Source organism: Pseudogemmobacter sonorensis (assembly GCF_042762395.1).
Taxonomy (GTDB): Bacteria; Pseudomonadota; Alphaproteobacteria; order Rhodobacterales; family Rhodobacteraceae; genus Pseudogemmobacter; species Pseudogemmobacter sonorensis.
Window position 1 is genome coordinate 1 of record NZ_JBEFZE010000011.1, and the last position, 56,179, is coordinate 56,179.

Genomic DNA, 56,179 nt, shown 5'->3' on the forward strand with positions numbered 1-56,179 from the left:
GCTTCGGCGGCGGCGGCGGCCTGCGCCTCGGCTTCGGCGGCCGCGGCGGCGGCGGCCTCTTCGGCGGCCTTGGCGGCGGCCTCGGCAGCGGCGGCGGCTTCCTGCGCGGGCTTGTAGCTGAACTGATAGTAGCCACCTGCCGCCAGAAGGACGACGACGGCGCCGATGATCACACTCTTGTTCATGTCAATAATCTCCCAATACCGGCGGGACGCGCCGGACGCCCGATGCTATGGCAGCAGTTGCCGCGAAAGAAAAGTGCGGATGGCCCGAACCCCGCCCGGATGCGGCGTTTTGGGCCGGTTTCACGGGTTTTCCGGCCCGATCCGGCCGGGATCGCGGCACCCTGCGGCCCCGTGACGCCCGGGGTTGAAAGCCCCGCCCCGGAAGGCTAAATTCGCGCGCATCGATTTCCCCGCAGAAGGACCACTGCCATAGGACGCCGCCCCCACAACGCCCCGCCCCAACGCGACACCGGCCCCCGCATCAACGACCGCATCCGCGCGCCCGAGATCCGGCTGATCGGCGCCGAGGGCGAGAATATCGGCGTTGTCACCCCCGCCCGCGCGCTGACGCTGGCCAATGAGGCCGGGCTCGATCTGGTCGAGATCTCGCCGAACGCCGTGCCGCCGGTCTGCAAGATCATGGATTTCGGCAAGTTCAAATACGAACAGCAAAAGCGCGAGGCCGAGGCGCGCAAGAAGCAGAAGATCATCGAGATCAAGGAAATCAAGTTCCGCCCCGGCACCGACGAGCACGACTATCAGGTCAAGATGCGCTCGGTGACGAAGTTCCTCGATGAGGGCGACAAGGTGAAGGTCACTTTGCGCTTCCGCGGTCGCGAGATGGCGCACCAGCAACTGGGGCTTGAGCTTCTGAACCGCGTCGCCGCCGATGTCGGCGACAAGGGCAAGATCGAGTCGATGCCCAAGCTGGAAGGCCGCCAGATGGTGATGATGGTGGCGCCGAAGTAACAGCGCGGTTCGCGCGGGGGTGGGCGGCATCGAAGGCGATGCCAGCGGAAACGCCGCCCCGAGGCGCAACCCGGCAACCGTTCCGAAATCGAAAACGGGGGGCATCCGGCCCTCCGTTTTTTCGTTGCGCAACCGCCGCGCCCGCGCCCGCGCAGGGTCCGAAATCCGTCGGACCCGCAAAGAACCCGCAACGCCCGCGCCACTCTGGGTTTGAACTCCGCCAATGCCGCGCCGATCCTGCGCAATGTCGTCCCGGACGTCGAGCCGGATGAAGGAGATGGGTCGCGGTTGCGGTAGAAGAGTGATCGCAGCCCCGACTTCGGAATGTCGAACTCAGGCGGAACAGGACGACGAATGTTGCGTCGCCCTGTTGCTCACATCAACATCTACCGCAAGGGTCGGCCTCCCCGGAGAGGCCATATGCATTTCCGCTGGTATCGCGCGCGGTCCTGCGGCGGGCTGCGGCGTGGCATCCCGCTCTGGTTGCGGGGCGCAGGGGCCGCGCGGATAACGGAGGTCACATGGCGGACAAGCAACGGGCACCCTATCTGCAGGTGGCATTTCCCGGGCCGGTCGGGCGGGTGTCGGAGGGCACATGGGACGGGCGCTGGACCCGGCGGGCCTATGTCGATCTCGGGCCGTTTCGGGTGCGCGGCGTGGTCGCCGATGCACAGATGGGCAGCGCGCTCGAAGAGTTCGGCGACAGCGCCGCGACCGGGATCCGTCTTGGCCATATGCTGGTCGGACGCTGGGTGCTGGCGGTGACCTCCGAAGGCCACAGCGAGCGGCAGGGGATGGTGATGTTCCTGCTGTGCAATCTGGCGCTGACGCTGGCCTTCGCGATTCTGAGCGCATTGTTTGCGGTGGTGGCCAGCGATCTGGGCGGGGCGCGCAGCTTTCAAAGCTGGCTGATGCTGCCCGGCCTCGCACTCTGGGCGTTGCAGATGTGGCTGAACTTCAAGGCAAGGTTCGGCGGCTGAACGACACCCGGGAGGCGCGGCAGGCCACCGAGGGCATGACATGCGATGGCAACGCCCCGGCGGGCGGGGGGGGCCTGCGGGTTGTCTCATCGCGGACATGGAACCGAGGTCCCCGGGATCGCCCGCGCGGGATCGGCCCGAAATCCCGACCAAAACCCCGACCGCCCGAGGGCGGCCGGGTTGATCGCGCGCCCCGACCGCCTCAGCGCAGTTCGGCCGAGCGCATCAGCGGCGTGATCAGCCGCACCACCACGCGGCGGTTGGCGCGTTCGGCCTCTTGCGTGTCGATCTTCAGCTCGCTCTCGCCATAGCCCTGCACCACCAGGTTTTCCGGCGGAATGCCGAAATATTCGCTAAGCGCGAGCGCGAGGCTTTCCGCCCGCCGGTCCGACAGCAGCAGGTTCGACGCCGCCGAACCGATCGCGTCGGTATGGCCCTCGATCAGGAAGACATGCGAGGGGTCGGCGGCCAGCAGGCTTTCGACCAGCCGCCCCAGATCGGCAAGCTTGCGCGCCTCCGAGGCCCGGATCGCCGCCGATCCGGTGTCGAAGGTGATCTGGTCCACCTCGATCGTGGCGGCAAGCGCCCGGACCTCGGCGATCTCGCGGATCTGGCGCAGGCTGAACTTGCGGCCCAGCCCCTCGGCCTCGATGGCGGCAAGCTCCGCCTTCAGCGCGGCATCCTGGTCCGAGGTCGAGATCGTCACCCGGTCGGGCCGGGGTCGGGGCAGTTCCGAGACGATGATCGGCTGTTCCACGACATGCAGATCGTCGATCAGCACGGTCTCGATCCCGTGGCGGTCATAGGACGAGCGGTGCAGCACCCGCCCCGAGGCATCGCGCACCGTCACCACCCGGGCGCCGTCGGGGCGCTCGACGATGGTGCGGGTGGAACCGTCGCGGTAGGTCTCGGTCACGCTGCGCACGCCGGGCTGGCGCAGCACCGCATCGTCATCCTTGTAGACGACATGGCTGCCATCGGCATTCTCGACCACCACCCGGTCGCCGGTGGCGCTGACCACGCGCTTTTCGTCCTTGTTGCCCGCGTTGATGATCGCGCCGACCGCAAGGGCGCCAAGCGCGACCAGCCCGACCTTCTCAAGGTCGGAGAGGCCGGACTTGCGGCCCTCGCCGACCGCGACCGGGGCGGCGGCGAATTCCTCGGACGAGGCGCGGGCGGTCTCGGCTGTGATCTCCTCGGTGACCACGGTGACCGGAAGCAGAGCCTCGGCCGCGGGGCCGTCCTGGGGCGGCGCGCCCTCGCCGGGCGTGCCAGCCTCCGGCTCGCCAGAGGGCAGGAGCAGCGCCGCGGCCGCAGCCGCGACCACGGGCGCCAAAGCCGTGGCGGTGCTGCCGCCTTCCATTGCCTCAGCACCCTCGGCGGGATCTTCCCCGGCGGTCGCCTCGGCGGCGGGGGCGAGGATCGAGAGCAAGCTCTCCACCGCCTCGGCCTCGGGCACCGGGGCGTCGACCGCCTCGGGCGCATCCTGCGCGGCGGGCGCGGGTTCGGCGGTCACGAGCGGCGGATCCTCCGCCTCGGCCCCCTGCGCAGGCGCCTCGGCCGGAACGGCCTCCGCCACCGGATCGGAGGCATCGGTTTCGGAAGTTGCGGCTTCGGGACTCGCGGTGTCGGAGCTCTCTGTGTCCGGGGTTTCGGCTCCAGAAGCCGCGCTGCCGGAAGCGTCAATCCCGGAAGACTCGGAAGTCTCGGCATCTGGCGCCGAATCCGCCTCCCCGGTCACGGCCCCACCGACCTCCGCCCCCTCTTCCACCGCGCCCCCTTCGGGCAGGTCATTCGCGGCTTCCCCGACCCCAGCTTCCCCGGTCGCGGCTTCGGGAGGTGCGGCTTCGGTAATCGTGGTCGGAGCAGCTTCGGCTTCCGCAGCAGGAGCCGACCCGGGCTCGGTCGCGGGCTGATCTTCGGGCGCCACCTCCGGCTCCTGGGACGGGACCGGATCCGGCGCCGCGCCTTCGGCCGGTTCCGCCTCGGCAGGTGCCTGAGTGGCCGGAACCTCCTCCGCAATGCTTTCCTCGCCAGCTTCGGCCACCGCCTCGGCCTCCAGCCGTGCCGCCTCCTCCGCAGCCGCCTGAGCCGCCGCCTCAGCCTCAAGCCGCACTGCTTCCTCCGCAGCCGCCTGAGCCGCCGCCTCGGCCTCCAGCCGCGCCGCCTCCTCCGCAGCCGCCTGAGCCGCAGCCTCGGCCTCCAGCCGTGCCGCTTCCTCCGCAGCCGCCTGAGCCGCCGCCTCGGCCTCCAGCCGCGCCGCCTCCTCCGCAGCCGCCTGAGCCGCAGCCTCGGCCTCCAGCCGTGCCGCTTCCTCCGCAGCCGCCTGAGCCGCCGCCTCGGCCTCCAGCCGCGCCGCCTCCTCCGCAGCCGCCTGGGCCGCCGCCTCGGCTTCAAGCCGCACCGCTTCTGCCTGCAAGGCCTCGGCGATCGCCTCCAGGTCGCAGGCCTGATCCGCCGTGGGGCTGCACAGCAGCGCCCCGTCCGGGCCGAGCACCGAACCATCCTCGGCCAGAACCTGCGCCCGGGCGGGGAGGGTGTGGAACGAGCCGAGCGCGACCGACAAGGCGGTCGAAAGCGTGGTCGTGGATCTGAGGATTCTGCGCATGGGCCTCTTCCTTTGGCTGCGGGCCGCAGAGGTGGGGCGGAGCGATTCCACCCTGCACCACGGCCGGATCATCCCCGCCCGATAGACCGGCGAGGGCATGATATGCGATAGCAACGCCCCGGCAAGGGCGGGGTTCCCGCGGGTTATCTGATCGCAGAGGCGGAACGCTGCCCCGGAACGCCCGCGCGGGGTCAGCCCTCCGAAGCCCCGCCCTGCGACACGGCGCCCACCTCGGCCCCCACCTCGGCCCCGAGCCAGCGGATGAAAGAGGCCAGCGGGGCGCGCGGCGCCCGCGTCTCGGGCCAGACCAGGTAATAGGCCCCCGGCGCGGGCACCGCCCCGCCGAAGACGGGGACAAGCCGCCCCGCCGCCAGCTCGGCCCCGATCAGGAAGGTCGGCAGCAGGGCCAGCCCCATGCCGTGGACCGCCGCCTGCGTCATGGTGGCGAACTGGTCGAACAGCATGGCGGGCGGGCGCAAGCCGGGGTGGCCATGATGGGCGAACCAGCGCCCCCAATCGCCGGTCCGGCTTTCAAGTTGCAGGAGCGGCAGGTCCAGAAGCGCCGTCACCCCCGCATGCGCCCCGCCGATCCCCGCCAGAGCCGCATCCCCCGCTCCGCCCCCTGCCCTCTCGCGCCCCTGCAGAGACGGAGCAGAGGCGGGAGGGATCGAGACCAGATGGGTCGAGGCGGTCGGGGCGGAAGTCGGCGGGCTTGACGCCGACGGGCCCGGCGGCACCGGCCGACCCGACAGGCGCTGGCCCGAAGCCGAAGCAGCAGACGGCACAGACGAGACCGGCAGGATCTCGCCCGCCACCGGCAGATCCGACACAGGCAGACCCGACACAGGCAGACCCGATGCCGACCGGTCCGACACAGGCGCACCCGGCACCGACAAGCCCGCCAGCAACCCCGGCGCCGCGACCGCCAGAAATCCTCATCCATGAGTTTCAGGAATGACACCCCCGGCCAGTCGCGCCGCCCGTAATGCACCGCCGCGTCAAAGGCGTTCCCGGCGAAATCGAAGGGCCGCAGCCGGGTGGAAAGATTGACCGTCACCTCGGGATGGGCCTGCGCGAACCGCGCCAGCCGGGGCGCCAGCCAATGCATGCCGAAAGCGGGCAGGATCGCCAGGTTCAGCGCGCCCCCCGAAGGATTGGCCCGCAGCGAGAGCGAGGCTTCCGACAGGATCTTCAGGGCCTTGCGCACCTCTTCCACATAATCCCTCGCGGCCGGGGTCAGGATCAGCCGCTGCCGCTCGCGCAGCACCAGCGCCACGCCCAACTGCCCTTCGAGCGCCTGGATCTGGCGCGAGACCGCGCCCTGCGTCAGCGCCATCTCGGCCGCCGCCGCCGAGGCCGACCCCAGCCGCTCCAAAGCCTCCAGCGCCAGAAGCGCGGGGATCGACGGCAGGTAGCGGCGCGGTATCATATGCGTTTCCCTCATGATCCCATGACAGGGTTTCGATAGCTTTTCCGCGCCCTTTCTGGCAAGCCTGCCCGCAACCCCACCCTGCCGCGAAAGGATCCCGCAGATGGCCGACAAGCCCGGGCTGAAGGCAAAGGACGCCCCCGACCTGACCCGCTTCGACTGGGAGGACCCCTTCCGCCTCGACGACCAGCTTTCCGAGGAAGAGCGCGCCCTGCGCGACGGCGCCCGCGCCTATGCCCAGGAAAAGCTGCAGCCCCGGGTGATCGAGGCCTTCGCGAAGGAAGAGACCGACCCCGCGATCTTTGCCGAGATGGGCGAGATGGGCCTTCTGGGCGTGACCGTGCCCGAGGAATACGGCGGGCTCGGCGCCTCCTACGTCTCCTACGGGCTGGTCGCGCGCGAGGTCGAGCGGGTGGACAGCGGCTATCGCAGCATGATGTCGGTGCAATCCAGCCTGGTGATGTATCCGATCTATGCCTATGGCTCCGAAGAGCAGCGCCGGAAATACCTGCCCAGGCTCGCCTCGGGCGAATGGATCGGCTGTTTCGGCCTGACCGAGCCCGATGCCGGCTCCGATCCCGCCGGGATGAAGACCACCGCCCGGAAGACCGCGGACGGCTATGTGCTGCACGGCTCCAAGATGTGGATCTCGAATGCGCCGATCGCCGATGTCTTCGTGGTCTGGGCGAAGTCCGAGGCCCATGGCGGCAAGATCCGCGGCTTCGTGCTGGAAAAGGGGATGAAGGGCCTTTCCGCCCCCAAGATCGGCGGCAAGCTGTCCTTGCGCGCCTCGATCACCGGCGAGATCGTGATGGATCGGGTCGAGGTCGGCGAGGACGCGCTTCTGCCCCATGTCGAGGGGCTCAAGGGCCCGTTCGGCTGCCTCAACCGCGCGCGCTACGGCATCTCCTGGGGGGTGCTGGGGGCGGCGGAATTCTGCCTCGCGGCCTCGCGGCAATACGGGCTCGACCGGCGGCAGTTCGGCAGGCCGCTGGCGCAGACCCAGCTCTATCAGCTCAAGCTCGCCGATATGCTGACCGAGATCAGCCTCGGGCTGCAAGCCTCGCTGCGGGTGGGCCGGTTGCTGGATGCGGCCAATGCCGCGCCCGAGATGATCTCCATCGTCAAGCGCAACAATTGCGGCAAGGCGCTGAACGCGGCGCGGCTGGCGCGCGACATGCATGGCGGCAACGGCATTTCCGAGGAATTCCAGGTCATCCGCCATATGGTGAACCTTGAGACGGTGAACACATACGAGGGCACCCATGACGTGCATGCGCTGATCCTGGGCCGCGCGATCACCGGCCTGCAGGCGTTCTTCTAGGCGCCCCCCCGGGGGAACGCCCGCCCGCAACCGGGACGGGCGCTCCCCCGCCCCTGCTCCTCCCCCGATCTGAGTCCTGACCGCCACACCTGCGCCCCAATATGCTGTGGGGCGCTTTTCTGTTCTGTCGAGATCCGGCGCCCTCGTCTATGCTCGGCCCAATCAACCGGGGAAACACCCGGATCTTGAGGCAGGCCAATAACAACAAGCAAGGAGGGCGCGATGCGCTGCCCGTTCTGCGGTAATATCGACACCCAGGTCAAGGATTCCCGCCCCGCCGAGGATCACGTCTCGATCCGGCGGCGGCGCTTCTGCCCCGCCTGCGGCGGACGCTTCACCACCTATGAGCGCGTGCAGTTGCGCGACCTGGTGGTGATCAAATCCTCCGGCAAGCGCGAGGATTTCGACCGTGACAAGCTGGAACGCTCGATCCGCATCGCCATGCAGAAACGCCCCATCGACCCCGAGCGGATCGACCAGATGATCTCGGGCATCGTGCGCAGGCTCGAAAGCCTGGGCGAGACCGACATCCCCTCGCGCGCGATCGGCGAGATCGTGATGGAAAGCCTGGCCCGGATCGACACCGTGGCCTATGTGCGCTTCGCCAGCGTCTACAAGAACTTCCAGGCCGCCGACGATTTCGACCGTTTCGTGAGCGAGTTGCGCCCCAATATCGAACGCCCCGAGGAGTGAGATGAGCCCCCCCCGCCCCGGGGACGAGGCCCATATGGCCCATGCCCTGCGCCTGGCCGCGCGGGGTCTGGGGCGGGCCTGGCCCAATCCGGCGGTGGGCTGCGTGATCCTGCGCGACGGGCGCGTGATCGGGCGCGGCCATACACAGCCCGGCGGCCGCCCCCATGCCGAGCGCATGGCGCTCGATCAAGCCCGGGAGCTGATGGCTGGCCTGGCCGAAGATCCGCCAAAGGACCTGCTCCGCGGCGCCACCGCCTATGTCACGCTCGAACCCTGCGCCCATCACGGCCGGACGCCCCCCTGCGCCGAGGCGCTGGTCGCCGCCGGTCTCGCCCGCGTGGTGACCGCCCTGACCGATCCCGATCCCCGGGTGGCGGGCCAGGGCCATGCCATCCTGCGCGCCGCCGGTATCGAGGTGACCGAGGGCGTCCTGGCCGACGAGGCCCGGCGCGCCAATGCGGGCTTCCTGAAGCGGGTGACGCGCGGCCTGCCGCTGGTGACCCTGAAACTCGCCACCACGCTCGACGGCAGGATCGCGACGGCGGCGGGCGAAAGCCGCTGGATCACCTCGCCCCTGTCGCGCCGCCATGTCCATGCCCAGAGGCTGGCGCATGACGCGGTGCTGGTGGGCGCTGGCACCGCCCGGGCCGACGATCCCGACCTGACGGTGCGCGACATCGGCGCGCCCGCGCAGCCGGTCCGGATCGTGATCGACAGCCGCCTCTCGCACAGCCCCGACAGCCGCCTGGGCCAAAGCGCGGCCCGCGCCCCGGTCTGGCTGGTCCACGGCCCCGCGGCCCCCGCCGATGCCCGCGCGGCATGGCAGGCGCGCGGCGCGAGGCTCCTGCCCTGCCCGCTCGATGGCGCGGGCCGGATCGACCTGCCGCAGGCCTTCCGGACGCTCGCCGCCGAAGGGCTGACGCGGATCTTCTGCGAAGGCGGCGGCAGCCTGGCCGCCGAACTGATCCGCCAGGGCCTGGTCGACGACCTGGCGCTTTACGGCGCGGGCCGGTTGATCGGCGCCGACGGCATCCCCGCGCTCGGCGCGCTCGGCCTCGAAACCCTCGCCGCCGCCCCGCATCTTTCCCTGCGCGAAACCCGAAGCCTCGGCCCCGATATCTTCTCGCTCTGGTCCCTCACCCCCTGACCCCCAAACCAGGCCCCACCCTCATTCTTCTTTGCAAAAATATCCCGGGGGTGAGGCGCCAAAGGCGCCGAGGGGGCAGCGCCCCCTCCCTCCCCGCCGCCCAAAAATCACCAATGCCCGGTATTCGCCATACTGACCCAGGGCTCCACCGGCTCCAGCCGCGCGCCCTTCTGCAAGATCTCGATCGACACATTGTCGGGGCTGCGCACGAAGGCCATATGTCCGTCGCGGGGCGGGCGATTGATGGTGACGCCATTGGCCTGAAGATGGGCGCAGGTGGCGTAGATATCATCGACCTCATAGGCGAGATGGCCGAAATGGCGGCTGTCCGAGGGCAGGCCCGCATCGCCGTCCCAGTTGAAGGTCAGTTCCACCGGGCATTCCGGCTGGCCGGGCGGGGCGAGGAAGACCAGCGTGAACCGGCCCTGTTCATTCTCGACCCGCCGGGTCTCCTCCAGCCCGAGCAGGCGGTAGAAGGTCAGGGAACGTTCCAGGTCCAGGACCCTGACCATGGTGTGCAGATAGCGGATCGACATGTTGATCTCCTTGTTGATTCCAGGGGGCTGGTTTCATGGGGGCCGATCTCGCGCGCGGCCCCGCTCCCCTGGCCCCGGGCCCAAACCGGGCCCGATGCCAACGCGGTCGCAGGCCAGGCGGCTCCAGATCCGCCAGAACGATAGGCGCCGCCCCGGCGGATGGCAATCGCGCCGCGCGGAAAGCCGATGCGGGAACGGGCGCGGGCGCGAGACGGTCAGAACCGGCTCGACACCCCGAAGGCCAGGCCAAGCGCCCCGGCATCGCGCACCACCAGGTCCGAGCGGGTCCGCTCGGCGGTCAGGGTCAGGGTCGGGCTGAATCCCATGATATCCATAGATTTCAGCTCGGCCGTCACCGAAAGCCCGGCCCACAGGTCCGGCCCGTAGCCGGTGCTGCGCCAGTAGTCGCGCCGCTCGGCCGCAAGCGCCAGCGACAGGCCCAGGTGGCGGCTCTCGATCTCCGGCCGCCAGCCCAGCGACAGCGAGGGACCGCGCCAGGCGATGCCCGCAGCCTCCGAATCCACATCCACCGCGCCGATTTCGATCTCGACCCCGCCGAAGCGCGTCGCCTCGCGCCGCGCCGACAGGGTCAGGCGCCCGGTCACGCTGTCGGCCACCGGCCGGTCGGGAATGTCGACCGTCTCAAGCGAAAGGCCCGCGCCCCAAAGCCAGTCCCCGCCCGCCATTTGCCGCCAGCCCAGGCTCGCCCGGCCCAGATGCGCGCTGACCTCGCCACCGCTCCAGCGCCGCCCGATCTGCGCGCCGAAGAACAGCGCGCTCTCGCCGCCGCCAAGCAGGCGGACATGCGACAGCCCCAGCGTCAACTGGTCCTGGCGAAAGTCGCGTCCGCGCGCCTGCGGGTCGATGGCGCGGGCCCGCGATCCCAGCACGACCTCGCGATGGGTCCAGCCGAAGGAAAGCTCGGTCCGCTCGTCCAGCCGGTAACCGCCGCGCAACGCCGCCCCCCAGACCTGGCCCGGCAGCGCCTCGGTGATCGGAATCGGAATGCCGTGGAACCAGAAGGTGTCATGTAGGCTGCCGCCGTTCACATTGTCCGAGGGCCCGCCGAAAAGCGCCACCGAAAAGCCAAGCCGACTTTGCGACGACACGGTGCGATAGGCCTGTTCCAGCACCTGGCTGTGGGCCGCGCCGGGGGCATGGGGCGCGGCGCGGCGCAGCCAGTATTTCGCGGCCCAGGGCCTGCCGGAAAGCGCCATGGCCTCGGCGGTGAGATAGGCGGCCTCAAACCGCGCCGGGCCCTTTTCGGCCAGGCGAAAGCCCGCCCGCGCCACCGGCGCCGCCTGATCGGGCGCGCCGACCCGCGTCAGCGCCGCCGCAAGCAGCATATGCGCGCCGGGATCCTGCGGATAGGCCGCAAGGATCTGCCGCGCGATGGAGGCGGCCAGATCCGGCCTCCCCGAGGCCAGCGCGCGACGCGCCAGATCCCGCGCGCCCTCAAGATCGGTCTGGACGGCGACCTGCGGCCCGGTGGCTTCCGCCGCCGATTGCGCTATGGTCTCGGCCCTCAGCCCCGAAGGCCCGCCGACCGGTAGCCCCCCAGGCAGACCGAAGGCTCCTCCCGCCAGCAGCAGCGCAAGAAGCCCAGCCCTCAGGGACAAGCCGGACCCCCGCCCGAAGTGCAGGAGGGCAGGACGATCATGCCGTGTTCGTAAAGCTCGGGAAGCTCGGTCGGATTGAACACCATCACCGCCGCGACCGCGCTGCCGTCGCCGTTGAACGCGCCGCCATAACTGCCCGCCGCCACCCATCCGCTGGTGCCGATCCGGTGGACCGCATCCGAGAAGGTGCCGTCGGCGGTGATGTCGGTGGCCCAGAGCGCGATGTCGGGCAGGCTGTCCTGCCCCTCGATCAGCGCGCCGACGACCTTGCGCTGGTCGACGCCGCCCGAGATCCGCATCTCGGTGAAATCGGCGGTGACCAGGGCCCGGCCGGTGACACCGATCGACTCGGTCGGGTTGAGCACGCCGCCCGGACCGCCCGCGGTGTCGAACCCGGCATTCAGAAGCCCGGTATAGGTGCCGGAGTAATTGTATTCCGCCCCCTGCCCGCCGTCGGTCGGCCGGGTGAAGACATCGGCGCGCCACAGGTTGCCGCCGCCATGGTAATTGGCGAATTGCCCGGCATCGACCGCGATCATGGCCGAGACCCCCTCGACCTTGCGCACCAACGCGACGACCATGCGGTTCGAGGTAGTGGATTGATAGGTATAGGCCTCGTATTCGCCGACGTCGCGCGCGGGCGTGCGCACATAGGCGCCGGTCAGGCTGGCGGCATCCTGCGCCGTCATCGTCACCGAAAGCGTGCCCGCGCCCGGGGTCCAGCCTTCAAGCCCGGCGCCGGTCACATGTCCCGCGACATCCGAGGGCAGAAGTTCGACCGGATCGGTGGGTTCCGTCGGATCGGTGGGGTCGGTGGGATCGACCGGATCGGTCGGTTCGACGGGCGTGCCCGAGTCGCCCCCGATCGGGTTGCCGCCGCACGCCCCAAGCAGCGCGGCCGCCGCCAGAGCCAACAGAAACTGCTTCACCATCGGGTCCACCCTGCAAGAAAATCAGATAAGAAATGCCTTGAAACCTATTGAAAGTCAAAGATGAATCCATCCGGCTTGCGCTTTTCGGACCTGCGTGTTCCGCCCGCATCACGCTTGATCTCGGGGGGATTGCCGTCGGCTTCCACCAGATATGGTTGAACGCATGCCTTCGGCGGCGGAACGGCGGCAGGCGGCAGGCGCGGACGGATTGCCGCGAAGCGCCTCGGCCAGCCCCCCCCTGTCGCTTGCCATGCAGAGGCCAGCGGGGGACGGGTCGACCAGATACGAGCCGAACAGGCCAGCCGGAGATGGAAGGCCCTCTCCAGGGCGCGCACCCGAGGCACAGGCTGCGGGAAATGCCCCCGCTCGCCCGGTTTCACCCTTGCGCGCGCTGATCGCACTCGCCCCGAAATTGGGCGCAGTTGACGCCATGCGTTTCACCCTTGCGCGCGGCTCGCACAGATGCCCAAGCGGGCCGAGATGGCCCCGCTCTGTTTCACCCTTGCGCGCGCGGCTTGCACAGATCCGCGCGACGAAGGCGGCCTCCTCGGCGGGTTTCACCCTTGCGCGCGCGGCTCGCACTGAAACGGCGCGCCGCCCCTGCCAGCCCTCACCCGCCGCGCGCGTCCTGATCTGGCACGCCCTGTCGCGTATACTACCCGAGCGGCCCAGGTGCGGCCTGCGCGCGCCATGCTCCTCAATCGTGCCCCTCCGTCCATATCCCTCGACCCGGGTCCGCAAGGCCGGTTGCCTCCGGCCCCTGCCCCTGAGTCCCCGCCTGAGCCCGTCCCGCGCCACCCGTGTCTTCGGCCACCTCCATCCGCCCGAAGCCCCCGCGTCATGCCGTCGACCTCTCCGCCCGCCGTCCGTCCAGGCCGCCCCCTCCGACCTGCCCCCCGCAGCCAGCCCTCAACCGCCACCCGGCCCGGCCTGCCCCCGCCGCACCCGGCCGCGCCGCGCGGCCCGGTGCCGCATCCGGCGACCTCGGGGCAGGCTTGGGGCCTCGGCGGGGATGATGTAATCAGGACCTGTCCGATTCCCTTCCGAAAGGCCGCCGATGTCCCTGACCCCCGAACAACTGGCCGAGATCGAGACCGCCCGCGCCAATCCCCGCCCCACCCTGCGCGCCGTCTCCGAGGGGATGGAGGCGCATCTCTACCGCGCGCATCCGGTGCTCGACCACGGTTTCGTCCGGGTCGTCGACTATATGGGCGACGACAGCGCCATCGTGCAGGCGGCGCGGGTCTCTTACGGCGCGGGCACCAAACATGTGTCGAACGACGAGGGGCTGATCCGCTATCTGATGCGGCACTGGCATTCCTCGCCCTTCGAGATGTGCGAGGTGAAGCTGCATGTGAAGCTGCCGGTCTTCGTGGCGCGGCAATGGATCCGCCATCGCACGGCGAATGTGAACGAATATTCGGCGCGTTACTCGATCCTGGACCGCGAGTTCTACATCCCCGCCCCCGAGCATCTGGCCGCGCAGTCGAAGGTCAACAACCAGGGCCGGGGCGAGGTGCTGGAAGGACCCGAGGCCGCGCGCGTGCTCGACCTGCTGAAATCCGACGCCAACCGCGCCTACGACCATTACGAAGAGATGCTGTCGCAAGAGGGCCAGCAGGGGCTGGCGCGCGAGCTGGCGCGGATGAACCTGCCCGCGAACGTCTATACGCAATGGTATTGGAAGACCGACCTGCACAACCTCTTCCACTTCCTGCGGCTGCGCGCCGATCCCCATGCCCAATACGAGATCCGCATCTATGCCGAGACCATCGCCGCCTGCGTGCGCGACTGGGTTCCGCTGGCCTATGCCGCCTTCGAGGATTACCGCATGGGCGGCACCACGCTTTCGGCCAAGGCCATCGCGGTCCTGAAGCGCCGCCTGACCGGCGAGACGGTGACGCAGGAGAGCAGCGGCCTCTCCAAGGGCGAATGGCGCGAATTCGAGGCGCTCTGGGGCTGATCCGGCCCCGCCGTTCCAGCCGCGCGCGGGACGGGCGGCGCTTGCATCAGGGATGGTCGGACCTTCCCGCCCACGCGCGAGACGCCCGGCCGGACGGCATCCGCCGGATAGTGACCGAAGGTCCCCCCCCGCGCGCGGGGGGGATCGCGGGAGTATGATGGCGGCATGAGTCGGGAACAGTCTCCCCCCCCGCGCGCGGGGGGGATCGCGCCTGTTCCTGAAGCTGCAATCGGCGATCGAGGAGTCTCGTCCCCGCGCGCGCAGGATTGCGCCAGCGGCCCGCATTGGGGTTATGATGGTGTCGGTCTCGTCCCCGCGCGCGAGGGCTCGCGCTGTTCCTTCGCCAGAAACCTCAGGGAAATCCCCCGCCGGGCTCGCAAAGGCCCTGCGGGCTGATCTGCGATGCTGCTGCCGTGGCGTCCTCCCTCGTCCTGCGCGGGAGGCTGACGACTAGGCGGCACCTGACATAACGCGGCTTTTGCCCGACCGTTCCTCCCCGGCGGTTCTTCACTTATGGCACGGATGCTCCCGCCTGCCCTGGAAACGGGAGGTCGCGGCGATGGAGAACCCCGGCGATGCAGGCGCCGGGCACCCCAGGGGCCCGCGCCCGCCAGCCCCAGCCTCCTCAGCCCTCATCCCCGGCAGCGAGGGCGCGCAGCCGCATCACCATCGCCCGCAGCCCGTTCGAGCGTTGCGCCGAGAGGTGATCGTTCAGCCCCAGCCGACCGAAAGCGGCCTGGGCATCGACGGCCAGCACCTCCTCGGGCGTCAGCCCGGCATAAAGCGCATGCAGGATCGCGATCAGACCGCGCACGATCATCGCATCGGAATCGCCCTGGAAGTCGAAGCGCCCGAGCGTGATCTGCGGGCGCAGCCAGACCTGGCTCGCGCAGCCCTCGACCTTGTAGGCGGGAACGTGGAAGCTCGGGTCCAGGGGCGGCATCGCCCGGCCCAGTTCGATGACGTGGCGGTAGCGTTCCTCCCAGTCGTCGAGAAATTCCAGCGTCTCGGCGATCTCTTCGAAAGCGGCGGTGGCCATCGCGGTTCCCTCTGTCTGCCCCGGGGCGCGCGGGCGGCAAGGGGAGCGGCCTGCCCGGGACGCGGGGGCGCTCGCTCGTATCGAAGCCCCCCGCATCGGACAGGCCCCCCAAGGCGCCGCGCATAAGGACGGGCCTACCCCCCCGGGCGCCCGAGGTCCAGAGGCAAGGACGGCGGCGGGATGTCCCGGAGGCAGGACCGCACGGCAAGGCGGAACGCCCCGCCCTGATCCTCATCGACACGCTGGCAATGGCCTTCCCCGGCCTGGAAGAGAATGGCGCCGAAGCGATGGGCCGCGTGGTCGCGGTTTCGCGCTCAGCAGCGCCGGAAGCTGCCCGGCTTCGGTTTTCGCCGCCGCCTGCCCCATCATTTCGCCCCAGCGGGCAAAGGCCCCCCAAAGGTCCCGACCCCGGGCTTTTCGCCCCGATCCGCCGCTTTTCAAACCCCTCCCCGCTTTTCAAACCCGCCCCCTTGCGCTAGCCAAGAGGGGAAGATGGAGAGACAGATGACCCGCCGCCCCGCCCTTCCCGCGCCTGCCGCCCCGGCCCGGTTCCATTCCCGCTCGCCATCCTGCCCGCCGCTGTCGGGGGTGGTCCCGGGGGCGGCTGCGGGTTCGGTATCCGGGCCCGCCTCGGCATCGGTCGGCGCACCGCCCTCCGGCGCGGCCCATTCCGGCCCGCGCCGCCCCCTCACCTCGCCCCGTTCCACCCTGCCGCGCGCGCTGGCCGCGCTGTCGCTGCTGGCGCTGGTCGCCGCCTGCGGATCGGTGCGCGAAAGCCGGTTGAACCCGTTCAACTGGTTCGGCCGCTCGGAACCCCGGGCCGAGCGCGTGGTGCTGCCCGAAAAGCCCGCCGATCCGCGCAGCCTCGTCTCGACCGTGCTGTCGATGGAGGTGGACCGCCTCTCCTCGGGCGCGATCGTGCGCGCGACCGGCCTGCCGCCCAGCCAGGGCTATTGGGATGCCGAACTGGTGGCCCAGCCGGTGACCGAAAGCGGCACGCTGGTGCTGGAGTTCCGCATCTTCCCGCCGGTCGCGCCGCAGCCCCAGGGCACCCAGGTCTCGCGCGAGGTGGTGGTGGCCACGCATCTGTCGAACATCCGCCTGCGCGATGTGCGCGAAATCGTGGTCCAGGGCGCCGAGAACGCCCGCGCCGTGCGGCGCTGACCGCCGGTCCGCGCCAAGACAGGCAGCCGGGAAGGCCTGCCCGGGCGGGTGCCTGGATGGAAATCGCAGCCGATCCGGCCCGAGGGAGAGGTGCTCACTGTCGATTCGGGGCGGGTTTCCCGGTTCGGCAGACCGCCGAAAGCATCCACGCGACAGGACCGCACGGGCCGGGGACAGGCAACCCTTCTCAGGCAGGCCGGGGATGCGCCGTTCTCTGGCCAGCCTTCGTCGGCCCCGGAACGGTTTCCGCGCCCCTGTCAAGATCCCTCCTCGGCAGTCGGCCGACAGGTCGCCGAGACGGATTGAGCTTGCATCGAGGCCGCGCTTCTTCCTTGCGGAAGTCCAGCAGATTTCCGGCCGCTGCCGGAGCCGTTTCCCGATTTTCACCGCAACGCTTGGTGGCCGCAGGACTTTTTCAGCAGCCTGCTGGCGAACAGCCTTCATCGGCGCACCGCAGTCTGACGGAATGCGAGACCGAACCGCCGCCCATGTCGGCCCCTTTGCGCCCGTGCCGGACCGTTTGCGCAAGGGCCGGAGCCCAAGCCGCCAAAGCCTGGCCCGGCGCCAGAGCATAAGCCCCCGCAGCCAGCGGCAAAGGTCAGAGCCGGACGATCCTGATCTCGGTCCCGCGCGCGGAAAGCGCGATCTCGCCCTTGCACAGGCGCAGGGCATCCTCGCCGAAGGCCTCGCGCCGCCAGCCCTTCAGCGATTCGACCTCGCGCAGCCCGGCCGCGATCGCGTCGAGGTCCGAGGACGGCGCGATCAGCCGCGGCGCCACGCCGAGGGATTCGGATTTCGCCTTCAGCAGCACCCGCAGCAGATCGGCCAGCGCGCCGTTCACCTGCGGCTGGTCGGCATGGGGGGCGGGCCTGGGCATGTCCTCGGGCCGCATCTCGACCCCGGCCTTGATCGCGGCGAGGATGCCCTCGGCGATCTCGGGCTTGCGCCCCTCGCGCATCAGAAGCCGCGAGCGGCCCAGCTCCTCGGCGGTCGAGGGTCGGGTCGAGGCCAGTTCCAGAAGCGCATCGTCCTTCATCACCCGCGAGCGCGGCACGTTCTGGGCCTGGGCATAGCTTTCGCGGAACCGCGCCAATTCCTTGACCACGGCCAGGAAACGCGCCGAGGTGGTGCGGGTCTTGATGCGCAGCCAGGCCTCGTCGGGGTGGGTGGTGTAGGTGGCCGGATCGGTGAGGATCGCCAGCTCCTCCTCGACCCAGGGGCCGCGCCCGTTCTTTTTCAACTGCCCCGCCAGCCATTCGTAGATCACCCGCAGATGGGTGACATCGGCCAGGGCATATTCCTTCTGCGCCGCCGAAAGCGGGCGGCGCGACCAGTCGGTGAAGCGCGAGGTCTTGTCGAGCCCGGCCTTGGCGATGCGGCGCACCAGGGTCTCATATCCGACCTGCTCGCCGAAACCGCAGACCATGGCGGCGATCTGGGTGTCGAAAAGCGGCTTGGGAAAAACGCCCCCCTCGACGAAGAAGATCTCCAGATCCTGGCGCGCGGCATGGAACACCTTGACCACGCTTTCGTCGCGAAAGAGGTCGTAGAGCGGGTCGAGCGACAGATCCCCCTCAAGCGGATCGACCAGCACCGCCTCGCCCTCGGCGCCCGGCAGGGCCATCTGGATCAGGCAGAGCTTCGACCAATAGGTGCGCTCTCGCAGGAATTCGGTGTCGAGCGTGACATAGGGCCCGGCCTTGGCGGCCTCGCAGAAGGCGGCGAGTTCTTCGGTGGTGGTGATCGTGCGCATCTTCGGCGTCGGTCCTTGGCTATGGGCGCGGGCTGTCCCGCAGCGGGCGGCGGGGATCGTCCCCGCGACCGTATGACCAAGGATTAGGGCCTGGGCAGCGGAATGGAAAGGCTTTCGCCGCAGGGGCCGGGACGATGGGGCAAAGGTGTTGCGGCCGCATGACGCACTCGGGGTCTGAGCGGGTGGCCGGGCGGGCTTTGGGCAGGCGACCGGATGGCGCGGGCCTGGCAGCGGTGGCCCGGCGTCGAGGGAGCGGGGCGAGGGCCGCGGCGGAGCATGTCGCGGGGGCTGAGGAACCGCAGGGCATGCCCTCGGGCGGCATCACCGGCCGACATCGCGGAGCGATCGTTCCGGGACCGTCGTCCTGGGCCCGGCGTCACGGCAGCATGGTCACGGGGCCGTGGTCACCGGACCAATATCGCGGGGCCAATATCACTGGGCCTATATCGCGGGATCGACGACCAGGGATCGACGGGCCCGGGGGCCATCGTCGCGGGGCCGGTGCCACGGGACCACCGCCCGGGCCCCGGTCACAAGGCAGCATCGCGCGGAGCAGGCGGCTTTCGGCCATGGCGCGCGGCCAGATGGCGCAGGAAGGCCTCCACCTCCTCCTCGCTATAGGAAAGGATCCTGCCGATCTCGTGCTCGCGTGCCGGATCGATCCCCGGCATCCCGGGTTTCAGAAGCTGCCTGAGCCGCAGCGCATCGCCCTCGAACCCGTCGCGGAACACGATCCAGGCGAAAAAGACCCGATCCCGCAGAGAGAACTGCGGGAATTTGAAGAGGCAAAAGCCCTCGGCCAGGATCTCCTCCAGCCCCTCGGGTTCGATCTCGGAAAACAGCGCGACATTCTTGCGCCCCTCGCGCATGAGCGCGAATTCCCGCCCCTCATGCGGGCCGACGCCTTGCGGCAGAACCGGATTTCGCTTCTGTTCGGTCATGGGACGGCCCGCTCCTGTTCGGCGCCGGGCCCATCCTAGCGGCCCCGGAGCAGCGGCGGAAGACGGCCCGGCGGAGGTCTTCGACCAGGCGAGCGTCCGGCCAAGCGAGGGTCAAGTCTAGCGGGGCCCCGTCAAACGAAGGCCCCAAACGAAGGCCCCAATCGAAGGAAGGCACATGCGTCTGATCTGGATCTCTTGCGGGATGGCCGCGCTCGGGCTGGGCGCGCTCGGGGTGGTGCTGCCGCTGCTGCCGACCACGCCCTTCGTGATCCTCGCCGCCTGGTGTTTCGCCAAATCCTCGGAGCGGCTGCATGCGAAACTGCTGGCGCATCCGGTCTTCGGCCCGGCGATCCGCGACTGGCGCGATCATCGCGCCATTCCGCGCCGGGGCAAGCAGGCGGCGGTGATCGCCATGGCGGCGGCCTTCGGGCTGAGCCTTGTGATGGGCGTGCCCGGCTGGGCGCTGGCGGCGCAGGGGGTGGTTCTGGTGGTGATGGGAAGCTGGATGCTGACCCGCCCCGATCCGCCGCCGCATCGCGAAGGCCCGGATCCCGACGCCGCCCGGCCGCTGCCCCTGCCGGAAGCGGCGGAAACAGGCACTGGGGACAATCGGACGGCGGTATCGACGGGGGCCGAGGAGACGGGGTTCCAGGGAACGGGGGCCCAGGGAGTGGGACCTCAGGGCAGGAACACCGGCGCCCGCACCCCCGAGGCATAGCGGCGCAGCACCTGCGGATAAAGCCGATGCTCCTCGACCAGCACGCGCGCGGCCAAGCTGTCCGCGCTGTCGCCGGGCAGGACCGGCACCCGCGCCTGGCCCAGGATCGGGCCGTCGTCCAGCACCGCCGTCACCTCATGCACCGTGCAGCCCGCCTCGGCATCGCCCGCCTCAAGCGCGCGGCGATGGGTGTGCAGCCCCGGATATTTCGGCAAAAGCGAGGGGTGGATGTTCAGCATCCGCCCCTCGAACCGGGCGACGAAACCGGGCGTCAGCACCCGCATGAAGCCCGCAAGGCACAGGATATCGGGCCGGGCAGCCTCGATATGGGCCAGAAGCGCGGCCTCGAACCCCTCGCGATCCTTGCCGAAAGGGCGGTGGTCCACCGCCGCCGTGGCGATCCCCAGCTCGGCCGCCCGCACCAGCCCCGCCGCGCCCGGGTCGTTCGCCGCGACCAGCACCGGCCGCGCCGGATGATCCCCGGTCATCGAGCGCACCAGCGCCAGCATGTTCGACCCGCCCCCCGAAATCAGGAGCGCGACGCGCTTCACAGCAACCGGCCCTTGTAGACGACCGGCGCCCCCCCGGGCCCGGCGGCGGCGATGCGGCCAAGGCGGGTCACCGCCTCGCCTTCCCCGGCCAGCAGATCGGCGATGGCATCGGCGCGGGCCGGATCGACCACCAGGATCATGCCGATGCCGCAGTTGAAGGTCTTGAGCAACTCCGGCTCGGCCATGTTCGCCGTCTCGGCCAGCCAGCGGAACACCGGCGGCAGGGCGAAGGCGTCCAGGTCGATCTCGCAGGCCAGCGGCGCCTCGCCCTCGGGCAGCAGGCGCGGCGGGTTCTCGGTCAGGCCGCCGCCGGTGATATGGGCAAGCCCATGCACCCCCCCCGCCCGGATCGCCGCCAGCGCGGGCCGGACGTAAAGCCGGGTCGGCGCCAGCAGCGCCTCGCCCAGCGAGCCCTCGGCCCAGGGACAGGGCGCGTCCCAGCCAAGGCCCGACAGTTCGACCACCTTGCGCACGAAGGAATAGCCGTTGGAATGCACACCGTTCGAGCCCAGCCCGAGGATCACGTCGCCCTCGGCCACGCCCGAGGGCAGCGCCTGCCCCCGCTCCATCGCGCCGACGGCGAAGCCCGCAAGGTCGAAGTCGCCCGCGCGATACATGCCCGGCATCTCGGCGGTCTCGCCCCCGATCAGCGCGCAGCCCGATCCCGAGCAGCCCGCGGCGATGCCCGAGACGATCCGCGCCGCCTGATCGACATCCAGCTTGCCGGTGGCGAAATAATCCAGGAAGAACAAGGGCTCGGCCCCCTGGCAAACCAGGTCGTTCACGCACATCGCCACCAGGTCGATGCCGATCGTATCGACATTTCCGGTGTCGATGGCGATGCGCAGCTTGGTGCCGACGCCATCGGTCGCGGCGACGAGGACCGGATCGGAATAGCCCGCGGCCTTGAGGTCGAAGAGCGCACCGAACCCCCCCAGCCCGCCCAGGACGCCGGGCCGCGCCGTGGCCTTGGCCGCGGGCTTGATGCGGTCGACCAGCCGGTTGCCCGCGTCGATATCGACCCCCGCCTCGGCATAGGTCAGCCCGTTGTGCCCCTTCACCCGACCCTCGCCCATCCGCCCGATCCCCGCTGAAATCCGTTCGCCGCCCCCTTACGCGCTTTGTCCGGCCCGCGCAACAAACGAGAGCGCCGAGGCATCCCCTGGGGCCGGACGCGGCCCGCCGCCCTCGGGCTCAGCCCGCCTCGCTCGATCGCCCAACTCGACCGCCCCGCCCAATCGCCCCGCCCTGTCGCAAGGCATGTTGACCCCGCCCCCGCATCTGGCTTAGGCAGGGGCGGGGCCGCGCCGGAAGGGTCCCCGGACAGGTCCCAAGGGGATGGTCCGTAAAGGGTCCTCTCGGGGGCGCGTAGCTCAATGGTCAGAGCAGGGCGCTCATAACGCCTTGGTTGGGGGTTCAAGTCCCTCCGCGCCTACCATTCCAACCCGTTGCCAACTTGCCAACAAGGCATAAGCATGCACGTTTTGGCGATTTTCATGCACACCCCTATCAAGTGAAATCTTCCCGATTGGACCGGGCGTGTGCAGGCTGGCTCGAACGGCCCCGTTGTCTGGTCGTTGAAAGTTGCTTTGAGCCCATTGCGGACGGTCGTCTATATTCTGACAAACCACTCCATGGCTGCCAGTGAGCAGCCCAAAATGAGAATAATAACCAGAAGCGCAAACCTGAGGCTCCGCCACCTCACATGTTTTTGGATGTAGTCCCCAATTGCAGCCAGCAATATTTCCATGATGAAACCTCAGCTTCCACAGCCCTCGATGATATAGAGGCAGTTCAAACGTCCGCAATGAACCCTTAACTGTCATTGGCTTCCCGGCGGGCATGTGCTCTGTGGATTGGCGATCAGCACAGGAACTGGAACGAGATGCAGTGGATTCTTCAGCAGTTCGAAGACACTGAAAAGCTGGCGGATGCGCTTGACCGATTGGGCATCCCTTACTCGTGGCATAAGGTTGTTCCGTTTGTCGGCGAGCTTGTTCCCGAGCCTGAAGTGCGCGACCATAGATCCGTGGTGATGTTCGGTTCCTACACTCTGTGGCGGTATGCGGAGGCCAAGAACCTGCATCCCGGCGTTTTTCGGATTGCGCCGTTCGTCCATGAGAAACCTTGGCAGCCCTTCATGCTCAACGGTCCAGATGCAATATTTCTTCAGGTCAGCGAGATCGAGGCAAAGCTGGCTGACGATGGTTGTCATTGGTTCATTCGTCCGGTGGCCGACAGCAAGGAGCAGGCAGGAAGCGTTAAAGCTGCTGCTGAGATTCGCGAGATCGCCCGCAAGGTCATGGTCCTCGACGCAGACGAGATACCCCATGGCTCGCTGCGGCCAGACACGCTGATGATGCTGACCCCACCCGCGCGCATTCACAAAGAGTGGCGCATCTGGATCATAAATGGGGCTGTCGTCACCTACTCTCTATACAAGGAAGGGACGCGGGTGACGTATCGCCACGAGATCGACGACGATGCTCTGGACTTCGCCCGGATGTTGGCCGGGTTGAACGAGGGCTACTCACCAGCATACGTCATGGACATCTGCCGCACTGGAGAAGGCCTGCGGCTGGTTGAGACGAACTGCATCAATGCCGCCGGATTCTACGCGGCTGATCTTGCGAAGCTTGCCGAGAAGATTAACGGGATGGCCTGAAGCTGACATTACGCGACCGACAGCTTCGTCCGCATAGCCGCCCTTCCCGATCAAGGTGTGCGTGCTTATGCCGTGGGCCTGCAGGCCTATGCTTCTGTGCCCGCGAAATCCCCCATTAAGACTTTGAATCCAGTTCAGACTTCTCGATCAAACTTTAGGAAATTGATTCGGGTCTGCAGACTTGTGCCGTATCGGCACATCGCCGCCCCCTGCCCGCCGCCAAGGCGCAAGTGCCCGGCTTTCGGGGTTTCCGCGCCTCCCCTGTCGGGTGAAGGCTGCGACGCGCGACCCTCATGGCCAAGGGGCGGCCAAGCGCCAGCCGCCCGGTCAAGGTCCGATCAGGCGCAGCCGAGATGGCGGCGCAGAGAGAGCAGGACCTCGGCGGGGCGTTCCTCGACCAGGAAGTGCCCGGCATCGACGCCATGGCCCTCGGCCCGGGGGAACCACTTCCGCCAGGCGTCGAGCGGGTCGAGATGATGCGCCACCACGCCCCTGTTTCCCCACAGGATCAGGCAGGGGATGTCGCTGGTCCGCCCCAGATCGGCGCGGTCGTGCTCCAGATCCGTGCTGGCCGCGGCGGTATAATCCCCGCACCAGGCCGCGACCACCGCCGGGTTGCGCGCCGCCCGCTCATATTCCGCAAGCGCCCCGGCCGCGAAAAGCTCTTTCGCGCCGGAAAGGCCGATCAGCGCCGAATGCAGGAACCCCACCGGATCGCCGTTGATCAGCCGCTGCGGCATCTCGCCGGGTTGGGCAAGGAAAAGCCAGTGATAATAGCGCCTTGCCAGCCAGTCATCCATGGTGCGCCAGACATCCAGCGTGGGCAGGATGTCGATCAGCGCGGCCGAGCGCACCGCATCGGGGTGGTCCAGCACCATCCGGTGCGTGGTGCGGGCGCCGCGATCGTGCGCGATCACATGGAAGTTCGGATGGCCCAGATGCCGCATCAGCGCAACCTGATCCCGCGCCATGGCGCGGAAGGTGAAATCGTCGTCCCGGGCGATGGAATCGCCGTAGCCGCGCAGATCCGCCACCACCACCCGGTGTGACCGCGCGAGGTCTTCGGCGATGACATGCCACATGGCATGGGTCTGGGGATAGCCGTGCAGCAACAGAAGCGGATCGCCGCGTCCGCCCACCCGCGCCCGGATCGTCGCGCCCGGCAAGGCGATGTCGATTTCCTCAAAACCTGCGAACAAGGCGACCCTCCACTGTGGCAAGCTCGGTCCTGGACCATCCTGCGACGATCCGCGACCGGGTCAAGCCGTGATCCGAGCGGAACCGGCGCGCGGGACCGCAGGGATCCGCGCCGCCCGGGCGGCCGACGTCAACGGCCCTCCAGCACCTCCTCCGGCACCCCCTCCGGCACCCGGAGGAATTCAGGGTCTCCGCCCGGCATGCGCGCGATATCAAGCCCCGTCTTGCGGTCTTGCGACCGGGCGGCCTGATCGGCCCCGGCCTCCAGCAGCGATATGACGACGTTGGGGCCGTTCTCCTGGCCCATCGTCGCCGCGATCGGCGGGGTCCGGCCGCGCTGGTCCCTTGCCTCCAGATCGGCGCCCCGGGCGGCGAGGATCGGCACCGCATCGGGATCGGTGACCAGATGGAGAATGGTCATGCCCTCGTCGTTGGTGCTGTCGATCCCGGCGCCATTGGCCAGCAGCAGGTCGAGGATCTCCACCTCGAAACAAAGGTCCTGCAATTGCATCGGCTGGAAGCCGAACGCCCCGACCGAAGTCGCAAGCCCCGGATCGAGGCGCAGCATCCCGCGCAGCATATCGGTATCGCCCCAGGCCACGGCATCGTGAAACCTCGCGCCCCAAGCTCCGGGCTTTGCGCCTCGGCGGTCGGCGGAGCGGCCCAGGCGACGAAAAGACCCAGGAGGACGGCCCATATCCCGCGCATGATGCTCTCCCGCAAGCGTCCTGTCGGCAATCCCTGCCAGAGCCCGGGGGCCACCGCCATCTACGTGCGGCGGCGGGCGGCGGTCCCCCGGTCAGGCCGGGCGAAGACGCATCATGGCGCCCGAGATCCGCGCGACGAGGCGCTGAAGGCGATGCGGCGCGAAGGCCCAAGCCCTGCGCCCGGCCGGGGGCCTGCTCTTTCGTCGCGGCGGGTGTCGCGCGCTTCGCAGCCGCGCCCGACCGGGGGCACGCCCTGCCCCGCATTCCGGCGCTGCCGGAGCGGGCTGGACCTTTGCCCCGCCCGCGCGCCACCATGGCGCCCAGGGCATCGGACGCGGCACGGGGGAATCACGCGATGATCGGCGATCTGGGGGCAGGCGACGCGACCGAACTTGCGCAACTGGTCGCGAAGGGCGATGTCAGCGCCGGGGAGTTGCTCGACGCCGCCCTCGCCGCGGTCGAGGCGCGCAATCCCGCGATCAACGCGGTCGTGCTGGTGCAGGAGGCGGCGGCGCGGCGCGCCATCGCCGAAGGACTGCCGCATGGCCCGTTCCGGGGCGTGCCGTTCCTGCTGAAGGACCTGGGCTGCGAGGCGGCGGATTTTCCCAGCCATGGCGGCTCGCGCCTGCTGGCCGACACCCGGCACGCGGGCGACAGCAACATCTTCCGCCGCATCCGCGCCACCGGCGTCACCACTTTCGGGCGCAGCACCAGCCCCGAATTCGGCATCGGCACCGCCACCGAAGCCGCCGTCTACGGCGGGCCCACGCGCAATCCGTGGAACCTGTCGCATACTCCGGGCGGGTCCTCGGGCGGGGCGGCGGCGGCCGTGGCGGCGGGGATCGTGGCCTTCGCGCATGGCTCGGACGGCGGCGGATCGGTGCGGATCCCGGCGTCGAACTGCGGGCTTTTCGGCTTCAAGCCCACCCGCGCGCGGCTGCCCGACGGGCCCTTCTCGGGCGAGGGCTGGGCGGGCATGGCCATCGACGGCTTCCTGACCCGCTCGGTGCGCGACAGCGCGGTCATGCTGGACGCCTGCGAGGGCGCGGACCTGGGCGCGCCCTACGTCGCGCCTCCGCTGGCGCGCGGGCATGCGGCGGCGATCTCGCGCCCGCCGCGCCGGTTGCGCGTCGCGCTTTGCGACACCCGTTTCGACGGCGCCCCGATCCACCCCGAGGTGGCCGGGGCGGTGCGGGACGCGGGGCGGCTGCTGGAAGGCCTGGGCCATCACGTCTTCCCCGCCCGCCCCCGCGCCGATTTCGCCGCGATGATGCGGGCCTGGACCGATATCGTCGGCATCGGCACCGCACTTTCGATCCGCCAGGCGCTGAAGGGTCGTGATCTGACGCCCGACCGGCTTCCCGACCTGGTCGAGGGCGTGGCGCGCGGCGCCCTGGCCCATGCCGAAACCCTGCATCCCACACGCTATCTGGAGGCGGTCGAGGCGATCCACGACTTCGGCCGCGAGATGGCCGGGTTCTTCGCCCCCGAAGGCGATCCCCACCCGCCCGAGATCCTCTTGAGCGCGACTTTGGCCGAGCCCCCGGCCCGGATCGGCCGGTTTTGCCATGCGACCGAGGATTACCTCGGCTTTCGCACCGGGCCGGGTGGGGTCTTCGACTATTCACCCTTCACCGCGGTCTTCAACGCTTCGGGCCAGCCCGCCGCCTCGCTGCCGTTGGGCTGGTCGGGGGAGGGACTTCCCATCGGCGTGCATCTGGCGGCGCGTTTCGGGGGCGACGAGGATCTGATCGCGCTTTGCGCGGAGATCGAGCATGCCGCGCCCTGGCGGCTGACGAGGGCGCCGATGGCGGGGTGACCCGGGCGGGAATGGTCTCGATCAGGGGCGAAGGGCCGAGGGGGCTCCCGCCCCCGTCGCGGGCCGTAGCCGACCCGCGACTCCCCCGGGGATATTTGGGCCAAGATGAAAGACCAAAAGGCAGAAGGCGGCCGGAAGGGAACGGTTGCGGGTGTTTCGGCAGCTTTCTGTGGCGCCGCCCGGGCGCGCGCCGGGGGGGGATGAGCGGGGCGGTTGGGCACTTGCTTCAGCGGGCGGCGACCGGGGGGATTCGCTGCGAAACACCGTCGCAGGCCGCCGGAAGGCGATCCGGTGTTCGGGCGGGCTGGGGATGCGGGATGCGTTCGCTCGGCCCGACCGCGAGGTCGGAACCGGGCCGGGGGCGCCTCGGGCGCCATGCGCAACCTTGGCGACCTGCCGCGCAGGGCGGGTCGATCGGTCGGCGGGTGCGGAGGTCGGTTTCGGATTTGGCCGGGCCGGACCGGGGCTTGGCCCGGCCCCGCCGCTCTGCCGATCCCGCCCTCTGGCGAAGCGCGGTCGTTCGCGCTAGGTCTCGGGCAAGGGCCGGAGAGGAGCGGGATGATGGCAGTCAGGGTGCTGGTGGTGGGGGCGGGCTCGATCGGGCAGCGCCATCACGCCAATCTGACCGCGCTTGGCGCCGAAAGCCGCCTGCGCGGCTGGCGCGGCTATGGCGCCGAGGGGTTCGCGGCCGAGATCGGCGAGGTCGACGCCGCCGTGATCGCCACCGCGACCGAGATCCGCCTGCCGCTGATCGAGGCGGCGGCGCGGGCGGGAAGGCCGCTTTACATCGAAAAGCCGCTCGCCGCCTCGCCGCCCGAGGTCGAGGCCATCGCCCGCGCCACCGCTCCGGTCGCGGCGCGGTCGATGCTGGGCTATATGATGCGCTATCACCCGGCCTTCCGGACGCTCGCGCAGCGCGACCTGTCGGATGTGTTCCAGTTCTCTTTCGCGATCGGCCATGACGTGACGCAATGGCGCCCGGGCTGGCGGTTCGCCGACAGCTATGCCGCGCGCGAAGTCGGGGGAGGCGTGCTTCTGGACCTGTGCCACGAGATCGACATGGCGGCCTGCCTGTTTCCGGGGCTGTCCCTGGGCGCGGTCGAAAGCCACGGGATCCGCGGCTTTCCCGGCGTGGATGCGGCGACGCGGATCGGGCTTTGGCGCGCGGGCGTCCCGGAGCGAGCCCGGGAAGTGGCGCTGGCCGGAGAGGTGGCGATGGACTACCTGACGCCCCGCCTTCACCGCCGGGCGATCCTGCGCGGCTGGCGGGCGGCCCTTGATTTCGACTTCGCCGCCGGGCGCTATCAGATCGCCGACGGCGCGGGGGCGCATCTGCTCGACCTGCCGCTGGAGCGCAATGCCATGTTCATGGCGATCATGGGCGATTTCCTGGCCCTGGTTCAGGGGCGCCCCGTCCTGGGCGTCGAGCATATGCCGCGGCTGGACCTGGCGCTGCCCTCGGCGCGGCTGGTGGCCGAGGCCCGGGCGGCGCGGCGTTTCATCGGCGACATCGGCAAGGAGATCCAATGATGCCAGATCGGGCAAGGGGGCTGGTTCTGGGCCATATCGGGGCGCGCGGCGGCTCGAAGGGCGTCAGGCGCAAGAATTTCCGCCCCATCGCGGGCAAGGTGCTGATCGACTGGTCGCTCGACCAGCTTTTCGCCCATCCGCAGGTGGATACGGTGGTGGTCTCGACCGATGATGCCGAGATCTACGACCATGCGGTGGCGCGCGGCGCGCTGAGGATCGGGCTGCGGCCCGCGCATCTCGCCACCGACAGCGCCGGGAAATGGGGGGTCTGGCAGCATGCGCTTGAAGTGTCCGAGCCGCTGCTGACCGGCCCGGTCGGGGCGTTCCTCGACCTCGACTGCACCTCGCCCCTGCGGCGGGAGAGCGACATCACCCGGGCGCTGGCGCTGTATTTCGACCAGCGCCCCGACATGGTCATGTCCTGCTGCGAGGCACGCAAGAACCCCTATTTCAACCTGGTCGAACCCGATACGACCGGCGCGCTGCATGTGTCGAAACCCCTGCCCGGGGGCGTGGTCGCGCGCCAGCAGGCACCGCTGGTCTACGAACACGCCGCCTCGACCTACGTCGTCGCGCCGGAGTATCTGCGGCGCGCGCAAGGCCTGTGGGAGGGTCGGGTGATCCCCTATCTGATGCCGCCCGAGCGTTGCGTCGACATCGACAGCCCGCTCGATTTCGAGATCGTGGAATTCCTGCTGCAAAAATCCCTGAAGGGGGAAGAACATGCCTGAACAAAGCAAATCCGAACATCTCAGCTCCGGGCAACTCCGGGGCCGCACCGTCTTCATCACCGGATCGGGCGGCGTGCTGGGATCAACCTATGTGCGCCGGATGCTGGCCGAGGGCGCGCGGGTGATCGGATCCGACCTGCCCGGCCCCCGGGCCGAGGCGCTGCGCGAGGCCCATGCGGGCAACCCCGATTTCCGCTTCTACGAAGTTGATGTATCGGATGAAGATCAGATCACAACCATCTTCCAGCGCATAGAAAAAGACGGGTGGGAACCCAATGTCGTCCTCAACAATGCCGCCATCACCGGCGAGTTGCTGATGGGCGCGGGCAAGGGCTTTCCCGATTTCGCCGACCTGACCACGGCGGATTGGGAAAAGACCATGCGCACCAATCTGACCGCCCCCTTCATGGTGGCGCGGCAGATGGACCGCGACATCGTCGGGCGCCGCCCCTGCACGCTGATCAACGTGGCCTCGATGTATGCGCTGAACGGCGCGCATCACCGCATCTACGACGGCATGCCGTTCAAGAATTTCTCGGCCTACGGCGTGTCGAAGGCGGGGATCCACGGGCTGACGCTGTGGCTTGCGGGCTATTGGGCCGATCGCGGCGCCACCGTGAACACCATCGCCCCCGGCGCGGTCTTCAACGGCCATTCCGAGGAGTTCCAGCGCCGCGTGGGCGAGTTGATCATGCTGGGCCGCATGGCGAAACCCGACGAGATCGCCGATGCGATGCTGTTCCTGGCCAGTCCCGCCGCGGGCTACATGACCGGGCAGTTGGTCAATGTGGATGGCGGCTTCTCGGGCTGGTAGGGCCGTTTAGACCCGTTCGGGAGGGGGGCCTCAGCCCGCGTCCCGGAACGCCTTTTGCAGCGGCCGCGCCCAGAAGGCCTCATCCGCCAGAAGCCGCACGAAGCGGTCCGCCGCCCGCCCCTCGCCGAAGCCCGCATGGCGCGGATGCGCCCTGCCCCATTCCCGCTCCAGAAAGCCCAGGATCCCCGCCCGGTCGAAGGCCGTGACCGCCGTGACCGAGCCCGCGTCCGAGCGGTTCGACTGCCGTGTCCCCACATCCAGCGAGGGCACGCCCAGGAACGGCGCCTCGCGCACCCCGGCCGAGGAATTGCCGACCATGCAGGCCGCATGTTTCATCAGTTCCGAGAAATGCGCGAACCGCATCGAGGGCAGCACCCGGAACCGCGCCCCGGGCAGGTGCGAGATCACCTCGAAAATCCCCTCCGAGCCCGGGTCGTTGTTGGGCGCGATCACCACGAAGCGGCGGCCCGAGGCCTCAAGCGCCTCGAACAGCGCGCGGGCCTGCGCCGCCATGCTGGCCTGTTCCGAGGTGACCGGATGGAAGGTCACGATGCCGTAATCCTCGAAAGGGATGGCATAGCGCGCCCGCACCTCGTCCAGCCCCACGCCCGAGGGCCGGGCGTGGAAATCCAGTTCGGGCGAGCCGATGACATGGATCACGTCCTCGGGCTCTCCAAGCGCCATCACCCGCCGCTTCGCCGCCTCGGAGGAGACGAAGTGATGGGTGCAGAGCTTGGTGTTGCAATGGCGGAACACCTCGTCGATGGTGCCCGAGACCTCGCCCCCCTCGATATGGGCCGAGCGGATGTAGTTCGTAGCCGAGACCAGGGCACCCGCCATGGCCTCGATCCGGTCGCCATGGATCACGATCAGGTCGGGGCGGCGCTCGGCGACGTAATCGGAAAAGCCGGTCACGGTCTTGGCCAGCACGATGTCCTGCGGATCCCCCGCCCGCTGGTTGAGGAACTCATGCACCTCGACCCCCGGCATCCGCCGCACCTCGTTCGCGGTCAGCCCGTAGCGCGCCATCATATGCATGCCGGTGACGAAGAAGCCGACCCCCAGCCCCGCATCGCGCGCCGCCGCCGCCAGCGGCTCAAGCTTGCCGAAATCGGCACGGGTGCCGGTCAGGAACAGGATCTGGCGGGTCATATGGGCAAGTGTCCGTCCTTTGATGATCAGGCCGATATGGACAGCGCGACCCGGATTGTCTAGCCACGGCGCATCGGCAGACAGCAAACGGCACCGGCATGACCACGACCAGCACCGTCCCCAGAACCGTCCTTTGCATGAAATGGGGCACGGTGTTTCCAGCCGATTACGTCAATGTGCTGTTCAACGCCTGCCGCGCCGCAACGACCCGTCCCTTCCGCTTCGTCTGCCTGACCGACGATGCCGCCGGCCTTCTGCCGGGGATCGAGGCGCTGCCGATCCCCGACATCGGCCTGACCCAGGCCGAATGGCGCGCTCCGGGGGTCTGGCCCAAGCTCGCGCTCTATCTGCCGGACCTGCATGGCCTGCGCGGGCGCTGCCTGTTCATCGACCTCGACATGATGGTGCTGGGCGGCCTTGACGAGATGTTCGACCGGCCGGGCGAATTCATCACCACCGACATGGGCGAGGGCTGGCGCCCCGGCGGCCGACCGGGCGCCGCGCCCGAGCCGGGCACCTGCGTCTTCGCCTTCGATTTCGGGCAGGAGAGCCGGATCCTCAATGCCTTCCTGGCCGACAAGGCCCGCGCCATGCGCGACTTTCAGAACGAACAGGATTTCGCCGGCGCCCATGCCCGCAGCATGGCCTTCTGGCCCGAGGGCTGGGTGATCAGCTTCAAGCGCCACCTGCGTCGGCCGATCGGGATCGACCTGCTGCTGGCGCCGAAACGCCCGCCCGAGGGCACCCGGATCCTCGCCTTCCACGGCACGCCCCGCCCGATCGCGCTGATCCCGGAGCGCGCGGGTTTCTGGGACCGCTTTCCCCATATGGGACATGGCCAGGTGGGCTGGCTGCGCGACTACTGGATCAGCCATGGCGGCCGGATGCCGCCGTTCTGACCGCGGCCCCGGGCCCGCCCGAAGCCGCCCCGTCCCCCGCGATCCGGCGGGTCATCGCGCAAGGCAAAGGCGATACGCCGCCTTGCGCGCCTGGGGTCGCCGGGGCCGCACCCGGCGCGAGGATCACGCCAGATCGCTCCATTTCAACTGGGTGTTGCGGGTGACCGCCCGGGTCAGGCGGCGCCCGACCACCTTGTCGAAATCATAGCCCGCGATCTCGCCCGAGCCGGGGCGGCGCGCCCAGATGTCGGCTTCGGCGATGACATGGCCCTCGGGCAGGTCGCGGTCGGCGACGACGCTGGCGCGGGCGAAAAGATAGACCGGCTCCTCGGCGCGGCTGCGGGCCTTGGGGTTGTTCGCCGCCACCCAGATCTCTCGCGCGCGGTCGATCAGGAAGCGCAGCTCCGCCGGATCCATCGAATTGATGATGTCGGGCCCCTTGCGATAGCGCGAGTCGGTATAGTGCCGCTCCAGGATCGAGGCGCCGAGCGCGACGCTCGCCAGCGCCATCTCGGGCCCGACGGAATGGTCCGAAAAGCCCACCACCCGGCCCGGGAAAGCCTCGCGCAATTCGGTCACGCCGCGCAGGGACACGATCTCGGGCGGGCTGGGATAGAGGTTGGTGCATTCCAGCAGCGCATATTCCACGCCCGAGGCGTCCAGGATCTCGACGCTGGCGCGGATGGTCTCGATGGTCTGCATGCCGGTGGACAGGATCACGGGCTTGCCCTTCCTGGCGATGTGGCGGATCAGCGGCAGGTTGTCGGCCTCGCCCGAGCCGATCTTGTAGGCCGGCACGTCGAGGGTTTCGAGAAAATCCGCCGCCGCGCGCGAAAACGGCGTCGAGATCCAGATCATCCCCAGGCTTTCGGTATGGCGCTTGAGCTCGGCCTCGTCTTCCCGCGACAGCGCGCAGGCGGCCATCACGTCCCAGATCGAGACATCGGCATTGGGCGGGAAGATCCGCTTGGCCTCCTCGGTCATCTCGTCTTCAAGGATATGGGTCTGGTGCTTGATCATCTCGCAGCCCGCGCCCGCGGCCAGCCGCACCATCTCCTTGGCGACATCGAGGTCGCCGCCGTGGTTGATGCCGATCTCGGCGATGACAAGGGGCGGATGGTCGGGGCCGATCTGACGGCCCGCGATGGTGATCGAACGGCTCATGACGGCCCCCTCTTGCGGCTTCGAGCCCTGCCTGGCGCAGGGCGCGCTGATCGTGCCCCCCTGCTGCCCGAGGGGGCGGGTCTTGTCAAGAAATCCCCCCCTCCTCCCCGGCAAGGGGATAGCGGGCCAGCACCTCGTATCCGGCCCCATCGGCACGCAGATGCGACCGCCACAGCACCATCTCGCGCACCGGCCAGGGCCCGGCGCGGAACCCCATGGCCCCGGCCATGGCGCGCTCCAGCCGCATCGCCGCCTCGGGCCCCGGCGGGGCGAAGCGGCCCAGCGTGACATGCGGGACGAAGCGGCGCGCGGGCAGGTCGCAGCCCGCCCGCCGCGCCGCCTGCGCGACCCTGGCCTGAAGCGCCGACAGCGGCGCCGAGGGCGGGACCAGGGCATGGACCGCGCGCGGCGCGGCGCCGCCGAAACTGCCGAAGCCCTGGATCCCGATCTCGAAAGCGGGCGCGCGCAGCCCCGCGAAGGCCTCATGCGCCGCCTCCAGCACATGGTCCGGGCGCGCGCCCAGGAAGGCGAGCGTCAGGTGGAAGCCCTCGGGATCGACGGCGCGCGGCAGCGGCAGCAGGAATTGCTGCACCGCCAGCGCCTGCCGCAGGCCCGGCGGTGGCTCCAGCCCGATGAAGCTGCGGATCATCTGCGCCCCCCTTTCCCTGGCGCCCCCCATTCTTCCAACCACCCCCGCCCCCGATCTGACCTTTTTGCGATCGCTTCGGCGGATTTCCGGCGCGATTCAGTCTTGATTCATCAATATCTGGTGTTTTGACTGTGAATCCACCAAAGTCGGTGCCATTCTTTACGGAACCGGCGTCCCGGACGGCGTTTTTGTCATGTGGTTTCAATAAACAGTCCACCCCCGCCAAGAGGGGGCCCCGCCGCGCGCGGGGGCTGAATGTCAGGGTATCATGAGCAGTTCCAGTCTTTCCAAAGCCAGCCCGCCGCCAGAGGGCCAGGATGTAACCCAGACCCAGTTCGCCGCCCTGTGCTGGCGGATGCATGGTGGCGCGCCCGAGATCTTGCTGATCACAAGCCGCGACACCGGGCGGTGGATCGTGCCCAAGGGCTGGCCGATGAAGGGGCGCAGCCCCTCGGGCGCCGCGGCGCGCGAGGCCTGGGAGGAAGCGGGCGTCGAGGGCGAGGTCTCGGACCAGGCGATCGGGCGCTACAGCTACGACAAGGTGCTGCGCCGCGCGCAGAGCCTGCCCTGCGAGGTGCTGGTCTATCCGCTGCGCGTGCGCCGCCTGACCGACGACTACCCCGAACGCCGCCAGCGCCGCCGGAAATGGTTCAGCCCGGGCAAGGCCGCACGCAAGGTCGCCGAGCCCGAGCTGCGCGCGCTGCTGGCCGGGTTCCGGGGGCTGGAAGACCAGGCCGGAGGCGACCCCGACGCCGCCAAATCCGCCCAGGGCAAGGCGGCGGCTGCGGGCAAGGCAGGATCTGCGGGCAAGGCAGAGGCCGCCCCCGATGCCACGCCATCGGCGCCCAAGCCTTCGGAGGCCGCGCCATCCGAGGCTCCGGCCGTCACGCCCTCGGGGATCGCGGCAGAGGCCTGAGACCACGACGCTCGGGACCCCCGCGCCGGTCGCGGATCCCGGGACAGGTCGCATGACAAGGATCCCGCGACAGCGAGCCGCCAAGGCGCGGGACGCGGGGGCACGGGACCGGCGGGCACGCGACCCGGGGGCATTCGGCCGCGCAGGCATATGCGCCCGGAGACACATCTCGCCCCGCGACACGCGGCGCAACATGCGGCACGAGAGCCGACAACCCCACGGGTGCCCGGGCTCGCTTCTCGGACGCCCGGGCTAGCGCCCTGCCCCGCAACCATTCCCGGCAAGTGCCTCAAAGCGCAAAGGCCCGCGTCGGAGAGCTTCATCTGCCCCGGCCCACAGGCGGACGCATTGGTCGCCGACCTCATCAGGCCAGAACCGTCGAGGGAAAGACCGGAAGCCCCTCTCGATCCAGAACCGTCAGTCCCGAACCGTCGGACAACGGACCGGCAGGCACTGGCAGCCGTCGGCGCCGAAGGGCCGTCGAGACCGGAGGGCGTTAGCAGGCTGCTGAAAAAGTCATGTGCAACCGCAGCTTACGTCAAAAAACAGGAAATTCGACCGATAGCGCGCCAAAACAGGCCGTTTTCGGTTCAATTTTCTATCGTGTCGGAAAGATTTTCGCTTCAAGACCGCCCCAAAATACTTTTTCAGCAGCCTGTTAGAAGCCCAAGGCCCATCGCGGTCGGAAGACCATCGAAACCGGGGAAGCATCCCGTCTCATCCTCTCCCGGGGACAGGACCGCCAAACCATGTCCCGCGCCGGAGCCCGGCCCTGAACGACCGGACCCTGAACCACCTGAGCCCTGTGAAAGACCGATGGCCCAGAAAGAGCCGAGGCCTGAAAAGACCGAAATCCTGAAAAGACCGGAGCCTGAAAAGACCGGGGATTGACCCCGCGCGCGGAGTGATTAGCTTTGGTGCCTCGCGCGGCGCTCGCGGCTGAGATCATGGCTGGGATCGCGGGTAGGGTCGGGGGCGCCTCCCGGTCCTGCCGTCGGCTTGTGTCCCGCGCCGGAGGGCGGCGGTGCCGCAAGGCGAAGGGGCGCCGCCATGAAGCAGGAAGCCCGGCCCGCCCGAAGCGGCCGCGGGCGAGGGTCGGCAGAAAGCGCGGCGGGGCAGGAAGCCCGCCGGAAGGAAACAGGACGCAGGGATGATCCGCTACGCCTTGACATGCGCGCTCGGCCATGGGTTCGAAAGCTGGTTCGCCAGTGCCAAGGCCTTTGCCGGTCTTCAGGCGGCCGGGCATCTCGCCTGCCCGGTCTGCGGCTCGGACAAGGTCGAAAAGGCGCTGATGGCGCCCGCGCTGCGGGTCTCGCGCGGTGCGGGAATTGCGGCCGGGCCCGCAGAACCGGGGGCGGAGCCTGGCGATGCGGAGGGCGGCGCCCGGGCGGAAAAGCACAAGGCGGTGCAAGGGTCGAAGCCCGACCTGCGCCACCCCGGCACCGATCTGGAGCGCGCCCTGGCCGAGCTTCGCCGCCAGGTCGAGGCCAATTCCGAACATGTCGGCGGCAATTTCGTTGCCGAGGCGCGGCGGATCCATGCCGGAGAGGCCCCCGAGCGCGCGATCCACGGCGAGGCCCGGCTGGACGAGGCCCGCAAGCTGGTCGAGGACGGGATCCCCGTCACCCCCCTGCCCTTCCCGTCCAGCCGCAAGACCAACTGAACCGGGACGGCCCCCGGCGGTTTCCGGGCGCGGGGCCAACGCGCAGGTTGGTTAAAAGTATTTTGGGGTCGTCGTGAGACGGAAGTCACCCCCGGAAGCCGCATCTTTCGGAGCGAGACCGAACCGATTTCCCGGCTCCCCCCGGAAGCCCGAGCCGCCGCATGACTTTTCAGCAGCCCGCCAAGCGGAGAGGCCGCTCGGCACACTCTGGACGCGAAACCAGCCGGGCTGGAGCAGGTCGGCCACGGGGCGGTTCCCGGACGCAAACGCGGTCGGCTGTCGGCGCGCAAGTCCGACTGCTCTCGAAGCCGCCGGGCGGCGGCACTGTCTCGCTCGATCCGGGGCGCACTGGCCCCGCCCGTATGATACAATGGCCACGGCAGGCCGGGGACAACCCGCAGCCTTCCCGATACATCGCCCCGAAACGCCAATCCGCTGCGCCAAACCCGAAGCCTGCCCTGATGGAGCCCGGCCTCCGGCCGCCATGGCGTGTCAGGGTATCGTCCTCGGGCGCGACGCCTGAACCCCAGGCGATCCGGGAGAAGCGAGGGGCAGGCGCTTAGGCCATCCGCGCAGGCTAGGCGCTCCGCCCCGGCACTCGGGCAAGGGGCGGGTGGGCAACGACGACAGGTCCTGCCGACCACTCCGGCAGGCCGATGAAAAATTTGGCACGGCCCCGAGGCGGAAATTTTCCCTGCATCGCCAATGATCACTGCGGAAACCGCATATCTTGGCCCCCTACCGGACCAATTAACTGATTTTCCGCGCAAGCCGACGCCGCTGCACGACTTTTTCAGCAGCCTGCAGATGCAACAACGACAGATGCCGCGCCCGGCTCAATAGATGTAGCGGATCTGCTCGCTCCAGAACCGCTCAAGACGCTTGAGCGAGGTGTTGATCTCGTCCATCCCGCTGGCGTCGACAAGGCCGCGCCGTTCGAACCCCTCGGCATGGCGGGCGAAAAGCCCGGCCAGATGGGCGCGCACCCGCCGCCCCTTCTCGGTCAGCCGCACCCGGACCGAGCGGCGGTCCACCTCGGACCTCTGGTGGTGCATATAGCCCAGATCGACCAGTTTCTTCAGATTGTAGCTGACGTTGGAGCCCTGGTAATAGCCGCGGCTTTTCAATTCGCCCGCCGTCACCTCATTCTCGCCGATGTTGAAAAGAAGCAGCGCCTGGACCGAGTTGATCTCAAGGATCTGGAGCCGCTCGAACTCATCCTTGATGACGTCGAGCAGCAATCTGTGCAGGCGTTCGACCAGCGCCAGATTGTCGAGATAGCAAGAGAGGAACGCTTTTTGCGAGCCATCGAGAAGCGGTTGATGGAGGGACATGGCTTTCTCCGCCTGAAACACAATGAGGGGCAGAATCGGCACAAAGCGCAAACATTTCGTAAACTCGTGCGAAAAGTCGCGATATTTTCGCCGTGCCAGCCCCATCTGCCCCGCCCCATCTACCCCGCACAGCCGGCGGCGCGGAAATGATGGCGCCCGGGCCAGGGCCGGGCCGGTCGATCCGGCAACCGCCGCTGCCGCGCGCGAAACGGGTAATCTGCAGGGCCGACGGTCAATGCGGCCGGGCATCGAAAGGATAGCACTCCGCCCCCCGGGACGGATGGCTGGCCGGGGCGGTCGCGGTGAACGGTGACCTGCAATGCCTGCCGCTCGCCATGCTCCGCCGCAGTCGCCGGGGCGTGGAGGGGGCAGCATCCCGGCTTGGCACGGTCTAGCGGGCTCCCGCCGCGGAGGCGCGGAAAGCGGGTGACTGCGGGGGCGGAAGCCAATCCCCCGGCCGTAAAAGCCGGGCATGAAAGGGATAACCGCGGGCCCAAGGCCGACAGGGCCGCCACATGCGGGTGGTGACCTGCAGGGAATGGCCGAGGCTGTGTCAAAACTCGGAAGCGGTAAAATCGTTCAGAACGGCTTCCCTCCGGGGTCGCCCGGCACGGAAAAGATCGGAATATTTTCACGCCATTCCCGTGGCAACAGAACGATGCCCCGCCCCGGCTGCCACTCGACCGGGCTTTGACACAGCCTCGGCCCAACCCTTCCGCCGCTCCGCGCGCGAAGGAAATGGTCCGGGCCCGGGCGCTAGCCGTTCTGCCGCCGCAGCCGCGTCTTTGCGAAGGTGGCGACCTCGTCCAGCACCGGGCGGATCCAGTCCGGCGCGGGGGCGGTGCCGAGGATCCAGGCCATCAGATCCTGGTCGTTCTCGGTCAAAAGCCGGTCGTAGAGGCGCAGCGCCGCCTCGTCCATCCCGGCCAGCCGCGCATCGGCGAAGGGGCCCAGGACCAGGTCCATCTCCTTGGTGCCGCGCCGCCAACTGCGCATCCGCATCCGCTTGAGCCGCGCCTCGCCGGTCTCGTCCGCATCGCCCGCCTTCTCGCCGATCGCCCGATCAAGCGTCATCCCGTCCCTCCCGCCGCAGCACCAGCCGCAGCCGCTTTTCCACCCTGGCGATCTCTTGCGCAAGCCCGTCGGCGCGCAGATGCAGCCGCGACAGCTCGGCCAGCGCCTCGATCGCCGCCGGGCGCAGATCGGCATCGCCCCCGTCGCCGGGCGCGTCGCCGGGCGCGTCGGGCCCCTCGCCCTCGGCTGTCAGCAGCCAGCCGGGCGAGATATCGAGCAGCCCGGCCAGCATCCACAGCCGGTTGCCGCGCGGCTCGGCCATGTCGTCCTCCCAGGCCTGGAGCGTGGAAAGCCTGACGCCAAGGCGCCGCGCAAGCTCTTCCTGGGTCAGCCCGGCGGCCTCGCGCGCGCCTGCGAGCCGGTCGCCGAAGGTGGCCACCTCGTCCGAGAACCAGCCGCCGGGCTGCGCCGCGCCGCCATCCGGGCCGCCGGAAGCCCCGCCGTCTGCCTCGCCATCATGTTCCGCACAACCATGTTCCACACCGCCGCGCGGCCCGCGCCCGGCCCGGCCCGGATCCGCCGAGCGCCCTGGTCCGGGCCTGCCGCTTTCCGCCATCTCGCCTCTCCTTCGCGCCGATACCGCTTGTATGAATGCGGGGCGAAGCCTAAGACCGATGCGCGAAAAACACAAATCCCGCGCCCCCGGGCGCCAGTCCCGCGCCTCTGGCGCCCCACAGTCCCGCGCCTCTGGCGCCCCATAGTCCCGCGCCCCCGGCGCCCCAGCGGAGCCCCGTCATGGCCTTCCTCTCCGACACCCTCGCCCGCGTGAAGCCCTCGGCCACCATCGCGGTGACCAACAAGGCGCGCGAACTGGCCGCCCAGGGCCGCGACGTGATCGGACTGGGCGCGGGAGAGCCGGATTTCGACACCCCCGAACATATCCGCGAGGCGGGAAAGCGCGCCATCGACGCGGGCAAGACCCGCTATACCGCCGTCGACGGCATCCCCGAGCTGAAAGCCGCGATCTGCGCCAAGTTCCTGAAGGAAAACGGCCTGACCTATGTGCCGCAGCAGGTCTCGGTCGCGACCGGCGGCAAGCAGATCCTCTACAATGCCTTCATGGCCACGCTGAACCCGGGCGACGAGGTGGTGATCCCCGCGCCCTACTGGGTCTCCTACCCCGACATGGTGCTGCTGGCGGGCGGCACGCCGGTCACCGTCACCGCAAGCCTCGCGACCGATTTCAAGATCACCCCCGAGGCGCTGGAAGCCGCGATCACGCCGCGCACGAAATGGTTCATCTTCAACTCGCCCTCGAACCCCTCGGGCGCGGCCTATTCGCGGGCCGAACTGAAGGCGCTGACCGATGTGCTGCTGCGCCATCCCCAGGTCTGGGTGATGACGGACGACATGTATGAACATCTGGTCTTCGACGATTTCGAATTCGTCACCCCCGCGCAGGTAGAGCCCGCGCTCTACGACCGCACGCTGACCTGCAACGGCGTCTCGAAGGCCTATGCGATGACGGGCTGGCGCATCGGCTATGCGGCGGGGCCGCTGGCGCTGATCAAGGCCATGGCGAATGTGCAGTCGCAATCGACCTCGAACCCCTGCGCGATCAGCCAATGGGCCGCGCTAGAGGCACTCAGCGGGCCGCAGGATTTCCTGCCGGGCTTCCGCGCCGCCTTCCAGCGCCGCCGCGATCTGGTGGTCGGGATGCTGAACGCGGCCCCGGGCCTGACCTGCCCGAAGCCCGAGGGCGCCTTCTACGTCTATCCCGACATTTCCGGCTGCATCGGCAAGACCAGCCCGCAGGGCACCCGCATCACCGATGACGAGGCCTTCGCCACCGCGCTTCTGGAGGAAGAGGGCGTCGCGGTGGTCTTCGGCGCGGCCTTCGGCCTGTCGCCCAATTTCCGCGTGAGCTACGCCACCTCGGACGAGGTCCTGCGCGAGGCCTGCACCCGCATCCAGCGCTTTTGCGCCGCGCTGGTCTGAGCCGCCCGGGCGCGCGAGGGGAAAGACCATGGCCGACAGGATCACCGCCAACCTGCCAAGCCGCGATTTCGCGGCGACCATCGCCTTCTATGCCGCTCTGGGCTTTTCGACCGATTTCCACGACGAGGGCTGGCTGATCCTGAAACGCGGCCCGCTGGTGCTGGAATTCTTCCCGCATCCCGAACTCGATCCCCGCGCAAGCTGGTTCTCGGCCTGCGTCCGGGTCGACGAGCCGGAGGCGCTGCCGGCCGAATGGCGCGCGGCGGGCCTGCCCACGGACCACCGCGCGATCCCCCGGCTGACCGGCTTTTTCAAACCCGGCACCGCGCCGCGGATGTTCGCGCTGGTGGACGGGGACGGCTCGCTGCTGCGGGTGCTGGACAATGGCGATACTCCCGATTCCGATACGGACGATCCCGATACGGGCGATCGCGATGTGGGCGAGACCGGGGAAAACGACGCGACAGGAGGCGCTCAGAAAGATGCCGGGTGACCTGCCGGAGCATTACTTCCGCATCCGCGAGAACGGCGCGGCGGTGTTCCGCGTCGATACCGAGAACCGCCAGCGCCGGATCGAGCTGGACGAGATCGCCATGGTCAATGTCCGCAACGGCAATATCAAGCCTCATGGCGATGCCGAACTGACCCAGGCCGATCTCGACGCGATCGCGGACTGGCTGGCCGAGCGCCGCGCGCTGCTGGAACGGCGCGAGACCGACGACATCCTGCGCACGGTGGATCACCTGAACCTGACCACCCATTGGGCGCAGTCGCGCGCGACGCCCGAACAGCTTGAGCGCGTGACCGACGCGCTGCTGCTCGCGATGCACGACCTGCGCAGCACGCTCGTGCGCAAGAAGGCCGAACGGCTGCTGCAAGGCGACGGATCCGACGCCTGATCCCTCCGCCCTGCCGTGCCCGCCCGCGTGATCGGCCCCGTCCTGCCTGCGACCGGTCACGCCACATCCGGCCCCGCGGCGCCCGGCCCTGCCGGGCCCGGCCGCTCCAGGTCCCGGATCGCTCGCCCTCGCGACAACGGATCCCCCCTCCCGGCAGGACCACCGCCTGAAACCCGCTTCCCGAAGCGCGCCGCATAAAGCCCGGGCGCGCGCCCCTGCCCCAGACCGCTTGAAAGCAAGCGATATCAATACATCATATTCACCGACAGCCGAAACCGAGCCCGGGCAGGTCTTCGAACTGGCAAACAGCGCCGGAACCGACCCTGGGAAAGGCTACACGGCTCGACGATACCGGCGGCATCGATGACGGCGCCGACCCTGCCATGCCCGGGGCCTGGCCGACGCATGGGCGATGGCGATGCGAGATCGCGGCGCCAAGCCGCAGGACGGGCTCCGAGCGACTGACTTTCGCATTGCCGCGGCAGATCGGGGCGCAAGCGACTGTCGCGACCGGGACGCATGTCCCGATCCGCCCCAAACAGCAATCTTCGTCATCCCCTTGCCGAGAAGGAGGGCGGCCCAGACCATCCGCAGCGCCCCCCCGAGACGGACGATACGGACATCGGCAACCCCCGGTATGAACGGTCCCACCAGAAGAACCGCCGCCCCATGCAGATCCTCCGAGGGCGAGCCCCCACTCCAGAAGGCAGATCCGCCACGCCGAAGACCGTGCCCCAGGACAAGCCCCGCCCCGGCGACCTCCTCTTCCAATCGCCTCGAATATCTCGAAGCCGGACCCGCCCCCCCAAACCGCCCGCAAGGCACCCCGAACCCGACCCGCTCTCCCCATTCTTCTTTGCAAAAATATCCCGGGGGTGAGGCGCCAAAGGCGCCGAGGGGGCAGCGCCCCCCCCCCTCCGGCCCCAACCCAGCCAAGCCTCCGCTTGACCCCGCCCCCGCCCGCTGCCACCAAGACCCCCATGCGCTGGCTGAACCTCTCGCTCCTGATCCTCTTCCCCATCGCCTGGTTCGCGCCGCTGATCCGGGCGGCGCTGCTGCCGGTCTTCGGGATGGACGAGATCTCGGTGGTCACCGGGCTGCAATCGCTCTGGCGCACCGATCCCGCGCTCGCGCTTCTGGTCACCTTCCTCGCCATCTTCGCCCCCTTCGCCAAGACGCTGGGCCTTGCGCTGATCCAGTTCGGGCTTATGTCGGTCCGGGTGCTGCCCGCGCTGCAATTCCTCGGCAAGCTCGCCATGGCCGATATCTTCCTGATCGCGCTTTATATCGTGATCGCCCGGGGCGCGGGCCGGGTCACCATCGAAACCGCCTGGGGGCTCTACCTCTTCTCTGGCTGCGTCCTCGCCTCGATCCTGATCGCCTGGCGGACGCAACCCCCGACCCGACCCACGATCACCGGCCCCGCGATCACCGGCCCCGCGATCGGCCCCCGAAAGGAGTGACGCCATGTCCAAACCGATACCGCTCTCGCTGCTCGACCTGGTCCGCGTGCGCGAAAGCCGCACCCCCGCCGATGCCCTGGCCGAGGCGCAAAGGACCGCCACCCATGTCGACCGGCTGGGCTTCACCCGCTACTGGGTGGCCGAGCACCACAATATGGAGGGGATCGCCTCGGCGGCCACCTCGGTCGTGCTGGCCCATGCCGGGCAGAACACCCGCCGGATCCGGCTCGGATCGGGCGGGATCATGCTGCCCAACCACGCCCCCTATGTCATCGCCGAGCAATTCGGCACGCTGGCGCAGCTCTTTCCCGGCCGGGTCGACCTCGGGCTCGGCCGCGCGCCGGGCACCGACCAGGCCACCCTGCGCGCGATCCGCACCAATCCCGCCCGGGCCGAGGAATTCCCCCAGGACGTGCTCGAACTCATGCACTGGTTCGCCCCCCCGGCCCGCGACGGCCAGCCCCGCATCCAGGCCTGGCCCGCGCCGGGGGCGGATGTCGATTTCTGGATCCTCGGCTCCTCGACCTTCGGCGCCATGCTCGCCGCCGAACTGGGCCTGCCCTATGCCTTCGCCAGCCATTTCGCCCCCGACCTGCTGGACGAGGCGCTGCATGTCTATCGCAGCCGGTTCAAACCCTCGGCACGGCTCGACGCGCCCTATGCGATGGTCGGCGCCCATGCCGTCTGCGCCCCCACCGGCGACGAGGCCCGCCGCCTCTTCACCACCACCCAGATGGGCTTTTGCGGCATCCTGCGAAACGACCGCCGCCTCTCCCCCGCCCCGATCGCGGATATCGACAGCTACTGGACCCCGCGCGAAAAGGCCCAGGTGGAACGGATGCTCTCCTGCGCCGTCCACGGCGACCCGGCCGAGGTCCAGGCGGGCCTCGCCCGCCTCCAGGCCCGCACCCAGGCCGACGAGATCATCCTGATGTCCGAGATCTGGGACGAAGAGGCCCGCCGCCGCTCGCTCACCCTCACCGCCCAGGCCTGGGGCCTCCCCGCGGGCGAAGCCGATCCCACCGACCCGGGCCCGGGCCCAACCCCTGGCCCGGCCCCCATCTGACCCCTCCACCCGCAAAACCCGCCTTCCCCTTTCTTCTTTGCAGAAATATCCCGGGGGTGAGGCGCCAAGGGCGCCGAGGGGGCAGCGCCCCCCCCCGCCCCCCATCCACGAACGGACCCCATGAGCAAGACCCCCGCCTTCACCTGCACCGGCTGCGGCGCGCGCCATCGCAAATGGGCCGGGCGCTGCGATGCCTGCGGCGCGTGGAATTCCATCATCGAGGAGGCGCCGCTCTCCTCCGGCCCGGGCGCGCCCGGGCCCCGGGGGCGCAGCATCGCGCTCTCCGACCTCGCCACCGCCGAGGCGCCGCCGCCGCGCGCCGCCTCGGGCATCGCCGAACTCGACCGGGTGCTCGGCGGCGGGCTGGTCGATGCCTCGGCCATCCTGGTCGGCGGCGATCCCGGGATCGGCAAATCCACGCTGCTCCTGCAGGCGGCTGCCAGCTTCGCGCGAAGCGGGCTCGACTGCCTCTACATTTCGGGCGAGGAGGCCGCCGCCCAGGTCCGCATGCGCGCGCAACGCCTCGGCCTCGCGCAGGCGCCGGTGCGGCTCGGCGCCGAAACCAGCCTGCGCGACATCCTCACCACGCTCGATGCCGAACGGCCGCGCCTCGCCGTGATCGATTCGATCCAGACCATGTGGCTCGACACGATCGAGGCCGCGCCCGGCTCGGTCGCCCAGGTCCGCGCCGCCGCGCATGAGCTGGTGAGCTTCGCGAAAAAGCGCGGCGTCGCGGTGATCCTGGTCGGCCATGTCACCAAGGAAGGCCAGATCGCGGGCCCCCGCGTGGTCGAGCATATGGTCGACACCGTGCTTTACTTCGAGGGCGAGCGCGGCCACCAGTTCCGCATCCTGCGCGCGGTGAAGAACCGTTTCGGCCCCTCGGGCGAGATCGGCGTCTTCGAGATGACCGGCGCGGGCCTGGCCGAGGTGTCGAACCCCTCGGCGCTGTTCCTGTCGTCGCGCGACGCGCCCGCCCCCGGCTCGGCGGTCTTCGCCGGGATCGAGGGCTCGCGCCCGGTGCTGACCGAGATCCAGGCCCTGGTCGCGCCCTCGCCGCTCGGCACGCCGCGCCGGACGGTGGTCGGGCTCGATTCGGGGCGGCTCTCGACGATCCTCGCGGTGCTCGAGGCCCGCGTCGGCATCCCCTTCACCGGGCTCGACGTTTTCCTCAACGTCGCCGGTGGCTTGCGCGTCACCGAACCGGCGGCCGACCTTGCCGTCGCCGCCGCCCTTCTCAGCGCGCGCGAGGATGTCGCGCTGCCCACCGACATGGTGCTTTTCGGAGAAATCTCGCTTTCCGGCGCGCTGCGCCCGGCGGCCCAGACCGAAAACAGGTTGAAAGAGGCGGCGAAACTTGGTTTCACACAGGCGGCCCTTCCGGCCGGGTCGCGCCATGGCGCGGACGCGGGAATGGCGCTGCGCGAACTGGCCGATCTGGCGGCCTTTACCGGTGACATGTTCGGCGCGGGCTGAGACGCCCGCGCCCGGAGGAACGGATGGACAACTTTACCTGGGTCGATGGCGGCGCTGCGCTGATCATCCTGCTGTCGGCGGTTCTGGCCTATTCGCGGGGCCTCGTGCGCGAGGGGATGGCGATCCTGGGCTGGATCGGCGCGGCCATCGTCGCCTATATCTTCGCCCCCTCCTTCACGCCCCTGATGCGCGAGATCCCGATGGTCGGCGACTTCCTGGCCGACAGTTGCGAATTGTCGGTGATCGGCGCCTTCGCGGTGGTGCTGGCGGTCGGGCTGATCGTGGCGGCGCTCTTCACGCCGCTGTTCTCCTCGCTGGTCCAGCGTTCGGTGCTCGGCGGGCTGGACCAGGCGTTCGGCTTCCTGTTCGGCGTGGCGCGCGGCGTGCTGCTGATCGCGGTGGCCTTCATCGTCTACGACCGGGCGCTGGCCAATCAATCGGTCGCGGCGATCGACAATTCGCGCACCGCGCGGGTCTTCGCCAATTTCCAGGGCGCCATCGACGATGCGATCCCCAGCGATGCGCCGGGCTGGATCGTCTCGCGCTACAACGGCCTGACCGCCGTCTGCGCGACCCAGACCCCGCCCGAGACGCCGCCCCAGACCCCGGCCCAGGATCTCGCCCCGGTTCCCGCGAACTGAGCCTTGCGGCCCCAGGCGTCCCCGCCTTCGCGGGGACGCCGCATTGCGGCATTCGGGGGGGGTGACAGCGGGCTTTGTTACGACTAGATGAAAGGCCTGACGCCAGATCGGATTCGGAGGCCATATGCGCCGCTTCCCCGCCCACCCGTTCGAGCCACTCGAAGACGGCGACAAGCTCAAGGAAGAATGCGGCATCTTCGGGGTGAATGGCCTCACCGATGCCGCCAGCTTCGTCGCCCTCGGCCTGCATGCCCTGCAACATCGCGGCCAGGAAGCCGGCGGGATCGTCACCTACGAGCCCGAGACCGGCTTCCACTCCGAGCGCCGCTTCGGCTATGTGCGCGACAAGTTCACCTCGGCCAGCGTGATGAAGCTTCTGCCCGGCGCGCTCGGGATCGGCCATGTGCGCTATTCCACCGCCGGCTCGAAGGGCACGGCCCAGATCCGCGACGTGCAGCCCTTCTTCGGCGAATTCGCCATCGGCGGCTGCGCCATCGCCCATAACGGCAACCTGACCAATGCGGCGCGGCTGAGGAAGGACCTGATCGAGCGCGGCGCGATCTTCCAGTCCTCCTCCGATTCGGAATGCATCATCCACCTGATGGCGCGCTCCTTGCAAAAGACCCAGGCCGAACGGCTTAAGGATGCGCTGCGCCTCGTGGAGGGCGCGTTTTCCGTCATCGCCATGACCCGCACCAAGCTGATGGGGGTGCGCGATCCCCTGGGCGTGCGGCCCCTGGTGATGGGCCGGCTGGGCGAGGGCTGGGTGCTCGCCTCCGAGACCTGCGCCCTCGACATCATCGGCGCCGAGTTCATCCGCGAGATCGAACCGGGCGAGATGGTGGTGATCGAGAATGGCCGGGTGCAAAGCTCGCGCCCCTTCGCACCGGCCAGGGGGCGCTTTTGCATCTTCGAGCAGGTCTATTTCTCGCGCCCCGATTCGATCATCGGCGGCCGCTCGGTCTATGAGACCCGGCGCGAGATCGGGGTGGAGCTGGCGCGCGAGGCCCCGGTCGACGCCGATCTGGTCTGCCCGGTCCCCGACAGCGGCACCCCCGCCGCGATCGGCTTCGCCGCCGAAAGCGGCATCCCCTTCGGCCTTGGCATCACCCGAAACCAGTATATGGGCCGAACCTTCATCGAACCCACCGATGCGATCCGCAACATGGGCGTGCGGCTGAAGCTGAACGTCAACAAATCGCTGATCCGGGGCAAAAGGGTGATCCTGGTCGACGATTCGGTGGTGCGGGGCACGACCTCGCGCAAGATCAAGGACATGATCCTCGACGCGGGCGCGGCCGAGGTGCATTTCCGCATCGCCTCCCCGCCGACCGCCTGGCCCTGCTTCTACGGCGTCGATACACCGGAACGCTCGAAACTGCTGGCCGCGACCATGTCCGAGGATGAGATGCGCGAATGGATCGGGGTGGACAGCCTGAAGTTCATCTCGCTCGACGGGCTCTACCGTGCGGCGGGCGAGGCCGCGGGCCGCGACCCGGCCTCGCCGCAATTCTGCGACGCCTGTTTCTCGGGCGACTACCCGGTGGTCCCCGCCGACAAGATGGATGAGGGCTTTCAGATGAAGGCCGCCGAATAGGCCCGCGCCCCTGGTCCGGGTCGGCCCGGCCGTCGGCGAGGGAACCCTCGGCGCAGGCCGGATCGCTGGCGGCGCGGAACAAGGGAGCAGGATGCTCCGTCCTTCCGCATCGACCAGTGCCGCACGCGCCGAAGCAGGAGATCGCCCCGCCCCCTGACTCCGCGGCAAAGCCTGCACGACCACCTTCAAGGGCTGGAACGACCAGAGCGTTAAGAGCGCCCGGAAGGCCTAGGGCGTCCATGATGGCGGCCGGGGCGACGGACAGGGCGACAGGCAGGGCGAGGGGCAGCCTGACAATGCCTCCCTCCAGGCCTCCCTCCAGCAAGCTGCTGAAAAAGCAATTTTTGGGGAAACCTCGGGGACGGAAATTTTCCCTGCATTGCGAAAAATCACTACAGAAACCAGATATTTTAGCCCGTTGCCGAACCAACTTAGCGATCCTCCGCGCAGGCCGACGCCGCTACCTGACGTTTTCAGAAACCAGCCAAGCCCCGCGCCCCGGGCGGCGCATCACACAGGCCCGTCGCACAGACCCGCCGACAGTCACCAACCGCACAGACCAACCGCAAAGGCCCGGCCAGTTCCAACCGCTGCCCTCCCCTCCAACCGGCACCTTCCCGATCCCCCTTCCAATCCCCCTGCCTGTCCGCCGCTCCCCCTTGTGCCCCATCGCGCGCAGTCAGTTTTTTTCGCTCCCCAGCCCACCGCACACCGATCCGCCCCCCGTCGCCTGCAAGATCGGACCGGACCCACCCACACCCTCGATCCACGCCCCCAACAACCCGACACCCATCCCCCCTTTCTTCTTTGCAAAAATATCCCGGGGGTGAGGCGCCAAAGGCGCCGAGGGGGCAGCGCCCCCTCCCTTCCGCCGCCCGCACCCCCTTGACCTTCCCCCCGCAAGGGCCGATCTCTGCCCGGTCCCCCGGGGCGGCCCCGCCCGCCCGGCAGCCCGGAGCCAGCATGTCCACCGATCCGACGCCCCTTCCCCCGACCGCAACGCCCGGCGCCAGGATCGCCCTGGTCACCGGGGCATCGCGCGGGCTCGGGGCGGGGCTGGCGGAACAGCTCGCACTGCGGGGCTGGCATGTGGTGGCGGTGGCGCGCACTGTGGGCGGGCTGGAAGACCTTGACGACCGGGTGAAGGCGGCGGGTCTGCCGGGGGGCGGCGGCCTGACGCTCGCGCCGATGGACATCACCACCGAGGATGCGATGCGCCATCTGTGCCGCTCGATCCATGACCGCTGGAGCGGGCTGGGGTTCTGGGCGCATTGCGCGATCCATGCCACGGCGCTCTCGCCCGCGCCCTCGCTCGACATGAAGGATCTCGACCGTTCGGTCGCGGTCAACCTGCGCGCCGCTGCCTTCCTCGTGACCATGGTCGAGCCGCTGCTGCGCGCCGGGCGGGGCACGGCGATGTTCTTCGACGATCCCGCCCCGGGCAGCCGCTATGCCGCCGCCTATGGCATCAGCAAGGCGGGCCAGATCGCCATGGCGCGCAGTTGGCAGGCCGAGACCCGCCGCCTGGGCCCCCGCGTGGTGATCGAGACGCCCGCGCCGATGCCCACGGCGCTTCGCGCGCGCTTCCACCCCGGCGAGGATCGCGCCCCCCTGGCCGATCCGCGCGCCGAGGCCGCGCGGCTGCTCGACCTCGCCGGGATCTGAAGCGCCGGGATCTGAAACGCAGGAATCCGAAGCGCGAGGATCTGACGCAGAGGGACCGGACCCAAAGCGCCGTCAGCGCCGCCCGTAATACAATCCGACGACATGTTCGGCCTGGGCGAAGAACAGCCAGCGCGCCGCCAGCGCCCCGACAAGATGCATGCCCCCCGCCAGCACCGCCGCGACCGGCGGCGGCAGCAAGAGGCAGAGCACCGCGGGCAGGACCGAGGCCAGCGCCAGCGCGATCCCGCGCAGCCGCCGGGCATGGCGGCGCCCGACGACATGGATCATCTCGCGCATCAGGTAGTTCTCGTTGGTATGGGGCGGCTCCAGCACCCGGACCCGGCCCTTCAGCCCGGTCGCGGTGGCAAGGCTCTCACCCGCCCGCGCGAACAGCCCGTCCCCGACCCGCCACATCGCCAGCAGCACCAGGCCAAGCCCCAGGCAGGAGGCCGCCGCCCAGCCCCCCAGTCCCGACAGCACCGCCCCCCCGGTCACGGCGAAGGCCAGGAAGCCGACCGGGGTCAGCCAGTGGTTCCAGCGCGGCACGCTGCGCAATTGCGTGTAGATCATCGAGGTGGTGAAGACAGTGGCCAGCGCGCAAACCGCCCCCGCGCCGCCGAAAGCGCGCAGCCAGCCCGCCTCGGGCCCCAGCCGCCCGGACCCGGGACCGGGCCCGAGGATCTGCGCCAGCGCCACCGGCGCCAGCACGAAGAGCGTGGCGCAGGCCGCCCAGGCCTCGCGCGAGAGCCAGCTCGAACGCCATTGCGTGAAGGCCAGCAGCGCCCGCCGGGGCTGGCCGAGGTGGAAGGTCGAGGCCAGAAGCCCCGCCACCGCCAACCCATAGCCGATGCCCCAGAGCAAAAGCGCGCCCCAGCCCCGGACGGGCAGGAATGGCCCCAACCCCAGGCCGAGGAAGAACAGAAAGCCGAAGCCGAGGCCCGAAAGGGTGGTGAAAAGGATGACCGAAGGCGCGGGATGCATGGGCTCAGCCGATCCTTCCCAGCAGCCGGTCCAGCCATCCGGCCAAGCCCCCGGCCCCAGGGTCGCCCCTCTGATCCCCCGGACGATCAGGCCCCTGATCCGGCCCCTGAACCGCCGCCCGATCCCCTGCACGATCCCCTGCGTGAACCACCCCGTGAGTTCCCAGGTGATCCCCGACCTGATCCCGCCCGTAAGCCGCGCGGGAAGCCGCCGCGCGATCGCTTCCGTCACCGGCCCCCACCGTCTCGCCGCCCCCGTCGCGGAGTCCGGCAGTGCCGCCGACATGGGACCCGACATCGGGCCCGACATGGAGTCCGGCACAAGTCCCGACAGGGATCCCGGCATGTCCTCCGCCCATCAGCGGCACCAGGGCGGGGGCCTGCCCCGGGCCCTTGGGGCGCGGCGGCAGGTAGCGGTTGACGGGTTTCGTCCCCTGCCCCGGCATCAGCGCCAGGCCGCCGCGCGACGCGACCAGGCGCGAGACCGCGCTTTGCGGATCGCCCAGATCGCCGAAATGCCGCGCGCCGGTCGGGCAGGTGCGCACGCAGGCGGGAATGCGGTCGGCCTCGGGCAGGGCCGGGTCATAGATCCGGTCGACGCAGAGCGTGCATTTGCGCATCACCCCGGCCAGTGGGTCCATCTCGCGCGCGCCATAGGGGCAGGCCCAGGCACAAAGCCCGCAGCCGATACAGGCATCGGCATTGACCAGCACGATCCCGTCCTCGGCCCGCTTGTAGCTGGCGCCGGTCGGGCAGACGGTGACGCAGGGCGCCGCCTCGCAATGCAGGCAGGAGCGGGGGAAGTTCACCACCTCGACATGGTCGGGCGCGACGGAGCAGCGGGCCACCGCCGCCATGGCCGGGGGAGGCGGCTCCGTGGCGGGCGGGGCGACGGTTCGCGGCCCTGCAGCCGGGGAGGCGATGCTTCCCGCCTCAATGGTCTGGGCCTCCATGGGCAGGGCCTCAATGGGCAGGGCCTGCGGAGGCGGGGTCTGCAGGGGCGGGGCCATGTTCGAAGGCACGAGAAGCGGCGGCGCCATGGCCGAGGGTGCCCTGACAGGGGGCGCCTCGGCAGGGGGCGCCTCAGGCTCCACCTCATAGCAATGCACCCGGTTCAGAAAGGCACCGACCGGGGCGGGCCCATAGGGGTCGGCATCGCCAAGCCCCCCGCCACCAAGCCCCCCGCCACCAAGCGCCCCGCCACCAAGCCCGCCGCCCGGCCCGCCACCATGACCTTCGGGGCCGCGCGCGCCCCGGTCGTTCCAGCCCTTGCAGGCGGTCACGCAGGCCTGACAGCCGACGCAGGTGTCCAGGTCGATCACCAGACCCAGCTTGCGCCCGGAGGTCGATGCCGGAAGACAGGTCATTTTACCCCCCTTGTTCCGCCATTGCCGGAAACTCCGCCGCCCGCCATCCGGTCACCCGCCATCCGGCCCCAGCCCCAGCCCCCAAGCACACCCCCGAGCACGCCCCTCAACACGCCACCGGATCCGCCACCGGCCCCCGCGCCCGTCCGGGGCGGGTCGGGCAGCACCGGGAAGGCGGGTTCGGCGCGCGGGGGGCCGCCCGTCTCGGTCCCGGGCGGGGCGGCCAGCCGCTCCACCCGCACCTTCTGGTCGAACCAGGCCGCCTGGCCGGTCACCGGATCGGCGTTCGGCACCCGGCCCGGCCCCGGCTGCACCTCGGAAATCAGGTGGTTGAGCAGGAACCCCACCGTCCCCTCGGGCGCGTCGGGATCGAGCCCCCAGGCGCCGCGCCGCTTGCCGATCGCGTTCCAGGTCCAGACCGTATGCGGGTTCAGCGCCGCCATATGCGCGACCGGCACCCGGATCTCGCCATTGGGCGAGACGACCCGCGCCCAATCGCCCTCCTGAAAGCCCTGCGCCTGCCAGACGGCGGTCGGCAGGTAAAGGACGTTCCGCCCGAAGATCTGGCGCAGCCAGGCGTTCTGGCTGCCCCAGGAGTGATACATCGCCATCGGCCGCTGGGTCAGCGCGTGAAGCGGGTAATCCGCCCCCGCCGCCTCGCCCTCGGGCGGATGCCAGACCGGCAGCGGCGACATCGCCCGGTGCAGCCGCGCGCGCAGATGGTCGGGCGGCTGGCGCGCGCCATGGCCCTCGGCCGCAAGCTGGAAACGGCGCAGCGGCTCGGACCACAGGTTGAAAAGATAGGGCTGCGGGCTGTCGTAAAGCCCGATCCCCACCGCCCAATCCTGATAGGCGGCGTTCCAGGGTTTGTAGAACAGCGCCTCCTCGGGGATATGCGCCTGATAGAACCCGCCGTTGGCGATATAGCGCGCGATCTGGTCGGGGTTCGGGGCGCCCCGCCCCTCGGCCCCGCCATCCTCGCCGCGAAAGCCGATCAGCGGGCCGATGCCCGGCTTGCGCTCATGCCTCTGGATGTAATCGGCGTAATCGCGGAATTTCGGGCGGCCGTCGGCCTCGACCATGCCCGGCAGGCCCAGCCGGGCGCCCAGATCCAGCAGGACCGACTGGAAGCCGCGCACGTCGCGATCCGGTTCCAGCACCGGCCAGCGGATCGAATCCCCCGCCGCCCCGGGCTCGGAGATCGGACGGTCGAGCAGGCTGATGCAATCGTGCCGCTCAAGATAGGTGGTGTCGGGCAGGATCAGATCGGCATAGGCCACCATTTCCGAGGCATAGGCATCGGAATAGATGATGCGCGGGATCAGATATTCGCCGTCCCCGCCCCGCTCGGTCAGCATCTCCATCACGCGCGCGGTGTTCATCGACGAGTTCCACGCCATGTTCGCCATGTAGAGAAACAGCGTGTCGATGCGGTAGGGATCGCCCGCATGGGCATTGGGGATCAGCATATGCATCAGCCCATGGGCCGAGAGCGGCGCCTCCCATGAAAAGGCCTTGTCGATGCGGGCGGGGCGGTCATCGGCGTCAAGCGCCAGATCCTGCGGCCCGCGCACATAGCCCAGATGCGGGCCGGTCAGGGGCTTGCCGGGGGCGGACTGGAAATGCGGCGTGGGATGGGCCTCGACCGGCTTGGGATAGGGCGGCTTCAGCCGGTAGCCCCCCGGCACCTCGACCGAACCCAGGAGGATCTGCAGCAGATGCAGCGCGCGGGCGGTCTGGAAGCCGTTCGAATGGGCCGAAATGCCACGCATGGCATGGAAGGACACCGGCCGCCCCTGCATCCCCGCATGGCGGTTGCCGCGAAAATCGGTCCAGGGCCGGTCGAGCGTGAAGGCGCGATCGAAAGCCGCCTGCGCCAGTTCGGCCGCCAGCCCCCGGATGCGCGCGGGCGCGATACCGCAGCGCCCGGCCACCGCCTCGGGGGCGTAATCGGGCTTCAGATATTCCTCGGCCAGATGCTGGAAGACGGTGCGGTTGCCTTGCCAGACCGCGCCCAGGTCGGGCTCGACCTTGCCGTCCCAGGGCGCGGGCGCGCCGCTGCGGCGGTCGATCACGAAGGGCTGGCTTTCGGCATTCCTAACGAAAAGGCCCTTGCCCTCGCCCTCGGCCGCCTCGACCAGGAAGGGCGCGTTGGTGAACCGCGCCAGATAGTCGAGGTCGATCCGCCCCGCCTCCAGCAGGCAATGGACCAGCGACAGGATGAAAAGCCCGTCGGTCCCCGGCGTGATCCCATACCAGTCGTCGGCCACCGCCGAATAGCCCGTCCGCACCGGATTGATCGAGATCACCCGCACGCCGCGCGCCTTCAGCCGCCCCAGCCCGATCTTGATCGGGTTGCTGTCATGGTCCTCGGCCACGCCGAACATGACGAACAGCGCGGTCCGCTCCCAATCGGGCTGGCCGAATTCCCAGAAGGCGCCGCCGATGGTATAGATCCCGCCCGCCGCCATGTTGACGCTGCAGAACCCGCCATGGGCGGCGTAGTTCGGGGTGCCGAAGGCCTGGGCCCACCAGCCGGTCAGGGATTGCGACTGGTCGCGCCCGGTGAAGAAGGCAAGCTTTTGCGGCGCGGTCTCGCGCAGGGGTTTCATCCAGGAAACGGCGGTCTCCAGCGCCTCGTCCCATGAGATCTCCTCATAGGCGCCCGAGCCGCGCGGGCCGACCCGGCGCAGCGGCGCGCGCAGCCGCGAGGGCGCATTGACCTGCATGATCCCCGAGGCGCCCTTGGCGCACAGCACGCCCCGGTTGACCGGATGGTCGCGGTTGCCCTCGATATAGGTGACGCGACCGTCTCGCAGATGCACGTCGATGCCGCAGCGGCAGGCGCACATGTAGCATGTGGTCTTGCGAATGCCCTCGCCGGTCGGCGGCCCTTCGAGCGGCGGCCCCACGGCCTTTTCCGCATCGGTCTTTTCCGCATCGGCCTGCGGCCCGCCGGGGATTTTTCCGTCGGTCGGCCGCCCACCGCGCTTTTCCCGGCCGCGCTTTTCCCGGCCAGTCGGCTGCCCGCCGACCCTCCCCCCGCTGGTTCCCTCTTCCCCGGCCAGTTGCGGCCCTGCCGCCCTGAGGGCCGGATCCGTCGCTTGCGCGGCATATGCCGTCGCTGGCTTTGCTGTCACGCGCCTGCTCCTGCCTCTCCTCCGGTCAAGGGGGCGGCGGCGGGCGGATGGTGTCGCGCCGCATTCTCCCCTGCCGCGCAGTCTGCCGTTCCGGGAAATCCGGGGCAAGGTGGATTATTTTTCCAGACCCGGCCGGATTTCCCGAAACCTGTTCCAGAGAGGACGCATCACGAGGGGCCTGGGCCTTGCCGCAGGCCAGCCCCTTCGGGGGACGACGCGCATACGGAAGCCTGGGCATACGGAAGCCTGGGCACTGGCGGCCTGCGCATTCACGCCACGCAGGCCGCGCCGCCGCCAAACGGCCCCCGACAATCCCGGTGGCTCAGCCGAAGACCCGCGTCAGCGCGCCGTCGATGGCATCGGTGATCCGGTCGATATCGGCCTCGGTCGCGATCAGCGCGGGCGAGAGGCAAAGCGTGTTGTTGAACCCCGGGACCGAGCGGTTGGTCGCCCCGATGATGACGCCCTGCCCCATCACATCGGCCACCACCGCCTGGACCCGGCTTTCGGCGGCGGGCTCTTTGGTGGTGCGGTCGGCCACCAGTTCGGCGCCCAGGAACAGCCCCTTGCCCCGCACGTCGCCGATCACGCGATGCTTTTCCATCAGCGCGCCAAGGTTCGCAAGGCAGCGCGCGCCCATCCGGGCGGTGTTCTCGACCAGCCCCTCCTCTTCGATGATGCGCATGTTCTCCAGCGCCGCCGCGGGCCCCGAGGTGCAGCCGCCGAAGGTCGAGATGTCGCGGAAATAGCCCATCGGGTCCGAGGCGTCGTCCTTGAACATGTCGAACACCGCCTCGGTGGTGACGGTGCAGGAGATCGCCGCATAGCCCGAGGCCACGCCCTTGGCCATGGTCACGAAATCGGGCTGGATGCCGTAATGCTGATAGCCGAACCAGGTGCCGGTCCGGCCCATGCCGCAGACCACCTCGTCGATATGCAGCAAGATGTCGTATTTGCGGCAGATCTCCTGCACGCGCGGCCAATAGCCCTCGGGCGGGGTGATGACGCCGCCGCCCGCGGTGATCGGCTCCAGCACGATGGCGCCCACGCTGTCGGGGCCTTCGCGCAGGATCACCTCCTCGATGGCATCCGCCGCCCGTTCGCCGTAATTCTCCACATCCCATTGCCTGCGGTATTCAAGGCAATGCGGCACCCGCACGAAACCGCCCGGCAGCGGGCCGTATTGCAGCGCGCGTTCGTCCTGGCCCGAGGTGGCCAGCGTGCCGAGCGTGGTGCCGTGATAGTCGCGGTCGCGGTAAAGG

At 69.4% G+C, this 56,179-nt stretch carries 48 protein-coding genes, 1 tRNA gene and 2 pseudogenes (1 of these 51 cut by a window edge); 26 read left to right on the forward strand and 25 right to left on the reverse strand.

Annotation, left to right across the window (positions count from 1 at the left end; translation table 11 throughout):
* Nucleotides 1-185: hypothetical protein (locus tag ABNX41_RS10220; protein WP_438669629.1), on the reverse strand; the 185-nt coding region annotated here is incomplete at its 3' end.
* 300 nt (nt 186-485) lie between these two features.
* Here ABNX41_RS10220 and infC point away from each other — a divergent pair.
* Nucleotides 486-974 carry a translation initiation factor IF-3 gene (infC, locus tag ABNX41_RS10225; protein WP_438669732.1) on the forward strand — a complete coding sequence of 163 codons (489 nt, stop codon included), beginning with the start codon at nt 486-488 and terminating at the stop codon, nt 972-974.
* Nucleotides 975-1,495: 521 nt separating this feature from the next.
* On the forward strand, nt 1,496-1,954 hold the full coding sequence (locus ABNX41_RS10230; protein ID WP_438669630.1) for a hypothetical protein: 459 nt from the start codon (nt 1,496-1,498) through the stop codon (nt 1,952-1,954).
* A 202-nt stretch (nt 1,955-2,156) separates the two neighbouring features.
* Here ABNX41_RS10230 and ABNX41_RS10235 read toward each other — a convergent pair whose 3' ends face one another.
* The 3 genes from ABNX41_RS10235 to ABNX41_RS10245 form a co-directional block, all read right to left on the reverse strand.
* Entirely contained in the window at nt 2,157-4,562 is a 2,406-nt protein-coding gene (locus tag ABNX41_RS10235; RefSeq protein ID WP_438669631.1) for an OmpA family protein, read from the reverse strand.
* 191 nt (nt 4,563-4,753) lie between these two features.
* Nucleotides 4,754-5,131 carry a LysR substrate-binding domain-containing protein gene (locus tag ABNX41_RS10240; protein WP_438669632.1) on the reverse strand — a complete coding sequence of 126 codons (378 nt, stop codon included), beginning with the start codon at nt 5,129-5,131 and terminating at the stop codon, nt 4,754-4,756.
* Complete coding sequence (locus tag ABNX41_RS10245; RefSeq protein ID WP_438669633.1) at nt 5,128-5,991, reverse strand: LysR family transcriptional regulator; 864 nt, start codon at nt 5,989-5,991, stop codon at nt 5,128-5,130. Before ABNX41_RS10245 ends, ABNX41_RS10240 begins: the two co-directional genes overlap by 4 nt.
* A gap of 103 nt (nt 5,992-6,094) precedes the next feature.
* On the opposite strand from ABNX41_RS10245, the gene ABNX41_RS10250 reads away from it, so the two are divergent.
* From ABNX41_RS10250 to ribD, 3 genes are all read left to right on the forward strand, one after another.
* Nucleotides 6,095-7,315, forward strand: coding sequence for an acyl-CoA dehydrogenase (locus tag ABNX41_RS10250; protein ID WP_438669634.1), 1,221 nt, complete (start codon nt 6,095-6,097; stop codon nt 7,313-7,315).
* Nucleotides 7,316-7,537: 222 nt separating this feature from the next.
* The gene (nrdR, locus tag ABNX41_RS10255; RefSeq protein ID WP_438669635.1) at nt 7,538-8,008 is read left to right on the forward strand and encodes a transcriptional regulator NrdR; all 471 of its coding nucleotides are present in this window, start codon (nt 7,538-7,540) and stop codon (nt 8,006-8,008) included.
* A 34-nt stretch (nt 8,009-8,042) separates the two neighbouring features.
* Nucleotides 8,043-9,155, forward strand: coding sequence for a bifunctional diaminohydroxyphosphoribosylaminopyrimidine deaminase/5-amino-6-(5-phosphoribosylamino)uracil reductase RibD (gene ribD, locus ABNX41_RS10260; protein WP_438669733.1), 1,113 nt, complete (start codon nt 8,043-8,045; stop codon nt 9,153-9,155).
* Between the two features lie 107 nt (nt 9,156-9,262).
* On the opposite strand, the gene ABNX41_RS10265 is transcribed toward ribD, so the two are convergent.
* From ABNX41_RS10265 to ABNX41_RS10275, 3 genes are all read right to left on the reverse strand, one after another.
* Nucleotides 9,263-9,691 carry a VOC family protein gene (locus ABNX41_RS10265; RefSeq protein WP_438669636.1) on the reverse strand — a complete coding sequence of 143 codons (429 nt, stop codon included), beginning with the start codon at nt 9,689-9,691 and terminating at the stop codon, nt 9,263-9,265.
* A 215-nt stretch (nt 9,692-9,906) separates the two neighbouring features.
* Nucleotides 9,907-11,310: a tetratricopeptide repeat protein gene (locus ABNX41_RS10270; protein ID WP_438669637.1), complete on the reverse strand. Its 1,404-nt coding sequence runs from the start codon at nt 11,308-11,310 to the stop codon at nt 9,907-9,909.
* Nucleotides 11,301-12,242: a hypothetical protein gene (locus ABNX41_RS10275; protein WP_438669638.1), complete on the reverse strand. Its 942-nt coding sequence runs from the start codon at nt 12,240-12,242 to the stop codon at nt 11,301-11,303. Before ABNX41_RS10275 ends, ABNX41_RS10270 begins: the two co-directional genes overlap by 10 nt.
* A 1,057-nt stretch (nt 12,243-13,299) precedes the next feature.
* Here ABNX41_RS10275 and thyX point away from each other — a divergent pair.
* Entirely contained in the window at nt 13,300-14,205 is a 906-nt protein-coding gene (gene thyX, locus ABNX41_RS10280; protein ID WP_438669639.1) for an FAD-dependent thymidylate synthase, read from the forward strand.
* 625 nt (nt 14,206-14,830) lie between these two features.
* On the opposite strand, the gene ABNX41_RS10285 is transcribed toward thyX, so the two are convergent.
* Entirely contained in the window at nt 14,831-15,244 is a 414-nt protein-coding gene (locus ABNX41_RS10285) for a SufE family protein (RefSeq protein ID WP_438669640.1), read from the reverse strand.
* Between the two features lie 504 nt (nt 15,245-15,748).
* Here ABNX41_RS10285 and ABNX41_RS10290 point away from each other — a divergent pair.
* Entirely contained in the window at nt 15,749-16,408 is a 660-nt protein-coding gene (locus ABNX41_RS10290) for a hypothetical protein (RefSeq protein WP_438669641.1), read from the forward strand.
* A gap of 598 nt (nt 16,409-17,006) precedes the next feature.
* Here ABNX41_RS10290 and rnd read toward each other — a convergent pair.
* Together rnd and ABNX41_RS10300 are read right to left on the reverse strand one after the other, a co-directional pair.
* Nucleotides 17,007-18,161 (reverse strand): ribonuclease D, encoded by a 1,155-nt coding sequence (gene rnd / locus ABNX41_RS10295; RefSeq protein ID WP_438669642.1) that lies wholly within the window; start codon nt 18,159-18,161, stop codon nt 17,007-17,009.
* A gap of 530 nt (nt 18,162-18,691) precedes the next feature.
* Nucleotides 18,692-19,102 (reverse strand): hypothetical protein, encoded by a 411-nt coding sequence (locus ABNX41_RS10300; RefSeq protein WP_438669643.1) that lies wholly within the window; start codon nt 19,100-19,102, stop codon nt 18,692-18,694.
* Nucleotides 19,103-19,277: 175 nt separating this feature from the next.
* Between ABNX41_RS10300 and ABNX41_RS10305 the strand changes: the two genes are divergently transcribed.
* Entirely contained in the window at nt 19,278-19,820 is a 543-nt protein-coding gene (locus ABNX41_RS10305) for a YbaN family protein (protein WP_438669644.1), read from the forward strand.
* On the opposite strand, the gene purN is transcribed toward ABNX41_RS10305, so the two are convergent.
* Nucleotides 19,781-20,371: a phosphoribosylglycinamide formyltransferase gene (purN, locus tag ABNX41_RS10310; RefSeq protein WP_438669645.1), complete on the reverse strand. Its 591-nt coding sequence runs from the start codon at nt 20,369-20,371 to the stop codon at nt 19,781-19,783. The two genes, ABNX41_RS10305 and purN, sit on opposite strands and share 40 nt — an antisense overlap.
* Complete coding sequence (gene purM / locus ABNX41_RS10315) at nt 20,368-21,447, reverse strand: phosphoribosylformylglycinamidine cyclo-ligase (protein WP_438669646.1); 1,080 nt, start codon at nt 21,445-21,447, stop codon at nt 20,368-20,370. The genes purN and purM overlap by 4 nt, the downstream gene beginning before the upstream one ends.
* Before the next feature lie 286 nt (nt 21,448-21,733).
* Between purM and ABNX41_RS10320 the strand changes: the two genes are divergently transcribed.
* Nucleotides 21,734-21,809: transfer RNA gene (locus ABNX41_RS10320), tRNA-Ile, on the forward strand.
* Nucleotides 21,810-22,256: 447 nt separating this feature from the next.
* Complete coding sequence (locus ABNX41_RS10325) at nt 22,257-23,036, forward strand: ATP-grasp domain-containing protein (RefSeq protein WP_438669647.1); 780 nt, start codon at nt 22,257-22,259, stop codon at nt 23,034-23,036.
* Between the two features lie 338 nt (nt 23,037-23,374).
* Here the strand turns inward: ABNX41_RS10325 and ABNX41_RS10330 are convergent, their stop codons facing one another.
* Both ABNX41_RS10330 and ABNX41_RS10335 read right to left on the reverse strand, forming a co-directional pair.
* Nucleotides 23,375-24,235 carry an alpha/beta hydrolase gene (locus tag ABNX41_RS10330; protein ID WP_438669648.1) on the reverse strand — a complete coding sequence of 287 codons (861 nt, stop codon included), beginning with the start codon at nt 24,233-24,235 and terminating at the stop codon, nt 23,375-23,377.
* Between the two features lie 128 nt (nt 24,236-24,363).
* Nucleotides 24,364-24,834, reverse strand: a complete 471-nt coding sequence (locus ABNX41_RS10335; protein WP_438669649.1) for an ankyrin repeat domain-containing protein — start codon at nt 24,832-24,834, stop codon at nt 24,364-24,366.
* A gap of 461 nt (nt 24,835-25,295) precedes the next feature.
* On the opposite strand from ABNX41_RS10335, the gene ABNX41_RS10340 reads away from it, so the two are divergent.
* From ABNX41_RS10340 to ABNX41_RS10355, 4 genes are all read left to right on the forward strand, one after another.
* Nucleotides 25,296-26,759 carry an amidase gene (locus ABNX41_RS10340; RefSeq protein WP_438669650.1) on the forward strand — a complete coding sequence of 488 codons (1,464 nt, stop codon included), beginning with the start codon at nt 25,296-25,298 and terminating at the stop codon, nt 26,757-26,759.
* 558 nt (nt 26,760-27,317) lie between these two features.
* A complete protein-coding gene (locus tag ABNX41_RS10345; RefSeq protein ID WP_438669651.1) occupies nt 27,318-28,289 on the forward strand; it encodes a Gfo/Idh/MocA family protein in 972 nt (323 codons plus the stop codon).
* Nucleotides 28,286-29,020, forward strand: a complete 735-nt coding sequence (locus ABNX41_RS10350) for an acylneuraminate cytidylyltransferase family protein (RefSeq protein WP_438669652.1) — start codon at nt 28,286-28,288, stop codon at nt 29,018-29,020. Before ABNX41_RS10345 ends, ABNX41_RS10350 begins: the two co-directional genes overlap by 4 nt.
* Nucleotides 29,013-29,834 carry an SDR family NAD(P)-dependent oxidoreductase gene (locus ABNX41_RS10355; protein ID WP_438669653.1) on the forward strand — a complete coding sequence of 274 codons (822 nt, stop codon included), beginning with the start codon at nt 29,013-29,015 and terminating at the stop codon, nt 29,832-29,834. Before ABNX41_RS10350 ends, ABNX41_RS10355 begins: the two co-directional genes overlap by 8 nt.
* Before the next feature lie 30 nt (nt 29,835-29,864).
* Here the strand turns inward: ABNX41_RS10355 and neuC are convergent, their stop codons facing one another.
* Nucleotides 29,865-30,986, reverse strand: a complete 1,122-nt coding sequence (gene neuC / locus ABNX41_RS10360) for a UDP-N-acetylglucosamine 2-epimerase (RefSeq protein WP_438669654.1) — start codon at nt 30,984-30,986, stop codon at nt 29,865-29,867.
* Between the two features lie 98 nt (nt 30,987-31,084).
* Here neuC and ABNX41_RS10365 point away from each other — a divergent pair, with 98 nt between their 5' ends.
* Complete coding sequence (locus ABNX41_RS10365; protein WP_438669655.1) at nt 31,085-31,885, forward strand: glycosyltransferase family protein; 801 nt, start codon at nt 31,085-31,087, stop codon at nt 31,883-31,885.
* A 123-nt stretch (nt 31,886-32,008) separates the two neighbouring features.
* Here ABNX41_RS10365 and ABNX41_RS10370 read toward each other — a convergent pair whose 3' ends face one another.
* On the reverse strand, nt 32,009-33,049 hold the full coding sequence (locus ABNX41_RS10370; RefSeq protein ID WP_438669656.1) for an N-acetylneuraminate synthase family protein: 1,041 nt from the start codon (nt 33,047-33,049) through the stop codon (nt 32,009-32,011).
* A gap of 85 nt (nt 33,050-33,134) precedes the next feature.
* Entirely contained in the window at nt 33,135-33,698 is a 564-nt protein-coding gene (gene thpR, locus ABNX41_RS10375) for an RNA 2',3'-cyclic phosphodiesterase (protein ID WP_438669657.1), read from the reverse strand.
* A gap of 268 nt (nt 33,699-33,966) precedes the next feature.
* Here thpR and ABNX41_RS10380 point away from each other — a divergent pair, with 268 nt between their 5' ends.
* Together ABNX41_RS10380 and ABNX41_RS10385 are read left to right on the forward strand one after the other, a co-directional pair.
* Nucleotides 33,967-34,614, forward strand: coding sequence for an NUDIX hydrolase (locus ABNX41_RS10380; protein ID WP_438669658.1), 648 nt, complete (start codon nt 33,967-33,969; stop codon nt 34,612-34,614).
* 1,150 nt (nt 34,615-35,764) lie between these two features.
* Nucleotides 35,765-36,277, forward strand: a complete 513-nt coding sequence (locus ABNX41_RS10385; protein ID WP_438669659.1) for a DUF1178 family protein — start codon at nt 35,765-35,767, stop codon at nt 36,275-36,277.
* An 836-nt stretch (nt 36,278-37,113) separates the two neighbouring features.
* Here ABNX41_RS10385 and ABNX41_RS10390 read toward each other — a convergent pair.
* The 3 genes from ABNX41_RS10390 to ABNX41_RS10400 form a co-directional block, all read right to left on the reverse strand.
* On the reverse strand, nt 37,114-37,611 hold the full coding sequence (locus ABNX41_RS10390; RefSeq protein ID WP_438669660.1) for a MarR family winged helix-turn-helix transcriptional regulator: 498 nt from the start codon (nt 37,609-37,611) through the stop codon (nt 37,114-37,116).
* 756 nt (nt 37,612-38,367) lie between these two features.
* Complete coding sequence (locus ABNX41_RS10395) at nt 38,368-38,685, reverse strand: FAD assembly factor SdhE (RefSeq protein WP_438669661.1); 318 nt, start codon at nt 38,683-38,685, stop codon at nt 38,368-38,370.
* Entirely contained in the window at nt 38,675-39,064 is a 390-nt protein-coding gene (locus tag ABNX41_RS10400) for a helix-turn-helix domain-containing protein (protein WP_438669734.1), read from the reverse strand. Before ABNX41_RS10400 ends, ABNX41_RS10395 begins: the two co-directional genes overlap by 11 nt.
* A gap of 356 nt (nt 39,065-39,420) precedes the next feature.
* On the opposite strand from ABNX41_RS10400, the gene ABNX41_RS10405 reads away from it, so the two are divergent.
* From ABNX41_RS10405 to ABNX41_RS10445, 9 genes are all read left to right on the forward strand, one after another.
* The gene (locus ABNX41_RS10405) at nt 39,421-40,623 is read left to right on the forward strand and encodes a pyridoxal phosphate-dependent aminotransferase (protein WP_438669662.1); all 1,203 of its coding nucleotides are present in this window, start codon (nt 39,421-39,423) and stop codon (nt 40,621-40,623) included.
* Between the two features lie 28 nt (nt 40,624-40,651).
* Entirely contained in the window at nt 40,652-41,116 is a 465-nt protein-coding gene (locus ABNX41_RS21980) for a bleomycin resistance protein (protein ID WP_497883250.1), read from the forward strand.
* Nucleotides 41,106-41,522 carry a hypothetical protein gene (locus tag ABNX41_RS10415; protein WP_438669663.1) on the forward strand — a complete coding sequence of 139 codons (417 nt, stop codon included), beginning with the start codon at nt 41,106-41,108 and terminating at the stop codon, nt 41,520-41,522. Before ABNX41_RS21980 ends, ABNX41_RS10415 begins: the two co-directional genes overlap by 11 nt.
* A 980-nt stretch (nt 41,523-42,502) precedes the next feature.
* The gene (locus ABNX41_RS10420; protein WP_438669664.1) at nt 42,503-42,985 is read left to right on the forward strand and encodes a paraquat-inducible protein A; all 483 of its coding nucleotides are present in this window, start codon (nt 42,503-42,505) and stop codon (nt 42,983-42,985) included.
* A gap of 4 nt (nt 42,986-42,989) precedes the next feature.
* Complete coding sequence (locus ABNX41_RS10425) at nt 42,990-44,051, forward strand: LLM class flavin-dependent oxidoreductase (protein ID WP_438669665.1); 1,062 nt, start codon at nt 42,990-42,992, stop codon at nt 44,049-44,051.
* Between the two features lie 120 nt (nt 44,052-44,171).
* Nucleotides 44,172-45,527 carry a DNA repair protein RadA gene (radA, locus tag ABNX41_RS10430; RefSeq protein WP_438669666.1) on the forward strand — a complete coding sequence of 452 codons (1,356 nt, stop codon included), beginning with the start codon at nt 44,172-44,174 and terminating at the stop codon, nt 45,525-45,527.
* A gap of 23 nt (nt 45,528-45,550) precedes the next feature.
* Nucleotides 45,551-46,168: a CvpA family protein gene (locus tag ABNX41_RS10435; RefSeq protein WP_438669667.1), complete on the forward strand. Its 618-nt coding sequence runs from the start codon at nt 45,551-45,553 to the stop codon at nt 46,166-46,168.
* 124 nt (nt 46,169-46,292) lie between these two features.
* Nucleotides 46,293-47,765, forward strand: coding sequence for an amidophosphoribosyltransferase (purF, locus tag ABNX41_RS10440; RefSeq protein ID WP_438669668.1), 1,473 nt, complete (start codon nt 46,293-46,295; stop codon nt 47,763-47,765).
* Between the two features lie 963 nt (nt 47,766-48,728).
* Entirely contained in the window at nt 48,729-49,430 is a 702-nt protein-coding gene (locus tag ABNX41_RS10445; RefSeq protein ID WP_438669669.1) for an SDR family NAD(P)-dependent oxidoreductase, read from the forward strand.
* 72 nt (nt 49,431-49,502) lie between these two features.
* Here the strand turns inward: ABNX41_RS10445 and ABNX41_RS10450 are convergent, their stop codons facing one another.
* The 5 genes and pseudogenes from ABNX41_RS10450 to tpa form a co-directional block, all read right to left on the reverse strand.
* Entirely contained in the window at nt 49,503-50,411 is a 909-nt protein-coding gene (locus tag ABNX41_RS10450; protein ID WP_438669670.1) for a dimethyl sulfoxide reductase anchor subunit family protein, read from the reverse strand.
* Nucleotides 50,412-50,766: 355 nt separating this feature from the next.
* A pseudogene (locus ABNX41_RS10455) lies at nt 50,767-51,225 on the reverse strand (4Fe-4S dicluster domain-containing protein); the annotation flags it as partial.
* Nucleotides 51,226-51,480: 255 nt separating this feature from the next.
* Nucleotides 51,481-51,777, reverse strand: a pseudogene (locus ABNX41_RS10460) (4Fe-4S binding protein); the annotation flags it as partial.
* The gene (locus tag ABNX41_RS10465) at nt 51,774-54,689 is read right to left on the reverse strand and encodes a molybdopterin-dependent oxidoreductase (protein WP_438669735.1); all 2,916 of its coding nucleotides are present in this window, start codon (nt 54,687-54,689) and stop codon (nt 51,774-51,776) included. The pseudogene ABNX41_RS10460 and the gene ABNX41_RS10465, both read right to left, overlap by 4 nt.
* A gap of 550 nt (nt 54,690-55,239) precedes the next feature.
* Nucleotides 55,240-56,179: the 3' portion of a hypotaurine--pyruvate aminotransferase Tpa gene (gene tpa / locus ABNX41_RS10470; protein ID WP_438669671.1), read on the reverse strand. 440 nt of this gene lie beyond the right edge of the window; the window shows 940 of its 1,380 coding nt (coding positions 441-1,380); the start codon falls outside the window, past its right edge; its stop codon occupies nt 55,240-55,242.

Bases quoted from the DNA above. Each gene is read 5' to 3' on its own strand.
- ABNX41_RS10350 (WP_438669652.1), top strand. From the start codon at position 28,286: ATGATGCCAGATCGGGCAAGGGGGCTGGTTCTGGGCCATATCGGGGCG.
- ABNX41_RS10420 (WP_438669664.1), top strand. From the start codon at position 42,503: ATGCGCTGGCTGAACCTCTCGCTCCTGATCCTCTTCCCCATCGCCTGG.
- purM (WP_438669646.1), bottom strand. From the start codon at position 21,447: ATGGGCGAGGGTCGGGTGAAGGGGCACAACGGGCTGACCTATGCCGAG.
- ABNX41_RS10450 (WP_438669670.1), bottom strand. From the start codon at position 50,411: ATGCATCCCGCGCCTTCGGTCATCCTTTTCACCACCCTTTCGGGCCTC.
- ABNX41_RS10250 (WP_438669634.1), top strand. From the start codon at position 6,095: ATGGCCGACAAGCCCGGGCTGAAGGCAAAGGACGCCCCCGACCTGACC.
- ABNX41_RS10290 (WP_438669641.1), top strand. From the start codon at position 15,749: ATGACCCGCCGCCCCGCCCTTCCCGCGCCTGCCGCCCCGGCCCGGTTC.
- ABNX41_RS10345 (WP_438669651.1), top strand. From the start codon at position 27,318: ATGATGGCAGTCAGGGTGCTGGTGGTGGGGGCGGGCTCGATCGGGCAG.
- ABNX41_RS10390 (WP_438669660.1), bottom strand. From the start codon at position 37,611: ATGTCCCTCCATCAACCGCTTCTCGATGGCTCGCAAAAAGCGTTCCTC.
- ribD (WP_438669733.1), top strand. From the start codon at position 8,043: ATGGCCCATGCCCTGCGCCTGGCCGCGCGGGGTCTGGGGCGGGCCTGG.
- ABNX41_RS10445 (WP_438669669.1), top strand. From the start codon at position 48,729: ATGTCCACCGATCCGACGCCCCTTCCCCCGACCGCAACGCCCGGCGCC.
- ABNX41_RS10285 (WP_438669640.1), bottom strand. From the start codon at position 15,244: ATGGCCACCGCCGCTTTCGAAGAGATCGCCGAGACGCTGGAATTTCTC.
- ABNX41_RS10305 (WP_438669644.1), top strand. From the start codon at position 19,278: ATGCGTCTGATCTGGATCTCTTGCGGGATGGCCGCGCTCGGGCTGGGC.
- ABNX41_RS10395 (WP_438669661.1), bottom strand. From the start codon at position 38,685: ATGACGCTTGATCGGGCGATCGGCGAGAAGGCGGGCGATGCGGACGAG.
- ABNX41_RS10370 (WP_438669656.1), bottom strand. From the start codon at position 33,049: ATGAGCCGTTCGATCACCATCGCGGGCCGTCAGATCGGCCCCGACCAT.
- ABNX41_RS10355 (WP_438669653.1), top strand. From the start codon at position 29,013: ATGCCTGAACAAAGCAAATCCGAACATCTCAGCTCCGGGCAACTCCGG.
- radA (WP_438669666.1), top strand. From the start codon at position 44,172: ATGAGCAAGACCCCCGCCTTCACCTGCACCGGCTGCGGCGCGCGCCAT.
- nrdR (WP_438669635.1), top strand. From the start codon at position 7,538: ATGCGCTGCCCGTTCTGCGGTAATATCGACACCCAGGTCAAGGATTCC.
- ABNX41_RS10340 (WP_438669650.1), top strand. From the start codon at position 25,296: ATGATCGGCGATCTGGGGGCAGGCGACGCGACCGAACTTGCGCAACTG.
- ABNX41_RS10365 (WP_438669655.1), top strand. From the start codon at position 31,085: ATGACCACGACCAGCACCGTCCCCAGAACCGTCCTTTGCATGAAATGG.
- thyX (WP_438669639.1), top strand. From the start codon at position 13,300: ATGTCCCTGACCCCCGAACAACTGGCCGAGATCGAGACCGCCCGCGCC.
- ABNX41_RS10325 (WP_438669647.1), top strand. From the start codon at position 22,257: ATGCAGTGGATTCTTCAGCAGTTCGAAGACACTGAAAAGCTGGCGGAT.
- ABNX41_RS10415 (WP_438669663.1), top strand. From the start codon at position 41,106: ATGCCGGGTGACCTGCCGGAGCATTACTTCCGCATCCGCGAGAACGGC.
- purF (WP_438669668.1), top strand. From the start codon at position 46,293: ATGCGCCGCTTCCCCGCCCACCCGTTCGAGCCACTCGAAGACGGCGAC.
- ABNX41_RS10380 (WP_438669658.1), top strand. From the start codon at position 33,967: ATGAGCAGTTCCAGTCTTTCCAAAGCCAGCCCGCCGCCAGAGGGCCAG.
- ABNX41_RS10245 (WP_438669633.1), bottom strand. From the start codon at position 5,991: ATGATACCGCGCCGCTACCTGCCGTCGATCCCCGCGCTTCTGGCGCTG.
- ABNX41_RS10230 (WP_438669630.1), top strand. From the start codon at position 1,496: ATGGCGGACAAGCAACGGGCACCCTATCTGCAGGTGGCATTTCCCGGG.
- ABNX41_RS10275 (WP_438669638.1), bottom strand. From the start codon at position 12,242: ATGGTGAAGCAGTTTCTGTTGGCTCTGGCGGCGGCCGCGCTGCTTGGG.
- ABNX41_RS10425 (WP_438669665.1), top strand. From the start codon at position 42,990: ATGTCCAAACCGATACCGCTCTCGCTGCTCGACCTGGTCCGCGTGCGC.
- ABNX41_RS10385 (WP_438669659.1), top strand. From the start codon at position 35,765: ATGATCCGCTACGCCTTGACATGCGCGCTCGGCCATGGGTTCGAAAGC.
- rnd (WP_438669642.1), bottom strand. From the start codon at position 18,161: ATGCGCACGATCACCACCACCGAAGAACTCGCCGCCTTCTGCGAGGCC.
- ABNX41_RS10235 (WP_438669631.1), bottom strand. From the start codon at position 4,562: ATGCGCAGAATCCTCAGATCCACGACCACGCTTTCGACCGCCTTGTCG.
- thpR (WP_438669657.1), bottom strand. From the start codon at position 33,698: ATGATCCGCAGCTTCATCGGGCTGGAGCCACCGCCGGGCCTGCGGCAG.
- neuC (WP_438669654.1), bottom strand. From the start codon at position 30,986: ATGACCCGCCAGATCCTGTTCCTGACCGGCACCCGTGCCGATTTCGGC.
- ABNX41_RS10435 (WP_438669667.1), top strand. From the start codon at position 45,551: ATGGACAACTTTACCTGGGTCGATGGCGGCGCTGCGCTGATCATCCTG.
- ABNX41_RS10300 (WP_438669643.1), bottom strand. From the start codon at position 19,102: ATGACCGAACAGAAGCGAAATCCGGTTCTGCCGCAAGGCGTCGGCCCG.
- ABNX41_RS10265 (WP_438669636.1), bottom strand. From the start codon at position 9,691: ATGTCGATCCGCTATCTGCACACCATGGTCAGGGTCCTGGACCTGGAA.
- ABNX41_RS21980 (WP_497883250.1), top strand. From the start codon at position 40,652: ATGGCCGACAGGATCACCGCCAACCTGCCAAGCCGCGATTTCGCGGCG.
- ABNX41_RS10405 (WP_438669662.1), top strand. From the start codon at position 39,421: ATGGCCTTCCTCTCCGACACCCTCGCCCGCGTGAAGCCCTCGGCCACC.